Raw genomic sequence first — 56,856 nt, forward strand, 5'->3', positions numbered from 1 at the left:
GGGTGCATAAGGGTCATGGATGAGCGCAGCCCGGACGGGCTTGCCGTGGCGTTGTGGGAGGATGCCGAAACCTTGGCTTATACCGATTTCGCACCATTGGGCAGCAAACGAGAGCGTATTGGCTTGGCATTGGCGCATCTGCACTCTCACGCACCCCGGCCAGTGGATGACCTTGCCTTACCGGCCGGCGCTCCGTTTGGCGCTGTTCGCGTCGATGCCGAACGTTGCACGCTGTGCCAGTCCTGTGTCGGTGCCTGTCCGACCGGTGCCCTCTCGGACAATCCTGATCGGCCGCAGCTCGGCTTCACGGAGGCACTGTGCGTTCAATGTGGGCTGTGTCGAACAACCTGCCCGGAGGATGTTGTATCGCTAACACCGCGCCTGCTGTTTACGGCGGCGGCGCGCGAGCGGGTCATTTTGTACGAAGAGGAGCCATTCGCCTGCACTCGTTGCGGGAGGCCTTTCGGTGTGGTCTCGGTCGTCGAGCGCGTGTTGACGCAGCTCGCCAGGAATCCGTTGTTCGCGGGCGACGAGGCGGCACTCAATCGTGTCCGCATGTGTGAGGATTGCCGTGTCGCGGTGCAGTTCGAAGCCGAGGCGCCCATGGCCGGGCCGAACCGACCCTTGCCGCGGACGAGTGACGACTGACCGGGATGCTGTTCGCGACAAGGGACTTCCGCACGGGTTAGAAAGAGCGCGGCTATGGCCTCGTCGATCACGCTCTTTGCAAGCATTGTGACGATGCTGCCACAGCAATCATCGATGCATTGGCGATAGGCATCCGGCTCGGCCGCGTCTTTCGGTTGGAGGTGCGCGAGCGGCGCCGCCATTGCGGTGAAAACCCCCAGATGGCTAAGATATAGCAGATAGCTGGAAACTCTTGTTGCGCTTCGCTAATCTGTCGCCGTGATGATACGAATTTTCTTTGTTGCGCTGGTCCTGGCGCTTGCTGTTGCCCAATCCGGCCACGCCGCGGACGAGGCCTGGGCGGCTATCGAACGTGGCAATCTCGACACCGCCATCGCCGTTTGGCGACCGCGGGCGGCGCGAGGCGATGTCAACGCCATGCTCGGACTGGCACACGTTGCCGCGATGCAAAATGATGATGCGGCTGCCGCAGAATGGTACCGTCAGGCCGCCGTGCGCGGCAACGGGGAGGGCTGCGTGCTGCTCGCCAGCGCCTATTTGGAAGGACGCGGCGTGCCTCGTGATCCGGTGCGCGCTTACGCCTGGTACGACTTGGCGGCGCGCCGTGGCCATGCCAACGCGGCGCAGGCACGGGATTTTGCCGCCGAGTGGCTTAGCCCGGAGCAGGTTGGCTTGGCCCGCTCGATGATCGTCAGATGGCATGAGGACGATTTCGCCAGCGCCCGCTAGGTGCCCTTCATGAGCGGCCATTTGAGCCTCCTAGCCGCCGATATAACGATCCTTGCGGTCGACGCCATTGTCAATGCGGCAAACGAATCACTGTTGCCAGGTGGCGGTATGGACGGCGCCATCTGCCGTGTCGCAGGGCCGCGCCTGACCGGGGCTACCAGTTGCCAGCGGCACGGGTCATTCATACGCTGGCGCGACGGCAAGCAGGGCGAGCCGGAGGCGTTGGCTAACTGCTACCGCAACAGCCTCGTCCTGGCGGCTGAGAACGCCATCCGCAGCATCGCTTTTCCCGCTATATCAACAGGTATTCACGAATTTTCTGCCGAACAGGCAGCGGCGATCGTGGTCGACGAACTGCGCGTTGGCCTCGAACGACATTCGACGATCGAGCAGGTGTTGATGGTCTCGTTCGGCGAGCGTGATCACACTATTCTGAGCCAAGCCTTGGCGGTGGCGGAAAGGAACGGCCCATGACGGATGCCATGCTGGTCTATGTCACGGCGAAGTCCCGTGACGAAGCCTTCGCCCTGGGTCGAGCGTGCGTCGAAGCGCGTCTGGCGGCATGCGCCAATGTCATTGACGGCATACATTCGGTCTATCGTTGGCAGGGTGCAGTGGAGGAGGCGGACGAAGCGGTACTGTTGTTAAAAACGCAAGGGTCTTGCCTGGAAGGCCTGACAAGGCTGATTCAGGTGCAGCACGCATACGACTGCCCCTGCGTAGTGGCGGTTCCGGTGCTTGGCGGCAACCCGGATTATCTGGCCTGGATTGCAGAGTCCTGCGATTAGCTAGACGTAGTGGATCAGCGTTCCCATCAGGTCGTTGCGCCGCCAGCCTCGTCGCGAAGCTAGCCCCATCGTTCATCGCAATAACGTGTGTTCTCTCCATTCTGCATGATTCATGCGGAGGGTTCGCGAGCGAGGTCAAACTCGTCCCCAATCGGTGCGGTGGTCACACCTTTGCCAGGGCTTGATCGAGATCGGCGATAATGTCCTCGACGCTTTCGATACCGATCGACAAGCGCACCACATCGGGCCCAGCTCCGGCACCGATCTGCTGCTCCTCGGTAAGCTGGCGGTGCGTCGTTGAGGCAGGATGCAAAATCAGGCTGCGCGTGTCGCCAATATTGGCGAGGTGAGAGAACATGTTCACCTCGTCGACAACGGTCAGGCCGGCGTCGAAACCGCCTTTGAGGCCGAAGGTGAACACCGCCCCGGCTCCCTTGGGCATGTATTTTTTGCCGAGCTCGTAATAGGGACTCGATTCCAGGCCCGAGTAGGACACCCAACTCACCTTGGGGTGCTCCTCGAGCCACTTGGCCACCGTTAGGCTGTTCGAGCAATGACGCTCCATGCGCAGTGGCAGTGTCTCAACGCCCTGGAGCAGGTTCCACGCCGCCGTCGGATTGAGGGTTGGGCCGTAATCGCGCAGGGCCACCGCGCGCACTTTCATGGTGAACCCGAAATCGCCGAAAGTCTCGGCGAAGACCAGGCCGTGATAGGCGGGGTCCGGCACTGAGAGGGCAGGGAACTTGTCGTTTTGGCGCCAATCAAACTTTCCAGATTCGACGACAATGCCGCCCATGGTGTTGCCATGGCCGCCTATGAACTTGGTCGTCGAGTGCACCACCAGATCGGCCCCCCATGCGAAGGGCCGGCAGAGATAGGGCGAGGCCAGAGTGTTGTCGATCACCAGCGGAATGCCGTTCTCGTGCGCGATGGCTGCTACGGCCTCAAGATCGACAATGATGCCGCCGGGGTTGGCCAGGCCTTCGAGAAAGATGAACTTGACCTTGTCGGTCATCGCCTTCTGAAAATTTTCCGGGTCGGTCGGGTCGACGAAGTGACACTTCCAACCGAGCTTCGGAAAGCTGACACCAAACTGGGTGACCGAGCCGCCGTAGAGGTTACGCGAAGAGATGAACTCATCGCCCTGTTGCATGAGCGTTGCGGCGACTAGGAACTGGGCCGCATGTCCGCTCGCTGCTGCCACTGCGCCGCGTCCGCCTTCGAGCGCTGCCACGCGCTCCTCCAACACTGAAACGGTCGGATTGGTCATGCGCGAATAGACGTAGCCGAAGGTCTGTAGGTTGAACAGCGAGGCGGCATGGTCGGCGTCATCGAAGACGTACGATGTCGTCTGGTATATCGGTGTCGAGCGCGCGCCGGTGGTCGGATCCGGCCGCGCACCGGCGTGGACCGCCAAGGTCTCCATGCCGAAGGCTCGCGGCGTTTCCTTGCCGCCTGGAACGTTCGAGACGACTTCGTCGATGGGGGTGCTGCTCATGGATATCTACCTTGGGGGTCTGAGGGTCTTAGCGGATATGATAGCGGAATTGATGCCGCTCCAGCTCAACTCACCAGACAAGCGGGCATACTCGATTTTCGGGCAGCGGTTCATGACCACCTCGAGGCCCGCAGCCTCGGCCAGTTCGGCTGCCTTGTCGTTGCGCACCGTCAGCTGCATCCACAGTACCTTTATGCCCTTCTCATCCTTGTTGGCGATCACTTCCTTAGTGATTTCCAGAGCTTCCTCTGAGGTGCGGAAGATATCGACCATATCGAGCTTGTCGGGCACATCTAAAATGCTGGCATGGACCTTTTCACCGAGGATTTCCTCGCCGGCCCGGGCCGGGTTTACTGGAATCACGCGATAGCCCTTCTTGGTCAGGTACTTCATCGCGTAAAAGCTCGGCCGCTTCCAGTGGGTGCTGGCACCAACCATGGCAAAGGTGCGGATGCTGGTTAGGATGCGGCGCAGCTTTTCATCCGTATAGAAATCATGCTGCGGTAAATAGATGAGGTTGTTGTCGCTGGTCTCGCGCGCGAGGGGCAATACTATGTCGGCCACCTTGTGATGTTCTAGTTTGGAAGTGGGATGTCTCGCAAACGGCAGTAATATCTAAACTGTGGCGATACCTAGGCTGCGGCGCTACGGCTGTCAACTTTGCGTTGGTCGGGTCCGCCGAGCAGGCGGAAGTGCTCGGTCTTTATGCAGCGATCGACGATGATTTCTATGCCGGCATCCGTAGCCTTGGCGGCGGCTTTATCGTTGCGCACGCCCTGCTGCAGCCAGATTACTTTGGCGCCGACGGCGATCGTCTGATCGACGATGTTGGCGACCGCATCGGAACGGCGAAAGACATTGACCAGATCGATCGGTTTTTCGATATTGGCAAGGCTACCGTGAACTGGACGACCCAGTATTTCCCCATCCACCGCATTCGGGTTCACTGGGTAGATACGATATCCCATCGCTTGGAGGTATTGCATGATGCGGCAACTCGGCCGTTCCCAGTCGGTGCTGGCACCGACCACCGCGATGGCCCGCGTCCGGCTAAGAATACGGGTCAGACGGGTGTCGTCGTCGCTGCCGCTCATTCGCCGCGCCAGACCGGCTTGCGTTTCTCCAGAAAGGCGTCGATGCCTTCCTCGGCGTCGCGCTTGAGCATATTCTCGGTCATCACCTGGGCGGTATAGGCATAGGCGTCGTCGAGCGGCATCTCGAGCTGCCGATAGAACGCCTCCTTGCCGATGGCAAGGCTGACGGGCGATTTGTTGGCAATTTGGCCGGCCAGGCCTGCAACTGTTTCATCCAGGTCATCCGGTGTCACGACGCGATTGATCAGGCCGTTTTGGCGCGCGGTTTCGGCGTCAACCATGTCGCCGGTCAGTAGCATTTCCATCGCCGCCTTGCGGCCGGTGACGCGGCTCAGCGCAACCATCGGTGTCGAGCAGAACAAGCCGATCTTGACGCCCGGCGTGGCAAATTGCGCAGCGCTCGACGCTATTGCAAGGTCGCAGGTCGAGACCAGCTGGCAGCCGGCCGCCGTGGCGATGCCGTGCACCTTGGCGATGACCGGTTTGGGCAGGCGCGTGATGGTGATCATCAGGCGGCTGCATTGGGTGAACAGCGCCTCGTAGGTCTGGCGCGACGGATCAGAGCGGATCTCCTTGAGGTCGTGACCAGCGCAGAAACCTGGGCCGGCTCCGGCAATCACCACGACCTTGACCGAGTTGTCTTTGGCAATGGCATCGAGCGCCGCCTGCAGGCTGGTCATCAGGCCGACCGAGAGCGCATTGCGCGCTTGCGGGCGATTAAGCGTGATGATGGTGACGCCGTCGGCTCCATCTTCGCGCAAGACCAAATTTTCTGCGGCTTGCTCCGCGGTCGCGGTTGACATCTTCTGGGGGCTCCTCGATTTCAGCCAAGTGGGGCAGATTAGCGGTTTGTCTCAGCGGCTGCTACGATGGTATAAGGTATTATATTACCTATAAGTTAAAGTCCTGCAATCATGAATAAAATCTTCATTGACAGACAAATTTCTGCGGCCATACTGCGCGCCTTACGACCCGACTGACACTGTGAACCGGACAGCGCTGTTATGAAGACCTATTCAGTCAAGCTGAGCGACGTGGAGCAGGGCTGGTTTGTGATCGACGCCGAGGGCGTGGTGCTTGGTCGCCTCGCCACTGAGATCGCCCGCCGCCTGCGTGGCAAGCACAAGCCGACCTTCACTCCGAACATGGACTGCGGCGACAATATAGTCGTGGTTAATGCCGAGAAAGTGCGCCTGACCGGTGCCAAGCGGGACAAGAAGGTTCACCAGTGGCATACCGGCTATCCCGGCGGTATCAAGTCACGCACTTATGGTGTCATTCTCGAAGGCGCGCATCCGGAGCGGGTGATCGAGCTAGCGGTGAAGCGCATGATTCCGCGCGGGCCTTTGGGCCGAACCCAGATGGGCAAGCTGCACATCTATGCTGGCGACGAGCATCCGCACGAGGCGCAAAAGCCAGAGAGTCTGGATTTTGCTGCCCAGAACCCGAAGAATGCGAGGAGCGGGTAACCGATGGCCGACGAAAAACGCACCCTCGATGATTTGAAGGACATGGTGGAAGGCGCTGCCGCCCAGGCTGAGGGCGGCAACGATGGATCTGTCGTCGCGCCGCTAGCGCCTGAGGAAATCGCCGTAGAGCAGCCGGAAATCGATTCTCTCGGCCGCGCCTATGCCACGGGCAAGCGCAAGAACGCGGTTGCCCGCGTTTGGATTAAACCGGGTAGCGGCCGAGTGATGGTGAATGGCCGCGACCAGGAGGTCTACTTTGCCCGTCCCGTGCTACGCATGATCCTGCGCCAGCCTTTCGAGGCGGCGGATCGCAACAACCAATACGATGCGGTCTGCACGGTGTCCGGCGGCGGTTTGTCTGGCCAGGCCGGCGCGGTGCGCCACGGCATCAGCCGGGCGCTCATCCGGTACGAGCCGGCGCTGCGGCCGGTGCTCAAGCAGGGTGGCTTTCTAACGCGCGATTCTCGCGTCGTGGAGCGCAAGAAGTACGGCAAGCCGAAAGCGCGCAAGAGCTTCCAGTTCTCTAAGCGCTGATTGGGCTCTCCCGACAGGTTTTATCGCGGGCGCCCGGCAGCGGGCGCCCGTTTCTTTATGTATAATCATCAGGCAGGCGAAGAGGGCAGGCCATGAGCGAGACCAAGATCACCATCGCCGTGCTTGGCGCCAGCGGCTACACGGGCGCCGAGATGCTGCGCATCGCCGCAACGCATTCGGCTATGCATATCGTGGCGCTGACCGCTGAGCGCCGGGCTGGGCAGGATGTGGGTGCGGTCTATCCTCATCTCGCCGGCATGGGCCTACCGCCCATGTGCAAGATCGAGGAGATGGGCTGGCAGGGTGTGGATGCGGTGTTCTGTTGCCTGCCGCACGCCACCACGCAAGAAGTGGTCGCGAGTCTGCCAGAACACCTCAAGGTGATCGACCTCTCGGCCGATTTTCGGCTGCGTGACGAAGCGATCTACGCCGAATGGTACGGCCATGAGCACCTGGCGCCGGCACTGCAGCCCGAGGCAGTCTATGGCCTGACTGAGCATTATCGAAGTGAGATTGCCAAGGCGCGCATCGTCGCTTGTCCTGGCTGTTATCCGACCTCGGCGCTGTTGCCCTTGCTGCCCATCGTTGCGGCGGGCCAGATCAAGGTGGGCGATATCGTCATCGATTCCAAGTCGGGTGTCACTGGTGCTGGGCGGACACCGAAGGAGGGCACGCTCTATGCTGAGGTGGCCGAAGGTATCCATGCCTACGGTATTGCCCAACACCGACACGCGCCGGAGATAGAGCAGGAACTCACCGTGGCTGCGGGTCAGGCGATTACGGTGAATTTCACGCCGCATCTGGTGCCCATGAACCGGGGCATTCTCTCGACCATTTATGTACGTCTAGTGAACGGCGTCGATATTGCGGCCTTGCGGGCGAGCTTGCGGGCGGCCTATGACGACGAGGCCTTCGTGCGCCTGCTGCCTGAGGGCCAGACTCCGGCCACCCGGCACGTGCGCGGCTCCAACCATTGCCTCATCGGTGTATTCGAGGACCGCGTGCCCGGCCGCGCCATCTTGGTCTCAGTGCTCGACAATTTGGTTAAGGGGGCCGCCGGCCAGGCTGTGCAGAACTTCAACGTCGCGTTCGGCCTGCCCGAGACTATGGGTCTGGAGAGCCAGCCGCTATTTCCATGAGCGGGTTGCCGGCCGAGGACAGCCCACCACGACAACCACAAAGATGCTAAAACCGGACGAAAAATTCGAGCGTAACGGCGGTCCATATGCAGAGGAACAAAACGAAGCAAAGAATGATCAAACTGAGCATTATAGGCGTCGCCGTGCTGCAGCCCTCAGACATGCTGGCCGCCGTTGATATGGATTTCTGCACCGTTGATGTAGCTCGATTGCTCAGAACAGAGGAAATAGATGGTCTTCGCGACCTCTTCCGGGGCACCGAGCCGGCGCATGGGAATGTCCGGTAGCAGTGCTTTCTCGGTGCCCGGCGAGAGGATGGCGGTCTGAATCTCGCCCGGTGCAATGGCGTTGACGCGGATGCCATAATGCCCGAAGTCTGCCGCCATCTCGCGCGTCAGCGAAGCCAGTGCCGCCTTCGATGTCGCGTAGGCTGCGCCCGCGAAGGGGTGCACGCGACTGCCGGCGATGGATGTTACGTTGACGATGGCGCCCTGGGCCGCCTTCAGTTCCTCGATGAGACCGCGCGCGAGCGCGATAGGGGCAAAAAAATTTACACGAAAAACGCGTCGCCAGTCGTCCATGTCCGTCTCCAGTGTGTCGAGACGCTCGCCATCGGTCCCCTTGATGGAGATTCCGGCATTGTTGACCAATGCCTCCAGCGGCGCGCCGTTGAGCATCTCGCGCAAACGCGCGATGCGGTCGTGCAACGTCTCGGTGTCGCCGAGGTCGATCTGTAAGTGATCCTCAGGGCCGGCTTCCCATGGGCAGTCTTCGGGAAAGGCCTGGCGCGAACACGTGATCACCCGCCAGCCGGCACTGGAAAAGCGCTTGACCGTGGCGTGGCCGATGCCGCGGCTGGCGCCGGTCAACACGATGGTCTTGCGGGGGGTATTGGGCAACGCCATGACGTCTACCTTTCCTTCTGGATCACATAGGTGCCGGGCGCCGGACAAAGCGGTTGCAATGCTCTGTCACCCGGTGTTCTGGCAGCCACCATGGGGCCAGCGTGGCGACTCTGCCATTTGTGCCAATCCTGCCACCACGAGCCGTTTTGCTGCACGGCGCCTTCGAGCCAGGTCTCGGAATCCTTGGGCTTCTTGGTGTTCGTCCAGTGGGGGTATTTAGCTATCGCAGGGGCATTGGTGACGCCGGCTATATGGCCTGAGCCTGTCAACACAAAGCGCACCGGGCCACCATAACAGTGTACGCCGGAATAACAGCCTTGCCAGGGCGCAATATGATCCTCCTTGGCAGCCAGCAGATAGGCCGGCACGCTGATCGCGCCAAGGTCGATCTGCTGGCCAGAAAGGGTGATCCCGCCGGGCTGCACTAACAAGTTCTTCTGGTACATGTTGCGCAGATAGAAGGCGTGCATCGTCGCTGGCATGCGTGTCGAATCTGCGTTCCAGTAGAGCAGATCAAACGGTGCTGGATCCTTGCCGAGCAAATAGTTATTTACGACAAACGACCAGATTAAATCTTTGGCACGCAGCATGTTGAAGGCGGTTGACATGGCGCTGCCGTCGAGCATGCCGCCTTGCTCCTCCATGCGCTTCTCCAGCGCAGCGATCTGGGTATCGTCGATAAAGACACCAAGATCGCCGGGTTCCGAGAAATCGAACAAGCTTGCCATGAACATGGCCGAGCGAATGCGCTCGTCACCAATAGCCGCAAGATAGCCGAGGGTAGAAGCCAGCAGCGTGCCGCCAAGGCAAAGCGATGCTGCGACGACCTCGCGCTCTCCTGTAGCCTGCTCGATGGCATCGAGTGCTTCGAGCGGTCCCTCACGCATATAGTCCTCGAAGTTTTTGTCCGCGAACTCCGGCCCCGGGTTGACCCAGGAGATGGCGAAGACCGTATAGCCCTGATCGGTGGCCCATTTGAGGAGCGAGTTCTGGGGGCGCAGGTCAAGCACATAGAACTTGTTGATCCACGGTGGCACCACCAGCAACGGCCGTTGGCGCACCGTCTCAGTGGTTGGCTGATATTGGATCAGCTCCATCAGCTCGTTGCGGAAGACCACCTGACCGGGGGTCGCGGCTATATTGCGGCCGATCTCGAACGCGTCATCATCGGTCATGCTGATCTTTAGCTCGCCGCCACCGCGCTCGAGATCGGCTAGCATATTGTAGAGCCCGCGCACCAGGTTGTCGCCATTGCTGTCGACGATCGCCTCTATCACGGCCGGGTTGGTGGCGGCGAAGTTGGTCGGCGCCATAGCATCGACGAACTGGCGCGTATAGAAATCGACCTTGCGCGCGGTCTCGGGATCGAGATCGTCGATACCCTCTACTATGCCTTGCAGGTAGCGGGCGCTGAGCAGATAGGACTTCTTGATGGTCTCGAACACCAAATTTTTCTGCCAAGCGGGGTGGCGGAATCGGTGGTCGTCCGGGGCGGGCGCAATAGTCTCGGTGTTGTCATCTGGTGCCTGACCCAGCATCCGCTCCACGGTATTCTGCCATAGAGATATCTGCAACTGGCAGAATTTTATCTGAGCCTTGGCTAGCTGTGCCGGATCGGCCATCAAGCGCTGGGTCATGGCAGTAAAGGCTGCGACGATAGGTGCCAGGTTTTGGGCCGAGGTGGTGCCGGCTGGCGACACCGTCATCTGCTGCATGATGCGCTGGCTGCCCTCGGCAGTGTAGCTCCATGTCCCGGCCGGGATTTTTCCTGTCTCCGATTGCTGATGTTGACTCGACACGGCCCTTTTGCCTTTCGTTGTTCGCGCAAGTCGGCAATTGCCGCACCCCGCGTCCTCAGCGCTTGTGTCGCCTTGCCGATGTTATAGACTTGCCGTGTAGCACTTCGTTGACCCGTGCCCAGGTATGGTGCTGACGCGACGTCAGCTGCTGGCTCGACCAACAGAGGCCAATATCGACCATGACTTTACTTAGCTCCAGCGGCGCAGTTCTGCAAGTTGCCACAGTTGTCGCCTTGACGGCATCGCTAGCCGCTTGTTCGTTGGTTCCAGATGAACTCAATCCCGCTGAGTGGATCGGTGCGATCGATAGCCAGGAAGGCAACGATGACGCCTTGAGCTCTGAGGAGAAGGCCCGCATCGAAGCGGAGAGTCAACAGGGTATTCCGGGCGAGGAGGATCCGTTCCCTGAGCTTGGTGCTGTCCCGGGCGGAGCGCCGGTGGTGACCAGCTTCGACGAGCGCGAGGATATTGCCGAGAGTCTGATCGCCGACCGTGCCAACGTCGATTACGTAGACAATCCTGCGGCAAATGACGCCAAGCTGGCGCGCCGGGCCGCCGATTTGGTCGCGTCGCCGCCGCCGGGTGGCGAAATGGTGCCTGGGACCGCGCCGGTCGAGGAGCCGATGCCGGTATCGTCTCCACGTATCGAGGTCGTCGATGTCGAAACCGCGGAACATGCACCTGTACCGATGCCTGAACCTGAGATGGTGCCTGTTGCGACCCCGGTCGTCACGGCGCCGCCTCTGCCTCCGCCACCACCGATCACGCTGAATCCTGAGGTCGTCGGAGAAGCGGCAGAGAATCCCATGCCGTCGCCCGAGACCTTCCATGCGGGCGGGGTGCAGCGCTTGCTCCATGCTGGGGTGATCTATTTTGTGCACGGCTCGACCGGTCTGTCGACACGGGACAAGGAGGTGCTGGCCGGAGTGGTGGAGGCCCACAAGGTCCATGGTGGTAGCGTGCGTATCGTCGGCCATGCCAGCCGGCGCACCGATTCCACGGATTCCGTCAAAGCGAAGATTGCTAATTTCAGCATCGCCCATGACCGCGCCCGTGTCGTAGCCCTGGAGATGACCCGTCTCGGCATCCCGGCTGACCGCATCTATATCCACTCGATGTCGGACCAGGCCCCGGCCTATTCCGAAGCCACAACCCATGGCGAGGCGGCCAATCGGCGGGCCGATATCTATCTGGATTTCTACAGCGGTGCGCAGTAGACCCCTGGAGACCAGAGGTCGCCAGTGCCGCGTCAAGCGACAGGTTATATGAGCGAAGAATTCGAACGTATCGAGAGGCTGCCGCCTTACGTCTTTGCAGAAGTCAACGAGATGAAGCGTCGTGCCCGTGTGGCGGGGCGAGACATCATCGACTTTGGCATGGGCAATCCGGACACCGGGACGCCGACGCATATTGTCGACAAGCTCGTGGAAGTGGTGCGCGATCCACGCACCCATCGCTACTCAAACTCCCGCGGCATCCCCGGCCTGCGCAAGGCGATGGCGGCATATTACCAACGCCGCTTCGGGGTGGCGCTTGATCCGGAGAGCGAAATAATCACGACCCTGGGCTCCAAGGAAGGCCTGGCCAACCTCGCCCAGGCGATGGCGGCGCCTGGTGACATCATCCTGGCACCGAATCCGAGCTATCCGATCCACCCCTACGGCTTCGTGATTGCCGGAGCGACGGTGCACGATGTGCCTTGCGGGCCTGGCATCGACACCTTGGAGGAGCTGGAGCGCGCCGTTTCCGCTTGCCCGAAGAGACCGAAGGCATTGGTGCTGAACTTTCCCAATAATCCAACTGCCGAAGTAGTTGACTTGGACTTTTATGAGCGCGTGGTGGCGTTCGCGCGTGAGGCTGGCATCTACATCCTGTCCGACCTCGCATATGCGGAGATCTTCTTTGATGACGAGCCGCCGCCGTCGATCTTGCAGATCCCCGGCGCCCGCGACATAGCGGTAGAATTCACGTCGCTCAGCAAGACCTATTCTATGCCCGGCTGGCGAATCGGTTTCGCTGCAGGCAATGCGCGGCTGATACGCGCCCTGACCCGGATCAAGTCGTACCTCGACTATGGCGCTTTCACGCCGATCCAGGTGGCGGCGACGGCGGCGCTGAAAGGTCCGCAGGGCTGCATCGCCGATATCCGTGCTCGCTATCGCGAGCGCCGCGACGTGCTTGTGGAAAGCTTCGAGGCAGCCGGCTGGTCTATCCCGGCACCGCGCGCGACCATGTTCGCCTGGGCGCCGATTCCTGAAGCCTGGCGCGAGGTCGGCTCGCTCGAATTCTCTAAACGCCTGTTGGCCGATGCCGAAGTTGCGGTTTCGCCCGGCATCGGCTTTGGTACTTTGGGTGAGGGTTTTGTGCGTATCGCGCTGGTGGAAAATCGCCAACGCATTCGCCAGGCGGCGCGTAATGTTAAGGCGTTTCTGGCCCAGGCCCAGCCGGCCGCCGCGGCGTCGCGCCGGGTGGTGATATCATGAGCGCGCCATTGCGTATCGCCGTCGGGGGCCTCGGCACAGTGGGCGTGGGCACGGTCTCGCTGCTGCGCGAAAACGCCGCCCTGTTATCGGTGCGTTGCGGGTGTGCCATTGAGGTGGTGGCCGTCTCGGCCCGCGACCGCACCAAAGACCGCGGCATCGATCTCGCTGGGCTTGAATGGGTAGACGATCCCGTGGCCCTTGCCAATACCGGGTGCGACGTGGTGGTCGAGTTGATCGGCGGCGAGAATGGTCCGGCCCTGGCTTTGGTCGAGCAGGCGCTGGAGCGGGGCAAGGCGGTGGTCACGGCCAATAAGGCGCTGATTGCCCATCACGGCGAAGCGCTCGCCAGCATTGCTGAAGCTAATGACGCGCCATTGGCATTCGAAGCTGCGGTTGCCGGCGGCATCCCCATACTCAAAACGCTGCGTGAAGGCCTGGCCGCCAACCGTGTCAGCCGCGTTACCGGCATTCTCAATGGCACCTGCAACTACATGCTGAGCGATATGCGGGCGACGGGTGCGCCCTTCGACAAGGTGCTGGCTGAGGCGCAGCGACTGGGGTATGCCGAGGCCGATCCGACGTTCGACATCGATGGCGTTGATGCTGCCCACAAGCTCGCCATTCTTACCGGCCTGGCATTCGGCTGCCGCATTGACTTTGGCTCGGTCCACATCGAGGGGATCCGCCATATCAGCCCGCTCGATATTGCCTTTGCCGACGAGCTCGGTTACCGCATCAAGCTGCTCGGTATTGCCAGCCGCGACGAGGCCGGCTTGGTGCAGCGTGTCCATCCCTGTATGGTCGCGCAGGGCGCGGCCATCGCCGCAGTCGAAGGTGTGATGAATGCGGTCCTTGTTAAAGGTGATTTTGTCGATGCCACAGTATACGAAGGGCGCGGTGCCGGTGCTGGTCCGACGGCATCAGCAGTCGTAGCAGATATAGTGGACATCGCCCGGGGTAGCCGCACTCCCGCTTTTTCGGTGCCTGTGGAATCACTTGAGACCGTGGCGACTCTACCCATACAAGAACGCGTCGGACCTTATTACATCCGCCTCATGGTGGTTGATCAAAGCGGTGTCTTTGCCGATATAGCCGCCTGCTTGCGCGACCATGAGGTGTCCATGGAATCTCTGATTCAGCGCGTGCGCAGCCCGGACGATCCAGTGCCTGTTGTGATAACCACACACGATGTGCGCGAGGCCGCCATGACGGCCGCTCTCGAGCAGATAGCGGCACTTGATACGGTGCTCGAACCGCCGCGTATGATCCGTATCGAATCATTGTAGACTCGCGATGGCAGGCCACCTCTGCAGGAGGAGAATCTCATGACGAACACGGATACACTCGATCGTAATTTGGCACTCGAGGTGGTCAGAGTGACAGAGGCGGCGGCTCTGGCCTGTGCCAAGCTGACCGGCCGCGGCGACGAGCGTGCTGCGGATCAAGCCGCGGTCGATGCTATGCGAACGGCTCTTAATGCGGTCGCGATCGATGGCGAGGTCGTGATCGGGGAGGGTGAGCGGGACGAGGCGCCGATGTTGTTTATCGGCGAAAAGGTTGGCGCTGGTGGGCCGAAGGTGGATATCGCTCTCGATCCCCTCGAAGGCACGACGATCTGCGCCACTGGCGGCGCCAACGCGCTTTCGGTAATTGCCATGGCGACCGACGGCGGCTTCCTCAATGCTCCCGACGTCTACATGGACAAGATCGCGGTCGGCGGCAGCTTGCCACTGGAGGTGGTTGATCTCGATGAGACGCCGGAAACCAATCTTAGAAATTTGGCCAAGGCAAAAGGCATCGAGGTTAACGACTTGGTTGCGTGCATCCTCAACCGACCGCGCCACGAGGAGTTAATCACCAAGGTCCGTGAGACGGGTGCGCGCATCCAGCTTATCCAGGATGGTGATGTGGCCGGCGTCATGGCAACGTCGAGCAACGATACCGGCATTGATATCTATCTCGGTAGTGGCGGCGCGCCGGAAGGCGTACTGGCAGCAGCGGCGTTACGCTGTATCGGCGGACAGATGATGGGCCGCTTGATATTCCGCAACGACGACGAGCGTGGGCGTGCCCACAAGCTCGGTATTGAGGATCTAAACCGCAAATACACCATGCTCGATATGGCCCATGGCGAAGTGATGTTTGCCGCCACCGGCGTGACCGATGGCTCGATGCTGCAGGGTGTGCGGCGGACTCCGAACGGGGTCAGCACCCAATCGGTGGTCATGCGCTCGAAAACCGGTACCGTGCGGGTGATCAGTGCCGACCATGATCTCAAGCGCAATCCGGCGATCGAAGGCGCCGAGATCGTGTAGTGAGTAACGAGCGGGCCTTTCTCGGGGTTGAGCGCTCGCTGGGCGGACGGCGTTGGCGCAGCCGCCTCGATGACGATCGTCTGGCCCTGACTCTAGCCCAGGTCCGCGACCTACCCGAGCCCTTGGCGCGCGTGCTTGCCGCGCGTGGGGTCGCGGTTGACGAGATCGACTCCTATCTGGCACCGTCCTTGCGGCAAATGATGCCCGACCCGTCGTGCCTCAAGGATATGGACGCGGCCGCCGGCCGACTTGCCCAAGCGGTGCGGGACGGAGAACTGATAGCCCTGTTCGGCGATTACGACGTCGATGGTGCCACCGCCTCGGCCATGCTGCGGCTGTTTCTAGAATCCGTTGGAGGACGCGTGCGCCCCTATATCCCCGACCGCCTGCGTGAGGGCTATGGCCCCAACGCTCCCGCCCTATCACTGTTGGCAGGCGAGGGCGCGAGCGTCGTGGTTACCCTGGACTGCGGTATATCCGCGCACGAGCCGCTGGCCAAGGCGACAGCCGACGGCATGGCGGTGATCATTGCCGATCACCATCTAGCCGGGCCCTCTCTGCCGACTGCCCATGCCGTGGTCAATCCTAATCGGCTCGACGACCTAAGCGGCCTTGACATGCTGGCTGCTGTCGGTGTCGCGTTCATGTTGGCGATTGCGACTAACCGGGTACTGCGGGACAGCGGTTGGTACACGATGCGAAACGAGCCCGATTTGCGGCAGTGGCTCGATCTCGTGGCGCTGGGAACCATTTGCGATATGGTGCCGCTGGTGGGTCTTAATAGGGCCCTGGTCAGACGCGGCCTCGATGTCATGCGGCGTCGCGGCAATGTTGGCCTGGCGACTCTCGCCGACGTGGCCGGTGTTGATCGTTCGCCCGATACCTATCTCGCTGGGTTCGTTCTTGGTCCGCGGATCAACGCAGGTGGCCGCGTCGGCCAGGCCGATCTCGGTCATCGCCTGCTAACGAGTGGAAATGCCGCCGCGGTCCTGCCTCTGGCACGCGCACTTGAGCAACACAATAAAGAACGCAAGGCGATCGAGCACACCGTGACAGACGCCGCCTTGCGTGAGGCGCAGGCACTGGCTGACCGTGCTGCTCTGGTGGTGGCTGGCGAGGGTTGGCATGGCGGTGTTATCGGTCTCGCCGCTAGCCGGCTTGCCGACCGTTACGGCCGCCCCGCCCTGGTGATCGGTTTTGATGGCGATGAAGGGAAGGGCAGTGCGCGATCCTTGCCCGGAATCGATATCGGCACCATCGTTACGGCCGCCTGTCAGGCAGACCTTCTCCAGGCTGGCGGCGGCCATCCCATGGCAGCTGGGTTTACGGTGGCACGTGAGCGTCTGGGCGCCTTCCGCAGCTTTGTCGAGGCGCGCGTCGCGGCTCAAGCCAAGATGGTGGGTGGGCCCAGCCTCGGGCTCGATGGCGCCATGATGGTCGGAGCCGCAAGCCGCGACCTCATCGCCATGCTGGCCGAGGCTGGCCCCTATGGTGCTGGCAATCCAGAGCCGCGGTTTGTTTTTCCGGGATGTCAAATAGCCCATGCCGCGGTGGTTGGCAGTGAGCATGTCCGTTGCCGTCTTGTGGGCGAGTCTGGTGGCAGCCTGTCTGCCATCGCGTTTGGGACTGCGAGCCAACCGGTCGGCGAAGCACTGTTGGCAGCTCAGGGTCGGCCGCTGCACGTAGCGGGGCATTTGCGCGAAAATCGTTGGCGCGATCGGGTCGAGGTGCAAATGGTAATCGACGATGTGGCAAATGTTGCGGCGGCCATGACGGAGCAGGCAGCATGACGCGCGTGCGCAAGGCGGTTTTCCCCGTCGGTGGCCTGGGGACACGTTTTCTCCCTGCGACTAAGGCCATGCCAAAGGAAATGTTGTCCATCGTTGATACGCCGCTCATAGAATATGCAGTCGAAGAAGCACGTGCCGCGGGCATCGAGCAGTTTATTTTTGTCACCGGCCGCGGCAAGGCCGCCATCGAGAATCATTTTGATCATTCCTTCGAACTTCATCACGTGCTGGCAAACAAAGGTCAGGCGGCGCTGGAAGAGATAGTAAAGCGCTCGCGCTTACCTGCCGGTACCGTCTCCTATACCCGCCAACAGGAGCCGCTGGGTCTGGGCCATGCGGTCTGGTGCGCTCGTCACTTGGTAGGCAACGAGCCTTTTGCAGTCCTTCTTGCTGATGATTTGATCAAGGCAGAGACGCCCTGTCTGGCCCAAATGCTGGCAGTGCACGAGACGGTCGGTGGCAATCTGGTGGCGGTGATGGATGTACCTCGCGAGCACACCTCGCGCTACGGCATTCTCACCCCCGGTGAGGCAGACAGCCACCTCGTTTCCGTCGAAGGACTCGTGGAGAAGCCGTCGCCTGAGGCTGCACCGTCCACGCTTGCAGTGATCGGCCGTTATATCCTTGATGGTGCAATATTTGATCGTTTGGCGACCTTGGAAGGTGGGACAGGGGGTGAAGTCCAGCTCACGGATGCGATGGCCATGTTAATAGGGGAGCAGCCGTTCCATGGCTATCGGTTCGTGGGAGAACGTTACGATTGTGGCAGTAAGCTGGGTTTTCTGGAGGCGACTCTTGCCTTCGCTCTTGACCGTCAGGATCTTACCGCAGGGCTGAGATCGCTTCTGCGAAAGTACGCCGAACAACACCGAGAATAAAGGTACATTATGCGTATCGTCATTGTTGGCTCCGGCTACGTCGGTTTGGTTTCGGGCGCTTGTTTTTCCGAATTCGGCGTGGACGTGACCTGCATCGACAGCGATTCAAAAAAGATCAAAAAGTTGAAGGCCGGTGGTACTCCAATCTATGAGCCAGGGCTCGATAATCTTGTGGCGCGCAACGTTGCTGCGGGGCGTCTGGCGTTCTCGACCGAACTTGCGCCGGCGGTCGACGGCGCTGATGTCGTCTTTATCGCTGTCGGCACGCCGAGCCTGCGTGGCGACGGCCATGCCGATCTTTCCTATATCTATGCCGCGGCGGAAGAGATCGCTGCAGCGCTGACGGAGCGCACCGTAGTTGTCACAAAGTCCACTGTTCCGGTCCACACCAGCCTCGAGGTCGAGCGTGTGATTGCCAAGTGTCGGCCGGATTTACAGCCGGGCAAGGATTTTGACGTGGCCTCGAACCCAGAGTTTCTGCGCGAAGGCTCAGCGATCGAGGATTTTATGCACCCTGACCGTGTTGTGGTCGGCGCCGAAAGTGAACATGCGCGGACCGTTCTGGGTGCGCTTTATCGACCGCTCTATCTGCGCGAGACGCCCATTGTCCATACCGCGCGCGAGACTGCGGAACTGATCAAGTACGCGGCTAATGCCTTTCTCGCCACCAAGATCACTTTTATAAACGAGATCGCTGATCTTTGCGAAAAGGTGGGCGCGGATGTGCAGCAGGTTGCCAAGGGGATGGGGTTGGACAACCGCATCGGGCCTAAGTTTCTGCATCCAGGACCGGGCTACGGCGGTAGCTGCTTTCCTAAGGATACTCTGGCGCTGGTACGTACGGCGCGGGAATATGGCGCACCGACGCGCATTGTTGAGACGGTGGTTGAGGTCAATGAGGGGCGCAAGCAGGCGATGGCTAATAAGGTCGTGGCAGCTTGCGGTGGCTCGGTAGGCGGCGCCACTATCGCCGTGTTTGGGCTTTCCTTCAAGCCTAATACCGACGATATGCGCGATAGTCCAAGCCTGAACATCGTACCCATCCTGCAGGCGGCTGGTGCGAGTGTCCGGGCCTATGATCCCAAGGCAATGGATGTGGCTGCGCCCATGCTACCGGGCGTAGAATTCGGCGATTCCGCCTACGATATCGTGGATGGCGCTAACGCTCTCGTGATTGTTACGGAGTGGAACCAGTTTCGCAGCCTCGATCTACAACGTCTGAAGGCGGCCATGCGTACACCCGTGGTCGTCGATCTACGCAACATCTATCAGCCGGCGGAGATGGCCGCGGCTGGTTTCACTTATGTCAGCATAGGCCGGCCATGAGCGGTAAGACTGCGTAATGGGGCTTGATCCGGAAATTTTACGCGCCTACGACATTCGCGGTGTCGTCGGCGAGAGTCTGCGCGAGATTGATGCGTGCGTCCTCGCCCAAGCCTATGCGACAGTGGTCGGCCGCGAGTGCGGCTCGGCCCGCATATGTCTAGGCTACGATGGGCGCCTGTCCTCTCCTGCCCTGGCCGAGGCCGTCACGGCAGGTTTCTGCGCGGCCGGTGCCGAGGTGATTCGTATCGGCTGCGGGCCGACGCCGATGCTCTATTTCGCGGTAAAGACCTTGGCTGCGGATGCCGGTATGATGATCACCGGCTCCCACAATCCGCCTGACCACAACGGCCTCAAGATGGCCCTAGCCGGCCAGGCTTTTTATGGCGATGACATTCAACGGCTTGGCCGTCTTATTGCAGTTGGCGACCTTGCCACAGGAGAGGGCAGCGTACGAGATTGGGATGTCAGTGAGGCCTATGTCGAGGCCTTGCTCGGCGCCTACCGCCCAGAGACTGGGCTCAAAGTTGCCTGGGATGCTGGTAATGGCGCTGCTGGCGAGATCATGGCGCGATTGGCGGAGCGGCTGCCGGGGACGCACCATCTGTTGTACGAAACTATCGACGGCACTTTTCCCAATCACCACCCCGACCCGACTGTTGCTGTGAACTTAGAAGCGCTCATTGAGACAGTGCGCCGCGAGGGCTGCGATATTGGTGTCGCCTTCGATGGCGACGGCGACAGGCTGGGCGCCGTTGACGGCGCGGGGCGGATAATCTGGGGCGACCAGATTCTCTGCCTGGTCGCCGGCCCCGTGCTGGCCGAGCGCCCGGGTGCTACGGTGATTGCTGATGTGAAGGCTTCGAGCGTGCTCTTCGAGCGCATTGTCGCGCTTGGCGGTGAGCCCTTGATGTGGCGTACCGGACATTCGCCGATCAAGGCCAAGATGGCTGAGGTCAAGGCCCCGCTCGCGGGCGAAATGAGCGGGCATATTTTCTTTGCCGACCGCTACTACGGCTTCGACGATGGTCTCTACGCTGCGGTACGTCTGCTTGAGACTGTGGCCTTGAGTGGTGTGAGCGCGGCAACCTTGCGCGATTCTCTGCCCGCCATGCTCAATACGCCGGAGCTTCGCTTCGATTGCGATGACAAGCGTAAGTTCGCTGTGGTCGGAGAGGTGGCCGGGCGCTTGCAAAAATGCGGTGCTGATGTCATCGATATTGACGGTGTACGCGTCAATACCGCTGACGGCTGGTGGTTGCTGCGTGCCTCGAACACCCAGCCGGTATTGGTGGCGCGCTGCGAGGCCCGCGATAAGGCGGGGCTTGCCCGTCTCAAGGCAGCATTGGTCGAACAGCTGGGCGCAAGTGGTGTTGCTCCCCCAGACGGTCTCTAGCAAGGGAACTCGCTATGACAGGTCTTGTCGGCCAGCTGGCTGAACAAATGCCGGTGGCGCTGGAGGAGGTCACGGTGGCAGGGCGCGTTGGCCTGGTTATCGTCGATGAGGTCAACGGTTTTGCCACGGTTGGTGCTGGAAATCTGGCACCGGCGAAGCCGAATGAGCAGGTATCCCGTATGGTTGCCGAGACCAACTCTCTGGCGCATGAGTTTCTAGACCGGGGTGGTCCTGTGCTGGCCTTTCTCGACACCCATGAGCCCGGCAAGCTCGAGCCGCCCTACCCGCCTCATTGCGAGCGCGGCACAGGCGAGGAGGAGCTGGTGTGCGAGATCGCCTGGCTTGCCGATGCTGATGGTGTGACGCTGGTCCGCAAGGACTGCATCAACGGTTTCGTCGGTGCTATCGATGTCGACAGCGGCGCCAATCGTATAGTCGACTGGGTCAACGGGCATGTCCTGGAAACAGTGGTTGTGGTCGGGATCTGCACGGACATATGCGTCATGGACTTTGTGTTGACGTTCCTGTCCGCGCGCAATCACGGCCTGATGCCGTCGCTCACGGAGGTCATTGTGCACGAGCCGGCCTGCGCCACGTACGACCTGCCGCGTGCCGCCGTGGCCGAGCTCGGTCTACCGGTGAGTGCAAGTCATCCGCAGAGGCTGACCCATCACATGGGGCTCTATTTCATGCATTCGCGGGGCGCGCGTCTAGCAAGCAGTGTCAGCTGGTCGGGCGCGCAATAATACAGGGCAGATTGCGTGCCCAGAGGGACGAGCAGGCATCCTGTGCTTCTTGCTTAGTCAGCCCCTGGTGTCGCGCCCGGTAAAGGGTGCCCTGGTTGTCCTCCACCGGCATGATGTGACGCCCAGTGCCGAGACGTAGCGCGGGCACGACGCGGGCCGCCGTATCGAGCGCCTGCTCCGCTGCGTCGCGCCTTGAGAAAGCCCCGACCTGAATCGCCCAATCGTGCTCCGGTGAGAACAGTACTGGTGGGATGCTCTCGGGCCTTTTGGTAATTGCCACTGCGGCCGGCTTCGGTAGGGCCGATGCCGCGATCGCGAAGTCGATATCGGGCTTGGGTCTGGGGCGCGCTACAATTGTCATTGTACGGCTGATGCCCCCCACATCAGCAAAAGCGCGGTCTACTATGCGGCGCATCTTTGCGTCGCGCTTGCGCCCGGTCTTGCCGCCCAATATTACGGCGATGATGTGTTGGCCGTCGCGTTGTACAGAGGCTGCCAGGTTGAAGCCAGAGGCTCGAATATAGCCGGTCTTGATGCCGTTCATACCCGGATAATTACTAAGCAGCTTGTTGGTGCTGCGATAGACAGTGCCGTTATATTCGAACGATCTGTTGGCGAAGAAGTGTGTGAACTGGGGAAACTTACTATAGAGCGCACGGGCGAGGCGGGTGATGTCGCGTGCTGTCGTCTGCTGTCTCGGATCGTGTAGGCCAGAGGCATTGCGGAAGGTGGTGTGCTTCATGTTTAGCCTGCGCGCCTTGCGCGTCATCAACATTGCAAAGTTAGCTTCGCTGCCTGAGAAATGCTCAGCGATCACCGTGGCGACGTCGTTGGCCGACTTGGTTGCGAGCGCCAGAACCGCATCGTACAGGCGGATCGTCGTCCCCGCTTTCAGGCCGAGCTTGGATCGCGGTTGTCCCGCCGCATTCGCCGAGACGGCCAACTCGTCGCTCAGGGCCGTACCGTCTGCCTCGACCGCCTCGAAAACCAGGTACAGCGTCATCATCTTGGTCAGAGACGCGGGATAATTCAGTGTGTCAGGATTGGCCGCATGCAAGACTTGACCGCTGTCCGCATCAATCACTATCGCAGCATAGCCGGCTTCCGCGGCGCGATGCGGCGACAAAACGACGAGCACTATTGCCAAGCCAGCGATAAACACTGTAAGCCCCGTCAGGCGCAGACTTCGGTGCAAGTGCGTGATTGCCAACGGCAGCGGACCACCCATCCCCACATCAACGCTCAAGGTTAGACAACCTAGAGCGATTCTTTAACGTTTTCAAAGGAAAGCAGCGAAAATTTACGGTGGTATAATGGGAAATCCTTGAGGTAGTCTCATTGCACCGCCAATAATTTTTTATTGCAGCGCACAAATATCATTGACAATTAGTATAATTTTCCCCATTTACTCGCATAGTGCGATGCACAAATTCGTTTTGAGTAGCGACGTCAAGGGCGATTACTGTTTTGCGTTCAGCGTGAGGAAAGAAAAACATGACAGACACGACCCAGAAGGGCAGGAAGGGCGCCACCAAAGCCACCGCATCGGGCGAGGCCGCCGCTGCCAACGACTTTTTTGCCATGAGCCAAAAGGCTACCGAGGACTGGTTCCGCGCCGGCGCCGAGGCTTGGACCGGCAATTACGATGCCTGGAGGGCGCTCAATACCGATAAGACCGCATCCTTTGGCGATTGGGAAGGGGTTGCTGAGCAGGGCCGCGAGAACCTCGATGCCTGGGTGGCCAGCAGCAAGATTGCGGTCGAGGGCATGGGCGCCATCGCCGGCAAGCTTGCCGATCGCGTAACCGCTTCGATGGCTGCGGGCATTTCTGTCTCGCGCGTGATGCTAGGGTGCAAGGACGTGCAATCCCTGGTCGAGGTGCAGAGCGAGCAGGCACGAAACGCTTTTGACAACTGGATGTCCGACAGCAATAGCCTGAACAAAATAACCACAGAGACTGCGGTTAAGGCAGCCGTGCCCATCGGCCGCTGCGTCAATACCGTCATCGACAAGGCAACGAAAAGCGCCGCCTGAAGAGAAACGATATGGTTTTTTCGGCCTGGCCCGGTATCCCTGATGCCGGGTCGTCTTTTTTCAAGCCTTTAACTGCGCCTTGAGAGTTCGATATTATATTTATACGGGAACGGTCGGCGCGCGGCGCGGCGACCCAATGAGGTGTGTTGAGCGGATTCGATGATTGATCATCCTCCTATCGAGGCGGTGCACAGAGAGCGCATGAGCGATGACGGTGACAGTGGCGAGGGCGCTGGCCGTTCCGGTACCGGGCTCGCGACGCGCACTAAGCCCAAGACCAAAAAGCCGTCTATGTATAAGGTCTTGATGCTGAACGATGACTATACTCCGATGGAGTTTGTCGTATATGTGCTAGAGAGGTTCTTTCAGATGTCGCGCGAGCAGGCGACACGGATCATGCTCCACGTACACCAACGCGGCGTCGGTATTTGCGGAGTTTACTCCTACGAAGTGGCGGAAACCAAGGTGACCCAGGTGATGGATTTCGCACGCCAGAACGAACATCCTCTGCAATGCACCTTGGAAAAGGACTGAGCGGGCGCCGCTAAGCACCCGGGAAAGGGCACGGATGCTGTCGAAGATGCTTGAAGAGACCCTGCACCGAGCCTTGGCCGATGCCAATGGCCGACAACACGAGCTTGCCACGCTGGAGCATTTGCTGTTGTCCCTGACCGAGGACCAAGATGCCGTAGCTGTGCTGCGGGCCTGCAATGTCGACGTGGATAAGCTGCATCACGCCCTCGAGGCCTTTCTCGATGAGGAATTGGGCGGCCTGATGGTCGACCAGGCGGTGACCGATGCTAAACCGACGCCGAGCTTCCAGCGTGTCGTCCAGCGTTCGGTGCACCATGTGCAGATGTCGGGCCGCGAGGAAGTGACCGGCGCCAATGTGCTCGTCGCTATCTTCTCCGAGCGCGAATCTCATGCCGTCTATTTTCTGCATGAGCAGGACATGACGCGTCTCGATGCGGTGAGCTATATCAGCCACGGTATCGCCAAAGCCCCTGGTGCCTCCGAATCGCATCCGCCAAGCGGTACGGACGAGGCAGATGACGACGGCGAGCAGGTCGTTAAGCAGGGCACCGAGGCGCTCGATGCCTATTGCATCAATCTCAATGCGAAGGCGGCTGATGGCCGTGTCGACCCGCTGATCGGCCGCGATGACGAAGTGGAACGCGCAATTCAGGTGCTCTGCCGGCGGACTAAAAACAATCCCTTGTTCGTAGGAGATTCTGGTGTCGGCAAGACGGCCATCGCCGAAGGGCTGGCCAAGCGTATCGTGGATTCGGAAGTGCCGCAGGTGCTCGCCGGTGCCACCATGTTCGCCCTCGACATGGGCGCGCTGTTGGCCGGCACGCGCTATCGCGGCGACTTCGAGGAACGGGTGAAGGCGGTGCTCATCGAGCTTGAGAATTTCGATGGCGCCATTCTATTCGTAGATGAGATCCACACCGTGATCGGTGCCGGCGCCACCTCGGGTGGTGCCATGGATGCCTCGAACCTACTTAAGCCGGCGCTGCAAAGCGGCAGCCAGCGCTGCATGGGTTCGACAACCTACAAGGAGTACCGAAACTACTTTGAGAAGGACCGGGCCCTGGTGCGGCGCTTCCAGAAGATCGACGTCAATGAGCCGAGCGTTGAGGACGCCATCGAGATTCTCAGTGGTCTCAAGCCCTATTACGAGGAATATCACGATGTCGAGTACACGCCCGATGCGCTGAAGGCTGCTGTCGAACTGTCGTCGCGTTATATTGGCGACCGCAGGCTGCCGGACAAGGCGATCGACGTGATCGACGAAGTCGGCGCAGCACAAGCGTTGCTGGCCAAGGAGGAACGCAAGAAGGTCATCGATACCGATGAGATCGAGCGCATCGTCGCGAAGATCGCGCGCATTCCACCGAAGACCGTCAGCCGCGACGACAAGCAGATGATGGGGTCTCTGATCACCAATCTGAAGACCGTGGTGTTTGGCCAAGATCCAGCTATTGAGGCGCTGACTAGCGCCATCAAGTTGTCGCGCGCAGGCCTGCGCGCGCCCCCGAAGCCCAGCGGCCGCGATCTTTTCTGCCGTCCCACCCCTGTCGGCCAGAACGAGGTGGCGCGACAGCTCGCCATAATCATGGGCATCGAACTGATCCGCTTCGACATGTCGGAATATATGGAGCGCCACACAGTGTCGCGACTTATTGGCGCGCCACCCGGCTATGTCGGCTTTGACCAGGGTGGCTTGCTAACCGACGCCGTCGACCAGCATCCCCATGCGGTATTACTGCTCGACGAGATTGAGAAGGCGCATCCCGACCTATTCAACATACTTTTGCAAATCATGGACCACGGCAAGCTCACTGACCACAATGGCAAGCATGTAGACTTCCGCAACGTCATCCTGATCATGACCACCAATGCTGGTGCTATGGACCTCGCTAAGCCTGCCATCGGCTTCGGTCGGGAGGCCCGAGAGGGCGACGATGAGGAGGCTATCAATCGCATGTTCTCCCCGGAGTTCCGTAATCGTCTCGATGCGGTGATCAGCTTCGCCAATCTCAGCCCCGAGGTTGTGCATCGCGTAGTCGATAAGTTCATCGTCCAGCTTGAAGGCCAGCTTGCCGATCGCAACGTTACCATCGAGCTTTTCGACGAAGCGCGCGACTGGCTCGCTAAGAAGGGTTATGACCGGCTCTATGGCGCGCGACCTTTGGCACGCGTGATTCAGGAGTATGTCAAGAAGCCGCTCGCCGACAAATTGCTGTTCGGCGAGCTGATCGATGGCGGCCACGTCAAGGTTACGGTACATGACGGCAATCTAGCCTTTGATATTGACATCTCCGGTATCGTTCAGAAGACGGATTCTGACGGTGAGGATGACGAGAAAATCAGCGAACCAGTTGATAGTTGATAATATATTGTCTAACTATTCGTCGGTAATATATTCAAGATAGACTTCCACGATCGTTGATCGCGCTCTGGCTGAGATCGAGGCGTGGCATGTTATGGTTGTTGACAGAAATGATGGCGGTTTTATGAGTCCACGGCTGCGCGCCTGGCCGCGCGTTTGCGTTCGTGCGGATCGAGGTTGCGCTTGCGCAGGCGGATGGCCTGCGGCGTTACCTCGACCAACTCGTCGCCGCCGATATAAGCGATGGCCGCCTCGAGTCCCAGCAACCGCGGCGGTGTCAGTCGCACGGTGTCATCCTTTCCGGCGGCGCGGATATTGGTGAGCTGCTTGGCCTTGAGAGGATTGACTTCGAGGTCGTTTCCGCGGGTGTGCTCACCGATGATCATGCCCTGATATACGGGATCGCCAGGCTCGATGAACATCGGTCCGCGGTCTTCGAGTTGCCACAAGGCATAGGCTACGGCCTTACCGGCGGCGGTCGATATAAGCACGCCGTTGCGGCGCTCGGCCACTGGCCCGCGATAGGCCTCGTAGCCGTGGTAAACGCGGTTGAGCACGCCGGTACCGCGGGTTTCGGTAAGGAACTGGCCATGATAGCCGATCAGGCCGCGCGAGGGCGCATGGAAGACCAACCGTGTTTTATCCTTGCTGCCGGGGCTCATCTCGAGCAGGCTGCCCCGTCTCTCGGCAACGGATTCGACGACCACGCCTGCATAGGACTCGTCAACATCGATCACCACTTCCTCGATAGGCTCGAGGCGTTGGCCGGTCTTCGGGTCGTCACGGAACAGTACGTGCGGGCGGCCGATGGCAAGCTCGTAGCCCTCGCGGCGCATAGTCTCGATGAGCACGCCCAGCTGCAACTCGCCACGGCCTTCGACCGAGAAAACATCGGCACTGTCGGTATCGTTAACACGGATGGCAACGTTACCCTCGGCCTCGCGGCTAAGGCGCGTCTTGAGTATGCGGCTGGTTAGCTTGTCGCCGTCGCGCCCAGCTAGCGGCGAGGTATTGACCGCGACCGTCATGACAAGCGTCGGCGGGTCGATGGGCTGTCCGACAAGCGCGGTCCTGACTTCCGGTGCGCACAGCGTATCGGCAACCGTAGCATTCTCCAGGCCAGCGACGGCGACGATGTCGCCAGTTCTCACGCGTTCCACCGCCACGCGCTCGAGGCCGCGAAAGGTGAAAAGCTTGGTGGCGCGGCCCTGTTCAACGACGTTGCCTTCACCGCGTAAGGCTTTAATCTGTGTGTTGGCTGAGAGTGTTCCTGAGGCGACGCGTCCGGTCAGTACGCGCCCTACATAGGGATCGGCTTCGAGCAGGGAGGCAAGCATCGTAAACGGTGCCGCCTCATCGCCATCTGGCGGCAACACGTGTTTGATAACGGTCTCAAAAAGTGGCCTCAATCCGGCTTTCTCGGCGGCGAGGTCGCTCACCGCCCAGCCTTCCTTGGCGGAGGCGAAGAGGTAGGGGAAGTCGAGCTGCCTCTCGCTGGCGCCGAGTGCCGAGAACAGGTCGAAGATCTCGTCGAGCGCCTGCTCGGCCCGGTGTTCGGCTCGGTCAACCTTGTTGATTACCACGATGGGACGTAAGCCCAGCGCCAGCGCCTTGCCGGTGACGAACTTGGTCTGCGGCATCGGCCCCTCGCCGGCATCGACCAGCACCAGCACGCCGTCGACCATACTGAAAATACGCTCGACCTCGCCGCCAAAATCAGCGTGGCCCGGTGTGTCAACGATATTGATGCGAGTTTGGGCCCAGGTTACCGAGGTACATTTGGCGAGAATTGTGATGCCGCGCTCGCGCTCCAAGTCGAAGGAGTCCATGGCGCGTTCGGCCATGTTCTGGTTCGCACGTACGGCTCCTGATTCGCGCAGTAGCGCGTCCACCAGTGTGGTTTTGCCATGGTCCACGTGAGCGATGATGGCGATGTTACGGCGCATTGCGAAGGTCAGAAATGCTGTCGGCGCAGGCTGTTTCAAGGCTGTAAGTGGCAGTATAACCAACATGATCGGTGAACTTTTGTCCGGAAACTAGGGGGTAGGTCAGCGCCGGATCGATATCGGTCGTGGTCACTTCGAGGTTGGGTGAGAGGCCTTTCAGCACTGCGACGATCTCGTGCAGCGATGGCGCATAAGCCTGCAAGTTATAGATGGCATCAAGCGGGCCCTTATGGGTGATGACGCGCGCGAAGGCCTCTGCGACATCTTTCACGTACATCAGGTCGAGCGGTATGGTCGAGACCTCGAGGGCGGTGCTGCCGCCGTCCGCTGCAGCCTGAAACAGGTTAACGAGCTGCGTCGCGGCACCGCGATACCAGAGACCAGCGCCGAAGATCACCGGCAGGCGCAGGCCGGTGACGGGCACGCCTTTAACATCCCGATAGAATCCCGCGACGTCCTCTGCTAGCACCTTGGTCAGGCCATAGAAGGTCTCCGGCAAACGCGGCGCCTCTTCGTTGACCGGGTCAGGACCGTAATGGTGCGGGGCGCCGTAGACCGCGAGCGTGCTCGCCCAAAATAATCGCTCGACCCCGCGTTCCTCGCAGGCGGCGAGCAGATTGCGAAAGCCGCCGACATTGACGCTGAGCGCACTGGCCTCGTTCTCGCGCGCCGCGGCGAGCAGGCCGTTACCGCTGCCGCCATAGGCGGCGAGGCCGACCACGAACTCGGGCCGGGCGATGGCAAGCGTCGAGGTCAGTGCCTCGTCGTCCTCGACACTGCCTTCGATGAGCATGATGTCGGCCAAGTCGTGCTCGCTCAGGCAGGGCTCGGGGCCCGGCGCGAACACTGTGACCTCATGGTTGTCTTTGATTAAGCGGCGAACCACATGGGCACCAACGAAGCCGCTGCCACCGGTGACGAGGATACGGGCCATGGGCGCCTACGTGTCGAGCACTGCAGGGTCGCGCACAGCGCCGAAGGCGGCGCTGCGAGTGAGTGCTGCATAAGCCTGTAAGGCTCGTGATACCTTGCGGTTGCGTTTGGGCTGCCAGGCGTCTCTGCGCGCTTCCATGGCAGTCCGACGAGTTGCCAGGGTCTCGTCGTCGACCTCCAGGCGGATGACCCGGTTGGGAATGTCAAGGACAACGGTATCGCCCGGTTCGAGCAAGCCTATGGCGCCGCCCTCCGCGGCCTCCGGCGAGATATGCCCGATCGACAGGCCCGAGGTGGCGCCGGAGAAGCGCCCGTCGGTGATCAGCGCGCATTCGGCGCCAAGGCCGACCGACTTAAGCATGCTTGTCGGCATCAGCATCTCCTGCATACCAGGGCCGCCGCGCGGTCCTTCGTAGCGGATCACCACCACATCACCCGCTTTGACTTCGCCGCCGATAATGCCGGCGGCCGCTGCATCCTGACTCTCGAAGATCACGGCTGGGCCACTGAAGGTGAGAATGTTCTTGTCGACACCTGCGGTCTTCACGATGCAGCCGTTCTTTGCCAAGTTGCCGAACAGCACGGCAAGCCCGCCATCGGCGCTGTAGGCGTTGGGGATGTCGCGGATGCAGCCGGTAGCGCGATCGGTGTCGAGGGTGTCGTAGTAGCTGTCCTGGCCGAATGCCTCGATTGAGTGCTGACGGCCCGGCGCCGCGCGATAAAAGCGTGCCACCTCGGCGTCGTCGCTGCGCTGGACGTCGTGTGCGGCGAGCGTTTCGCCGAGGCTCTCGCCAAGAACATTGTCGGCGGCCGTATTGATCAGGTTGCCGCGGTCGAGTTCGCCGAGGATGCCGATAACACCTCCGGCGCGATGTACGTCTTCAACATGATAGTGCTGCACGCTCGGTGAGACCTTGCAGAGATTTGGCACCTTGCGCGATAGCCGGTCGATATCAGCCATGGTAAAATCGACCTCGCCCTCAAAGGCGGCGGCGAGCAGATGCAACACCGTGTTGGTTGAGCCGCCCATGGCGATATCCATTGTCATCGCGTTCTCGAAGGCGGTTTTATTGGCAATATTACGTGGCAGTACGGACTCGTCACCATTCTGATAATAGCGCTTCATGAGATCCACGACGACACGTGCGGCGTCGAGGAAAAGGTCCTTGCGGCGCGCGTGACTTGCCACCAGGGTGCCGTTGCCGGGCAGCGCTAGGCCCAGCGCTTCTGTCAGGCAGTTCATCGAGTTGGCCGTGAACATGCCCGAGCAGCTGCCGCAGGTGGGGCAGCCCGCGCGCTCGTAGTCCAGAAGTTTCTCCTCGGTAGTATCGGGGTTGTTGGACGCGACCAGCGTGTCCACGAGATCGATGATTTCGCCATTGGGCATCTTACCGGCTTCCATAGGCCCGCCGGAGACGAAGACGGTCGGGATATTGAGGCGTAGCGCTGCCATCAACATGCCGGGAGTGATCTTGTCGCAGTTGGAGATGCAGACCAGGGCATCGGCGCAATGGGCATTGACCATGTATTCTACCGCATCGGCGATGATCTCGCGTGAGGGCAGGCTGTAGAGCATGCCGTCATGACCCATGGCGATACCGTCGTCGACGGCGATGGTGTTGAACTCCTTGGCCACGGCGCCTGCCTTTTCAATCTCGCGCGCCACCATCTGGCCAAGGTCCTTTAGATGCACGTGTCCCGGCACGAACTGGGTAAAGGAGTTGGCGATGGCAACAATGGGCTTATCGAGGTCGGATTCGGCGGTGCCAGTCCCCCGCCAAAGGGCGCGTGCGGCGGCCTGTCCGGCGCCTTGGGTGGTGCGGTGCGAGCGATAGGCGGGCACGATATATCTCCTCTCGAGGTGTAACGACTTGATTGGCAAAAGTGTTCAAGTGTCTCATACTCTTGTTTGTGAATGACAAGCAATGGGAGGACCACACAATGCTTAGAAGACTTTTGCTCATAGTGCTGGCGCTCGCCTGGACAGAGACGGCTATAGCGGCCGGCGATTATCCGATCGAGCAGTATGAGCTCATGACCCAATGCATAAGTGATCCGTCATGCAACGTCGGGCTCCTGTTCTCAACCGAGCCGGAAAACCGCATCGACGGCGCCGTGGGGGACGCGGAGGAGGTAACTTGGAAATGGCCGATCTGCATGCGTGGGAATGTCGAGGGCAGTGGTGACTGGGCCTGCGTTCCGGTGTGCACCACTGAGGCCTGCTGGTGCGAAGAAGACGATAAGTGTTGACGACTTAGGTGATCAACTTTTGGGTGTGGACCGCGACGGTCCCAGTGGCTGCCGTGGTGTTTCTACTGTGAAGCGGTCGTGGCAAAACAACCACATGCCGACCTGGAGCAGTCAAGGTCGGTGGCCGTTAATTCGGGAAAATGAGCCTGACCTCGTAGAGTCTCAAGCCGGCTACGGGGCTGCTGCTACGCTGGGCCACGGTGTGTCACGCATAAGCTAGCGCGATGTCCTTTTGAGTACCATGCTACGTTCGTTTTGATCGAGCCGCCAATCTTGAATTGTGCTGCGGCGTGGCTCTTCTGCGTGGCAGGCAACAGCTTTCCCCGTTCAGTCTGCAGCCATGCCAATTCGTTTGACGCACCGTGAACAGACTTCAGTGCGATTGTAGAGAGCAGTGCGGCAAGCAGGATATCTCGCTTGGCATATGCTTGGGTTATCATCACGGCCGGCCGAAACGCGATCTGGAGTGTATGGTCATCATGGATCAGGTGCCGAGGGTTGATCACTGATTGCGCAACGCAGGGGAATGAGGCATCAAGGATAGCGGTAGGGCTTTCGAGCTTCCGTTCCACCTTGCCGATACCGGATACCAACCCAATCCCGTGGAGGGTCAGTAGTGCCAAAAACCAAAAAGGTCCTTTTCGATAATAACCCTGGCCGAAATGCGCAAACCGTCGGCATCGCTCGCGAGCTTGGCACAGACATCGAGCTCATTCACGAACCCTCCGTCGGCGTAGTCGGTAACAAGGGTGATTCCCAATGTTATCTCGGCGTGCAACAGAAGGTCGAGGCCATCCATGCCTGCCTGCGCCAGTCCATTGGCGAAGGCAGCGAGCAGATGCGCATGCGCCTGGTGCAGCCGGAATATACCGTTGCTACCTCGGACGGCATGCGCAACGGCACGCGCGAGATGCGCTATTCCCTGATCGGTCGCGAGGTCACGCACGATACGATGTGCGAGCATCTGAGCGCGAGCGGACTTGAGGGAACCATTGCCGTAGTCGCTTGTGACAAACCTCCTGTCGGGACCCTTGCTGCGATTCTCGAGCATGACCGGCCGGCTATCATCATGTCGGACGGGCCCATCCGTCCCGGTACGGATTCCGTCACCCACGAGCCGATCGATATCATTACCGGCTTTCAGGTCGCGGGCAGCAATGACGAGCCGATGAAGAAGCGAGTCGCCAGCGAGGCTTGTCCTGGCTACGGTAGTTGTGGCGGTATGTTCACCTATAACACCATGCAGACTTTTATCGGCGTGGTCGGTATGCAGCCGCTCCATATGGTATCGCCGGCGTCGGACGATGCGAGACGCTTGGAACAGTTCCCAGGAGAGCTCGTGACGCATCTGGGCGCGATGATCGCTGCTGATCTAACGCCACGAAAAATCGTTAGTCGAGATTCTATTCGTAACGCCATGATTGTCTCGATGGCTGTAGGAGGCTCAACGAATGTTCTGCTGCACGGCCCTGAGATCGCGAGAGCCGCCGGGTTCGGTAATTTTGCCAGAGATATCATGTCGCCGGAGGAATTCAATCATTTGTCACAGCATGTCGTGCCGGTTCTGGTCGATGCGCGGCCGTTCGGGCGCTATTCGATGGTCGATATAGACGAGAAAGGCGGCATACAGGTTATCGTCAAAGAGTTGTTGGATGCTGGTCTCCTAAACGGTGAAGCGATGACCTGTACCGGCGAGACCCTGGCGCAGCAAATCGCGCGTCTTGATCCGCCAGCACCAGACGGAGATGTCATATGCAGCGTGGAAAATCCGTACAAGCCAACAGGAGGATTGCGCGTCCTGGGCGGTAATTTGTCTCCGGAATTCAGCGCTGTTCTGAAGCTTGCTGGTGTCGAAGGCGGCCTCGAGAATAACGTCTTTCTGGGCAAAGCGCGCGTGTTCGACGCCGAAGCTAATCTTCTACATACTCTAGAAAATAGTCCTGAAGTTTTCGAACATCACGATATGGTTATCGTGCGCTACGAAGGGCCGAGTGGTGCGCCTGGTATGCCGGAAATGCTCGACTCCACCTCTCGCATCACAACGCTGTGCCGCGAGAAAGGTATTATCGTCGGCCTCATGACCGATGCCAGATTCTCCGGCGGTTCGGTGGGGCTTGTGATAGGCCATGTTGGCCCCGAGGCTGCGTTGGGCGGCCCGATCGCTTTCGTGGAAGACGGCGATGAGATTGTTGTCGACCTCAACGTCAACGAGCTGAACTGTACGGCGCTGTCAGATCCCGAAACGCTTGATACCAGAAAAGCGGCATGGGAAAAGATTGTTGCGGCTAATGGCGGCATGCACCCCGCAGTCGGCAATGTGGACACACGTTTACTGAACCGTATGCGGCGCACCGCCGTCTCTGCAATTTTTGGCGCCGGCATGCACCCCGATCGAGTGCTTTGGGTGCCGGAATCTCGGGAGCCAGTGAAGACGGCCTTCGTGCCCTCAAACAAGTATCGCGCCGGCTCGGAGAGGGCATTCTAGAGCACCTGCTGGTTGAGAAGACCTTTGCTTGCCACTTGGCCGGCCGAGCAAAAAAGAAAGGCGGCGCGAACGCCGCCTTTCCATGAATGGGCCACACATCAGGCCGAGTCATGAGAACATGGTATCAACGCAAACAGAAGAGGCTGCCCCGCTGCCCGCGTTGCATACCAGAGCCTATCGATGTGGCACCGAATTCATGTGACATTGGATCACCTCCTTTCCATTGTGGAACATAGAGCCTGATTATGTCGGCTCACCCACACCGTTAACAAGATGAATATTTTCTAGACCGTCTCCGATGTTCGTCTCTGGCAATGGCGCCTGGCATTATTGGGGATGAGAATCGCAAGCAGACTCCCGGTGTTGCCGCCACCTGGCAACAAATGAAGTTGACCACTATTTCTCGGCGGGCACGGGTCGCTCAGTAATCTCCTTTTTTTCCGGTACCGATGAAATTGAACTCGCCAGTATAGTCGATCGTATTCCACCATGGCGCGACACCTGTCTCGGCGTCGATATGACGCAGGAAGTGATCGGGGGCCGGCGGCTGGATTCGGAAGGTAACGCGATAGCGACCCGGGCCTTCGAGGGCGACATTGGCGCCGTAATGGGGGCCGTCCGAGGCGACCATCGCGTGCAACATGCCTGACCGACTCCAGTCGCTGCCTTCCTTGCCGAGCGTATAAGCGATCCTCAGATACGGAATCCAATCGCCTTCGCCAAGACCGTTGGGGTTGGCCGCTGTGGCGTGAATGTCGGCCTCTAGGTGGATGTCGGCGTGGCCGGCTTCTTGGCCAGCTATCGCCGGTTCCATTTCTACCGGCTGCAGGTAGACACCGGCGATCTTCATGCCATGTCGCTCGATCGGCTCGCCCGCGGGAAACTCTCCGGCGAGGCCCGGTAGGGCCAGACAGGCCAGGGATAATGCTGCGAGAGTCAGAACATTGGATCCCAGCAGTTTCCTCATTGTTTCATGCTCCAATTATTTGTGCCTACTGCTTATTCCGTAGGGCTAAACATAATGCGAGTGTGTCGCATTCGCAAACATGAGTCAAGCTACGAGCCGATTTAGTTAGTCAGGCGCCGAGCACGGCCGGGTACCAGGCCGCGCCCACCGCCAAGCTGCCGGCCGCGCCGGGTAATAGTGGCAACCAGCGCCGCGACGGGACGATGCCCTGACCAGCTAGCAAGCGATGGCCGAGTACGATGCTCCAGACGGCGCTCAATGCTAACAAGGCGGCCTTAAGGGCACGCACGCCACCATCGCCGAGGCCTAGCATTTGAAGGCCGCCGAACAGATCGCCGCCGAGTCCGAGCAGCAGAGAAACCATGGCGATCGGCAAAAATTGATAGCCGAGTTCGACGAAGCGGGTGCGAAACGAGCCGCTACCGCCGGCCATCCTGGCCAGCCGCGCCGCGGTGCCGGTGAGTGCGCCAAGTAGGATTACCGCAAGCGCGCTCCAGCCGAGCATGTAGCCACTGATGAGGAAGAAATCGAACCAGCGGAAGACCTCGCCCGCCTCCGGGTAGGCTGCCATTAGCCAGATCGGCCCCGGTTCGCCGAGCCAGTACCAGCCCTGCTCGATGATCCAGTTGCCGAGCGCTAGGCGCAGCGCACCGTAGGAGTCGAGCACTAGCCAGAGAAAGCCGCCCAGCGCGGTGCCGGTGCCAATGAATAGGAATAGCACTTCGGCCAAGTTAGCATTGTGCTCACGCACCGTCGCCACCTCCTCGGCGGGTGGGCGCAGTGTCAGGGACAGGCCGCCCTTGGCGCGTGGGTTGACGCAACGGAAGCAGCCGATGCAATGGCGCGATTCTGTCTTGCGGTTGAGCCAGATCATAGTTGGGCAGACGCCTCGCTCGGTCCAGTCATCGCCACCAGGTTGTGGGCGTTTCGGGCGGAAGTCGACAGCGCCAATGCGTGAATAGACGCCGAGCAGAAGGCCAATCGGACACATGTGTCGGCACCAGACGCGCTTGTTGCGCCCGTAGAGAAAGCCCACGACGATGGCGGCGGCGAGCACGCTGCCGAAGACGATAGCGGTAGCCGGTGCGTGGTCGCGAGCACCCGCGGTCTGGGCCCAGATGGTGACGATGACGAAGCTAACGATAGGTGTTCCCGGCCACCGCACCCAGCCGGGAATGGGTCGGCGCAGGCCGCGCGTATTGGCCCATTCCGACGCCGCCCCCATGGGGCAGAGAAGGCCACACCAGCTACGCCCACTGAAGATCACCGAGAGAAAGACGAGGGGAAACCAGACCGCCCAGAGTGCGACATTGGCGAAGACAGTGAAATGCGCGAAGACACCAGCGTCCGACGGCGGCCGGTCGAGTAATAGGGGCAGGAAAAGAATTGCCACGAAGATGACAAACATGCCGATGTGGACCAGCGCAAGGCGGTCGCGGTGGACAATGAAAAATGCCTCAATGCGCGCGGCAACGCCCGGCAACAACCCGTCCCGGGCAGAAGGGGGCGGCACATCGTGTGCGGCCAATGCCATAGTTCTACTTGGCTTATCCGAGCAAGTTCCGGCCACGGCGTCGCGGTCTCCACGGGTAGGTACTGCGACTGATTTTTACTCTCATTTGGATTGCGCGGCAAGCAAAGCGGAATCTATTGTCGCGCCTTTCGGTATGACGTCGAGAATTTTTACGGGTGGTCCATTTCTTCGGTAAAACAAATTGTTATTTCTCGAATCCAGAAGATTTTCTGGCTATCTTTGCGCCGACCTTGGAGGAGAAACTTTCATTGATGCGACCCACAATCATTTTCCTGGCCATGGTCGCCGGGTTGGGCGCCAACCCGGCAGCGGCGTTGGATTCTCAAGTCCCCCTGCTGGATCTGTCAGGGCAGGATACTTGGCAGTTCGGCGAGGTCAATTACGGCGCTGAGTATAATCTTTGGGCTTGGCAAAATTTCGGCCAACCCGTGGACCAGGGCAAGGTCGTGCCGGCGGCATTTTCGGCCGATGAGGCAACGGTTTTCTCGAATACCGATGAATCCTTTTCCGCGCCGATCTTCACCCTGGAAGGGAAGACGCTGCGAGCGTTCGCCTTTGGCCGTCACCTGTTCCGCAGGCATTGGACGAACGCGCCGGACGCAGCCGAAGGTTTTGACGGCCTCGGGCCGACATTCAATCGGATCTCCTGTTCCGGTTGTCACACGCGCGACGGTCGCGGTCGGCCGCCAGCTAGTATCGACGAGCCTATGAAGTCTATGCTGGTGCGTCTCAGCGTGCCGGGCGTGGCCGAGAATGGTGGGCCGGTGCCGCATCCGCTCTACGGCCTACAGCTTCAGGACAAAGGCATCCCGGGTGTCCCGGAGGAAGGACGCGCAACGATCCACTATCGGGATATTGAAGGCAGTTTCGCAGACGGCCAGCCCTATCGGTTGCGGGCGCCAGTCTATACTTTCACCGATATGAAGTACGGTCCGCTAGGCAACCAAGCGCTATTTTCGCCACGCGTTGCACCAGCGACATACGGCCTCGGCTTGCTTGAGGCCGTCAACGAGGCGGCGATAGCGGCGGCTGCCGACCCCGATGACATGAATGGCGACGGCATATCGGGTACGGTCAATCGAGTTTGGGATCCTGCTACCGGAAACGAGCAACTCGGCCGCTTCGGCTGGAAGGCGAATACGGCGAGCCTTTACACCCAGATTGCTGCGGCTGCACACGGTGATATGGGCATCACATCGAGCCTCTTCCCGGCCGACAACTGTACGGCTGTGCAAACCGCCTGCATGGCCGTGGCCAGCGACGCCGCGCCCGAGCTAGACGATCAAAGTCTGCATATGCTGGCCATCTATGCGCGCTCGCTGTCGGTGCCGGCGCGGCGCGATCCGAACAATCCCAAGGCACAGAGGGGCAAAGCGTTGTTCGAGTCCATCGGCTGCGCAGCGTGCCACACGCCGACCCTGACTACCGGTCAGGACACAATTCTACCCGAGCTCGCCGGTCAGACGATCCATCCTTACACCGACCTTCTGCTGCACGATATGGGCGAGGGCCTTGCCGACGGCCGTCCGGACTTTTTGGCCTCGGGTCAGGAATGGCGCACTTCGCCGCTGTGGGGCATCGGCTTGGTTCAGCGCGTCAATCTGCATCGTCGGTTCTTGCATGACGGCCGTGCAGAGGGTCTGATGGAAGCAGTGCTATGGCACGGTGGTGAGGCAGAGATCGCCCGCGATGCGGTGATCGCCATGCCTAAAGCCGATCGCGAGGCTTTGCTGGTTTTTTTGCGCTCTCTTTAGCGAGTTTTTCATTAAGGGCAGGGTCCTGGGTTATCGGACTTTCTCCCAGTTTTATAGTCATTATTGTGCTAACTATAAAGGTTCGATGATAGAATATCGAGTAGCATGGCATAAAAATATGCTAATGTAACGCTAGCCTGGTCCGATATTTATTCTAATAAACTCATAAGAATTAGTATGACGCGGCATGAGTTTTATTTTTTCCGATATGGGGAATATTCACGACCTACCTCGGCTATCTCCAAATCAACTTGTTCGCGTTCGCGTTCAAGATGGTCTGCAATGGCCTTGCGCAAAGCTGGGTCGACAATCCAATGGGCGCTATAGGTGTGCCGTGGCAAGTAGCCACGATGAATCTTGTGTGGTCCCTGTGCGCCTGCCTCTACCCAGTTCAACCCATGAGCGATCGCGAAATCGATAGCCTGGTAGTAGCAGGCCTCGAAGTGCAGGCAATCATGGTCTTCCAGACAACCCCAGTTGCGCCCGAACAGAGTATCATCACCGATGAAGTTCAACGCACCCGCGACCCATCGACCGGCGCGCTCGCACATAACCAAGGCCACGCGGTCGGCAAGGCGCTCGTGCAGTAGCTCAAAAAAAGCACGATTGAGGTAGGGCGAGCCCCATTTTCGGCTGCCGGTGTCTATGTAGAAGGCATAGAAGGCATCCCAATGGGCCGGCTTCAACTCGGAACCGCTTAAAATTTGGATGTCAATGCCGTTCGCGACGGCCCGCGCGCGTTCCTTGCGTATCATCTTGCGCTTGCGCGCCGTCAAAGTGGCAAGAAAGTCGTTGAAGTCCCCGAAACCCTGGTTCTGCCAATGGAATTGCTCGCTGGTGCGCAGCAACAGGCCAGCCTCACCCATCTGCCGCCATTCGGCCTCGGTGGAGTAGGTGATATGTAGCGAAGAGGCTTTGAGATGGGTCGTTAGTTGCACAGCCGCTGACAAGACCGCCTTGCGATGATGCTCGGCGTTGGGTCCGGGCTCTGTTAGCAACCGTGGCCCGGTCGCCGGGGTGAAGGGGACTGAAGCCTGCAGCTTTGGATAATAGCGCCCACCGGCGCGCTCATAGGCGTCCGCCCAACCGTGATCGAAGATGTATTCCCCGTGGGAGTGGTTTTTCAGATAGGCGGGTAGGGCGCTGACGGCCTTGCCAGCCTCGTCCTCGACCACTACGTGGCGCGGCAACCAGCCGGTCTCGGCGGCACAGCAGCCGCTGTCTTCGAGCGCGTTGAGGAAGGCGTAAGAAAGGAACGGGTTGGCCGTGCCAGCGAGGCGGTCCCAGTCCGCCGGCCCGATCTCGCCGATGCTCGAGACGGCGCGCGCGGTATAGCGTCCGCGCTCGCTCACCGGCAGCGGAGTGCGTTCACGGCGCCGACCATTCTCCGTTTGCGGTCAGCTCGGCTGCGACGGCGCCTAACGCCCGGTCGAACTTGGTCACCATCTCCTCAACGTCGGCCTCGTTGATGACCAACGGTGGCGAGAAGCAGACGCTGTTGACCACGCCCCGATTGATCATGCCTTCGTTCATCAGCTTGGCGGCGAGGCGTGGGCCGATCTTGGATGCAAGGTCGAACGGCTCCTTTGCACTCTTGTCCTTGATCAGTTCGACTGCCGCGAGCAGACCGGCGCCGCGCACCTCACCCACCAGCGGATGCTCGGCGAAGGCCTCACGCAGGCGGCTTTGGAAGAGGGGCGCTATCTTCGCTGCAGCACCGACCAGGTCCTCGCGCTGCATGATCTCGATGGTCTTGAGGCCTGCAGCAGCCGCAATTGGATGGCCGCCATAGGTATAGCCATGGGCGAAGGGTCCGATCTCGGGTGAGCCCTCCTTGAGCACGCTCCAAACCTTTTCCGAGATCACCGCCGCTGACATGGGCACATAGGCGCTGGTTAAGCCCTTGGCGATTGAGATCATGTCAGGCTCGAGGTTAAAGTAGTTGGTGCCGAACCACGTGCCCATGCGTCCGAAGCCGCAAATCACTTCATCGGCGATGAACAGCACGTCGTGCTTGCGCAGCACGGGCTGGATGCCCTCGAAATAGCCCTCAGGCGGCACGATTACACCGCCCGCGCCCATCACCGGTTCGGCGATGAAGGCGGCGACCGTGTCCGGCCCTTCGCGCTCGATAAGGTCGTCCAGATCCTGCGCCAGCTTGGCCGAGAACTCCCGCTCGCTCATGTCTTCAGGTTTGTTCCAGTAGGCGTGCGGCGAGGAGGTATGCAGGAAACCGGGTAGGGGCAGGTTGAACGACTTGTGGATCGGCGGCAGGCCCGTCAGGCTCGCTGCGGCCACCGTCACGCCGTGATAGGCTCCCTGGCGCGAAATGAATTTCTTTTTCTCAGGTTTTCCACGTAAATTATTGTAATACCATACGAGTTTAACTTGCGTATCATTCGCTTCCGAGCCTGAATTACAGAAGAATACCTTGCTCATATGCTCGGGCATCACGCTTAATACCTTGTCGGCAAGGCGGATGGCGGGCTCCTGTGCCATGGCGAAGAACAGGTGGTAATAAGCTAGCTTACCTGCCTGCTCGGCGATGGCGTCGGCCATCTCTTGGCGGCCGTAGCCGATATTGACGCACCACAGCCCGCCCATGGCATCGAGATACTCGCGGCCCTCCAGATCGCGCAGGCGCGCACCGCTGCCGCCCGCTACAACGACCGAGCCGCTCTCCTGGTGGTCGACGATCGAGGTGTAGGGATGCAGCAGTGACTGCTTGTCCATCTCATCGAGGGACAGATTGCGCGGGGCTTCATTGGGGCTCATGGCATGGTTCCTCAGCCAATTTCGAAAATGCCGTCAACCTCGACCGCGACATTGCGCGGCAGCGAGCCGGCACCGACAGCAAAGCGGGCATGGCGGCCGGCATCGCCGAATACCTCGACCATCAGGTCCGACGCACCGTTGGCGACCTCGGGCTGGCGGTCGAAGCCGGCCGGACAGTTGACGAAGACGCCGAGCTTGATGCAGCGCCGCATACGGTTGAGGTCACCATTGCAGGCCACTTTGAGCTGTGCCAGTAGGTTCAGCGCGCAAGTGCGCGCCGCTTGCTGACCTTCCTCGATGTCATAGTCCTCGCCGACAACGCCGCGGAACTTGACCTCGCCGTTCCAGAAGGGGATCTGCCCAGCGATGAAAACCTGGTTGTCAGTGACCACGAACGGCACGTAGTTCGCCGCCGGTATTGCTGCCTCTGGCAATTCGATGCCTAGGTCGGCAAGTCGAGCTTCAACGTCTCCCGCCATCTCAGTCTCCCATTTCGCATGTGGGCAGAGCATAGGCGGGCCGGCGCCTGCGTGCCAGCCTCTTCAGTGTGTTTGCTTCCGTCTCTGGGCTCTTTTTTTGTCCACGTCGCGCCTTTATAGTTGTGTGTGGGCCGACTTTTCGGTCCCTCCCGATTTATCCTAAGGCGATGGCACAATGAGCGTGGTGGGCAGAGGCTTAACGGGTGCGCTGGCATTGGCGCTTAGCTGGGTCGTGGGTGCGGCGGCGGCCGAATTGAGGCCCCACCGCGCCCTCTACGAAATAGAGCTGGCGACAGTGCGCGGCTCCAGCGATATCACCGCGCTCAGCGGGCGTATGGTGCTGGAGTGGGTCGACGCTTGCGATGGCTGGACCGTCAACCAGAAAGTACGAATGCAGTTTACCAGCCGTGAGGGATCGGAGCTTCACAACGAGTTCAGCTTCTCATCTTTCGAATCGAAGAACGGCGATAATTTCCGCTTCACTATGCGCTCGCTGGCCAACGGAAACCCCCTTGAGGAGTTCGTCGGGGTGGCAACGCGCGGGCGGGCCGGTGCTGTGGCGCGCTTTACCGAGCCGCCGGATGAGAAGCTGGTGCTGCCGCGCGATACATTATTTCCGACAGAGCACCTGTTCGTACTTGTCGAAGGTGCGCTGACTGGAGAGACCTGGGTCGGCAAGACCGTGTTCAGCGGCACCGGCCTGGACAGCCTGCACGAAGTTACCGCCTTCATCGGTAAGGAGATTCCTGCCGGCTCGAAACCTGTACCCATGGCAGGCGAAGGCGACGAGGAAATCGTGGCGCTGGCAGACCTGCGCTCTTGGCCTGTCTCGATGGCTTATTTCCCTTACGACCAGCAGGACGCAAAGCCTGGGTTCGAGATGGCCTACCGCCTAATGGAAAACGGTGTCGCTGGCGTCCTTACTCTCGACTACGGCGACTTTGCTATGCGTGCCACCCTGGCCAGACTGGAAATATTGCCCGTGCCGGACTGCTAGATGCGCGGACGCCTATTCGATAAGCAAAGCAGTTATTTCTTGAATGATGGAAACGTGACTTAGTGCACCAGGAAAATTGCACGTGGATACTTAGGCTCCTGCAAAACCTTGCTCGGCGGCCTTGCGATATCGCGTCACCGTTTCGGTGTTGTTGCTGAGAAATATGGCGCTAACTCTGCTGCCGACCTGCGTTACTCACCCGACTCGTGTCCCCTGTGGTGTCTCGATAAAAGTAACCCAGGACGTCGGACAGTAAACAAATCGAGGCTCACCCTGGAAACCGCTCCAGCATGTCCGGTGGGTCGGCATCCTCTGCATCGGCAAGGTTGGTAACGCCGATGCCGAGCAGGCGGAAGCGGGTGAAGTCTATTTCGCGCGTCAGAAGCGTCCGTCCGGCATTGCCGATGACATCGGCGCGCCGTGTCGGCGCGGCAAGGGTTACCGAACGTGTGCGCAGGCTAAAGTCCGACGTCTTAAGCTTGAGTACGATGGTTTTTCCCGACCGCTGTGCTTGCGCTAGCCTCTCGGCGACACGGGTGCTGAGGCGCTGTAGTATGGGGTCTAGCTCTTCCAACGTGGCGAGATCGCGCGCGAAGGTAGTTTCAGCCGATAGGCTCTTCGCCTCACCGCGTGGCTCAACTGGGCGGCTGTCCTCACCTACGGCGAAGCGTGCCAACCGGTGGCCGATACTGCCATAGCGGCGCATCAGCTCGGCCTCGTCGCGGTTCTGCAATTGGCTAATACGGTTGATGCCGTCACGTTGCAGGCGCTGTGCGAGGGCTGGGCCGACGCCCCAGATGCGGCGCACCGGCAGGTCAGCAAGAAAGGCGCGTGCGTCGTCGCGACCCAGCACAGAGAAGCCACGCGGTTTGTCGAGGTCCGAGGCGAGCTTGGCAAGGAACTTATTGTGGCTGAGGCCGATCGACACCGTGATCCCCACCTCGCGCTCGATGCGACCCGCAAGCTCAGCCAAGCGCGCCGCCGCTGGACGTTCCGCCCCGCTCAAGTCGAGGAAGGCTTCGTCGATTGACAAGGGTTGCAGCCGTGGCGTCGTGTCGGCCATGAGGGCGCGGATCTTGCGACTCGCCGCCTGGTACTTGGGCATATCGGGGCGCAGGACGATGGCGTCGGGGCAGCGTTGTAAAGCCTGGAACATGGGCATCGCCGAATGGATGCCGTAGAGTCGGGCGACGTAACAGGCTGTGCTGACGACGCCGCGTCTGCCGCCACCGATAATCACCGGCTTGTCGGTCAGCGAGGGATCATCGTGTTTTTCCACCGCAGCATAGAAGGCGTCGCAGTCGAGGTGGGCGATGCTGAGAGAGAAGAGTTCCGCGTGTCGCACGAGGCGAGGGCTGGCGCAGATACCGCAGCGGTCGTTGACGGAGTTTTGGCCGCGCTCGCCACAGTCCCGGCACAGCCAGGCGCTCACCCCACGACCCTCTCGGGCTCAGGCAGGAGCCAGGTTGTCCCACGCACGCTGACGGATTCGCCATGGGAGTTGTGCAGCAGGTGCGTCACCATAGCATCGAGAAATCCAGGGCGACCAGGGTTAGGGAAGCGTCCCATAAAGGTTGTCGGAAGCCGACAGCCCACCGCCGGGTCCCACTAGGCGGAGATGAAGAGTGTTGATTATGTATACCAAGTTCACACTAGATAATACGGATGGTGATCTATTGTTTATATAATGCTGCCTAGTTTTTCCCCTATGCACGCCTGCTCAAAACCCAGCGGCGTCTAGCTCGGCCTCGATCAGCCGGCGCGCCTCGGCCCAATCGTCCGCGCGATGGTGACTATGGGGCGAAGCGGCCAAAAGCCGGGCCAGACGTGGGTCGGAAATCATGTGCAGTCGCCGCACATGTTCGGCATGGCGCGCGACAGAGCCATGGTGGTTGGGCCCGTCATCGATGAAGAACACGGGCGCCGAAACAGCCTCGGCAATGACGGCGACCAAAGGCCCCTTTGGGCCCGCGCCCGCAATCAGAGGATAGCCCATGCCATGGCGCTTCAGAGCCTCCTGGCGCACCGTCCGTTGATCGAAAGGCAAATTGCTGAGTACGACGATCTGTAGCCGTTCGCTGAGGGCCGCGAGCGCTTCTGCGGCGCCATCTACCGGCGCCATGCTGGCTGTGCGTTCATAGAAGAAGGTGGCGAGTAAGTTGCGAACATCGGCGCCGTCCACAGGGCTCGAGTCCACACGTCGGCGAATATTTCCAGTCAACGCGAAAGACGACCAGTCGAAAAAATAACCAGTGTCTTCCAGATAGGTTTCGAACGCGGCCATAAAGGCGAAGAGAACCTCGTCCGCGTCGGAAATCAGCAGCGGCCGACTGGGCTTCAGGCTGAGGTCGTCGAGTTGCGCCAGCTGCTCGGGAGCGATGCCGTGTTTTGTCATCCGGTCACTACAGTAGTACGGCGCCGGGCAGTAGTGCCCTGGCGCGCGCGGGCTGCTCGGGGGCGATGGCAGCCGATTTGCAAAAGCCGGTCAGTAGCGATTCGTGTGCGAGGATGAAGTCGAGCACGCCGGCCAGCAGCTCAGGGTCCTGGGCTGCTTGGCGCAATCCATTACCGGAGAGGCCGGAAAGCTCAAAAAACCGCGGCCGCACGGCCTCATCGGAAACGATATGGGCCAGCGCCTGCAAGGCGATCGCTTGCGCGGAATCAGGTGTCATGGTGTGATCTTACGATAGACCCATGCTGGGTCCAGCCCGCGCGTCTACTCGGCGGTGAGAAGCAGGTGCCGGTGCAGACTTCGATCCTCGCTGGCTTTTCGACTAAGCTGCAACCCATGCCGTTCGACTCGGTGTGTACCGAGCGCACGGACATGGCGCCGAAGCGTCCGATGGTGAGCGGGCAATTGGTGTTATGCTCTGGAGCTGTCTCGCTGCGTACCAAGACCTCGTCACCAGAAATACTCTGAATCTCGCAGGTAATTTCGGTACCGTTGAAGTGGAACGAGGTGCCGGGCAGGGCGAGACGGCGAGGATGCGCTTGTTCGATTAGGAGGCTGCGCATGTGATGCTGGGCTCGGCACCTGATTAGGTCGGGCCGGATGGGGCGGTGGCGCGCGCTACTTAATCTTGCCTTCCTTGTACATGACATGCTTACGCGCCACGGGATCGTATTTCTTGATCTCCATTTTTCCCGTCATATTGCGCGGATTTTTCTTGGTCACATAGAAATGACCAGTTCCAGCGCTGCTATTGAGACGGATCTTGATAGTTGTGGATTTGGCCATGATTGCCTACGGCGCCAAAGTGCCGCCTCCATGTATAACTTGTGGCGAACATAATCGTGCGCGATGACCTGTCAAGTCCTGCTTCGTCCGGCGATACTGGTATGATGGTCCGAATGACCGAGGAGTGACGCGTTGACCAGATGTGATTATGTGGGCTATTTCAGCTTGACCGGAGCGCGGAAAATGTTGGAGCAGAATCCCGACATAGTCCTGGGCGATACGCGCACGCAGCCGGAACGGAACTACGCTGGGCGGCTGTATCTAACCAATCTCGGCGAGGCGGTGAAGCTAGTGCTTTGGTGGCTAAAGTCTATTTTTTACTAATAATTAGTGTAGACTAGTCGATGGAGCTAGTCACCGGTCTATGTCGGAGCATAAGACCATTAGTATCATCACGTTGGTATCATTGGCGACAGAAATGACGCGGTTCTTGCAGTTAGTAGCATGACTTCCGAGATAGGAAGTAGCCTAGCAACGAGGGCTCGGCGCATGGATATCTCACCTGGTGGGAACTAGAAAGGGCCGCTCCGGTGGGGAGCAGCCCTCTGGGAAATGAGGAGTGTGGTAGAGTCATGCGGCTTCTACCTCAATGCCGTGCTTGCCCATGAGGTCGCTCAGCTCGCCGTTCTCGTACATCTCACGCACGATGTCGGCACCGCCGACAAATTCGTTGCGGACATAAAGTTGTGGAATGGTCGGCCAGTTGCTGAACTGCTTGATGCCTTCGCGGATGTCGGGCTCGTTGAGCACGTCGATGCTCTTAAACTTGACGCCCATGTGACTCAGCACCTGGACCACCAGGGCAGAAAAGCCGCATTGTGGGAAGATCGGCGTGCCTTTCATGAAAAGCACGATGGGATGAGAGGCGATCTCGGATTCGATACGTTCGGATACGGGGGTGCCGTCGGTCATGGTCAAGTCTCCTTACTTGTGTGCCTGTCCGGCCGGTCAGGCATCGTCCGGTACAGAGGTTTGAATGGCGAGGGCATGCAGCGCGCTGGCCATGTTGCCCTGCAGTGCAGCATAGACCATCTGGTGCTGCTGCACCCGCGACTTACCCTGAAACGAGGGCGAGCTGACATAAGCTGCATAGTGGTCACCGTCGCCGCGCATATCTTCCAAGCGCACTTCAGCGTCGGGAATGCCCTCGCGGATCAAGCGCTCGATTTCGCTGGCGTCCATCGCCATGGTGGTATCCCTCTAGTCGTTGGCCATATAGGCCGGCAGCCAGCATTCGCGCGCTGCCTGCAAGTCATCCACCGATATGGCACTGGTGCCATTGCGTGTCAACGCACCGCCACCGCTGGTCCCTATTGCACTGGCTGCAACCCCGGCCGCCGTGGCGGCAGCGAGGACAGCATCAGCTTCGTCAGTCGCAATTACGTAGCGCGCCTGATCCTCACCGAACAGCCAGCCGGCGTCCTCAGGCCCCTTGATATCTGCACCGATGCCACTGGCGGCCACCATCTCGGCGATTGCCACGTAGAAGCCGCCGTCGGAGATATCATGGCAGCAAGAGATGTGGCCCTGCTCTATCAGGCCGCGTACGAAATCGCCGTTCTTGCGCTCCGTGGCGAGATCGACAGGCGGCGGCGTGCCGCGGTCGTCGCCGAGCAGAAGGCGGGCATAGAGCGATTGACCGAGATGGCCGTCGCCATCGCCGATAAGGATAAGCGCAAGATTGGGGCTAGGGATGGCAGGGGTGGCCAAGTGCGCGATGTTGCCGATCAGGCCGATGCCGCCAACCTGCGGGGTGGGTGGAATATTACGACCCTCGGTCTCGTTATAGAAGGAGACATTTCCTGAAACAATTGGAAAATCAAGAGCTTGACAGGCATCGCTCATGCCCCGCAAGGCAAAGACGAACTGCGCCATGATCTCGGGTCGTTCGGGATTACCGAAATTCAGGCAGTCGGTGATGGCAAGCGGCATCGCGCCGGTGGCGCTCAGGTTGCGCCAGGCCTCGGCCACGGCCTGCATGCCACCTCGTTCAGGATCGGCCTCGCAATAGCGCGGCGTGCAGTCGGTGCTTATGGCGAGGCCTTTGTCGCTGTCGTGGACGCGCACCACCGCCGCGTCGCTGCCTGGCCGCTGCACGGTATCGCCCATTACCATGTGATCATATTGGTCCCAAATCCAGAGCCGCGAGCCGAGGTCGGGACCGGATAGCAAGGCCAGCAGGCCGTTCTCAAAATTGGCGTCCGGCAGTGCAGGCAGGGGTTCAGGCTTAGGCGGCTCACTATAGGGCCGATCGTAGCACACGCCTTCAGCCAGCGGCCCGACGGGCATGTCAGCGACGACCTCGTCCTCCCAGGTCAGCAACAGGCGATTACCGTTTGTGACCTCGCCGATGACCGCGAAATCGAGCTCCCACTTTTTGAAGATCGCATGCGCCTTGGCCTCAGCGCCGGGGCGCAGCACCATCAGCATGCGCTCCTGGCTCTCGGAGAGCATCAACTCGTAAGGGGTCATGCCTTCTTCGCGTGCCGGCACTTTGTCGAGCGCGAGGTGGAAGCCGGCATTGCCCTTGGCCGCCATCTCGACCGCCGAGGAGGTCAACCCGGCTGCGCCCATGTCCTGGATACCGATGATGGCGTCGGTGGCCATTAATTCCAGACAGGCTTCGACCAGCAGCTTTTCCGTAAACGGATCGCCGACCTGCACCGTCGGGCGCTTCTCCTCGACGTCGCCGCCGAACGAGGCGGAGGCCATCGAGGCGCCATGAATGCCGTCGCGTCCGGTTTTCGAGCCGACATAAACTACCGGACTGCCGACGCCGCTGGCAGTGGCGTAGAAGATGCGGTCGGCATCGGCCAAGCCTACCGTCATGGCATTGACTAGAATGTTGCCGTCGTAGCGCGCGTCGAACGAGCATTCGCCACCCACCGTCGGTACACCGATGCAGTTGCCGTAGCCGCCGATGCCGCTCACCACACCGGCCACCAGGTGCCGTGTTTTGGGATGCTCTGGCGAGCCGAAGCGCAGACAGTTGAGGTTGGCTACGGGCCGTGCACCCATGGTGAAGATGTCACGCAAGATGCCACCGACACCCGTCGCCGCGCCCTGATAGGGCTCGATATAGGAGGGGTGGTTATGGCTCTCCATCTTGAAGATGGCGGCCTGGCCGTCGCCGATATCGACCACACCGGCATTCTCGCCTGGCCCCTGAATGACCCATGGCGCGTTTGTTGGCAGTTTTGCCAGGTGCATACGCGAGGACTTATAAGAGCAATGCTCGCTCCACATGGCCGAGAAGATTCCGAGCTCGGTGATATTCGGCTCGCGCCCGAGATGCTGCAAGATATCGTTATACTCGGCTTCGCTGAGGCCGTGCTCGAGCGCGATCTCACGCATTGATGCTCTCGGTCAGTCCCGCGAACAGCCGGGCACCGTCGCTGCCGCCGAGCTCGGGCTCGATGGCGCGCTCAGGGTGGGGCATGAGCCCGACGATGCGGCCCGTCCCATCCGCTATGCCGGCGATATCGTTTTGGGCGCCGTTGGGTGCGCCGTCGGCATAGCGGAAGGTGATGCGACCTTCACCTTCGAGTCTGGCTAGGGTCTCGGCATCAGCGAAGTAGTTGCCGTCATTGTGGGCTATGGGGAAGCTCACGCGCTCGCCAACTTCGTAAGGTGTGGTGAAGGGGGTATCGGTATTTTCAACGGTCAGTGCGACGTGGCGGCAGAGAAAGCGCAGGTCGCGATTGCGCATCAGCACGCCGGGCAGCAGGCCGGATTCAGTAAGTACGTGGAAGCCATTGCATATGCCGAGCACGGCGACGCCGGCTTTGGCGCGCGCCAGCACTTCGTGCATCACCGGCGATAGTGAGGCCATGGCGCCCGAGCGCAAATAGTCGCCAAAGGAGAAGCCACCGGGCAGCACGATCAGATCAAGGGGCGGCAATTCTGTCTCGCCATGCCAGATCATCGTCGGCGCCGTACCGGTGGCTCCTCCAATCGCCACCGCCACGTCGCGATCACAGTTGGAGCCGGGAAAGACGATGACGGCGGCGCGCAGTGCGCTCATTCGGCGATATCTATCGAGTAGTCTTCGATCACGGTGTTAGCAAGCAGCTTGGCGCACATGGCATCGACCGTCGCACGGACGGTCTCGGCATCCGTCCCGGCGAGATTGAGCTCGATATACTTGCCTTGGCGTACCTCGTCGACGCCCTCAAAGCCGAGGTGGCCGAGGGCGTTCTCGATGGCCTTGCCTTGCGGGTCGAGCACGCCCGGCTTGAGCACGATATGGACTTTGGCCTTCATTGCATGGTCTCCGGGCCCTGCAGGTCGCGCGGACCGCTCTCGGGTAATATGCCGAGGCGTCTGGCCACTTCCTGATAGCCTTCCTCGACATTGCCGAGGTCGCGGCGGAAGCGATCCTTATCGAGTTTCTCGTTGGTCTTGAGATCCCAGAGGCGGCAATTGTCGGGGCTGATCTCGTCAGCCAGTACTACGCGCATGTCGTCGCCCTCGTAAAGCCGACCGAACTCTACCTTGAAGTCGATCAACCGGATGCCGACGGCGAAGAACAGGCCGCCGAGGAAGTCATTGATGCGTAGTGCCATCGACAGCATCTCGTCTAGCTCCTGCGGCGCCGACCAACCGAAGGCGGTGATATGCTCTTCCGAGATCATCGGATCGTCGAGCTCGTCGGACTTGTAATAGTACTCGACGATGGAGCGCGGCAGGGGTGTGCCCTCGGCCACGCCGAAGCGCTGGGTGAACGAGCCCGCGGCGATAGTGCGTACCACCACTTCGATGGGGATGATCTCCACCTCCTTGATGAGTTGCTCACGCATGTTGAGGCGGCGCACGAAATGCGTCGGGATGCCGATGTCCGCCAGCCGCGTCATCAGGTACTCCGAGATGCGGTTATTAAGCACGCCCTTGCCGGTGATCGTGCCCTTCTTCTTATTGTTGTAGGCGGTGGCGTCGTCTTTGAAGTATTGCACCAGGGTGCCGGGCTCTGGCCCCTCAAACAGGACTTTTGCCTTGCCTTCAAAAATTTGTCTGCGGCGCGACATGGGGTTCCCTTTCCCGGGCGGCGAAGACCAAAAACGGCCTCCGATGAAGGCCGTTCGCGAGCCTCTACATACGCCAAACGGCGTTAGTGTACAATGCCTAGAAAGAAATTAGAGAACACATTAAACATATATTATAGTATATTGTTTTATATATTAATAATTACTTCATTATACTGGGTTTTGTTGGGTTTGCCGGGGGCAAATCGCCAGTGCCACGTCGCTTGAAGGTCATCGACCGGTGCTAGGGCGATGAGGGAACTCGACACCGTGGCGAAACCGTGCTCGGTAATCACGCACATTGCGGCCAGGGGGTCAGCCTGGGCAGTGGAGCCGGTATCCGCCATCAGCGTCTGCCAAGCGGCCCAACCGCCGGTATCGGGCTCCGGTATCTCAGCCTCGCGAAAGCGGTCGATATAGGCATCGACGCGTGGTGAGCGGCGGTCGTTGGGATCGTGTGAGGTAACCATGGATAGCCCTTCGGACAAGGCTGATACACCGACTTCCGCGTCGCCCTGATGGCGCACGAAGAAGGCATCGCGGGCGTCGGCGATCACCAAGTTGAATGGCTGCCAGGCACGGCCATCAAGATCGGTCAGGGCTTCCGCAGCGGCTCTGGCTTCGGCGTGATCGAGCGCTTCAAGCACCAGCTCGCCCCGCGAACGCATACCGGGTGCCGGCCCGAGTGTGCCCAGTCGGTTGAGAATTCCGGCTAATATCCCGTGATCATTCACCCCGAGCCAGCTGCCGCCGGCCTTCAGATCGTGGCCGGCCACCACATCCGGGCGGTCTGCCCAATGCCGGCCCGGTGGCACCCAGGGTCGTTCTTCCATCTCGTCGCGATTGGTAGCGACGATCAGTGGCCAGTCGTTCGCCGGCCGGTGCAGCAGGATGAGGGTGCACATTGGATTGCAGCCTAGTTTGATTTCGAGCGCGGACAAGGTAGTAAGGAGGAGACTTAGGCACAATATGCAAGCCTTGGAGCCGCACCACATAACAATCTGGGACAGCCATGACCACTTTCGACAATCGTGAGCGCGACGCTGAGAAAAAGTTTGAACATGACGAGGAGCTACGCTTCAAGGTCACCGCGCGGCGGAACAAGCTTTTGGGCCTATGGGCGGCAGAGCTTCTGGGCCTGACTGGCGAAGCGGCGGAGGCCTATGCCAAGGAGGTTGTGCTATCTGACTTTGAGCGTCCCGGCGACGAGGATGTGCTGGAGAAGGTGTTGCGCGACTTCGAGGGGAAGGGCGTCAATACGGATGCCACCAAGATCCGTGTGCAGATGGACGACCTGATGGGTGAGGCGCGCGTGCAAATCATGAGCGAGTAGCTTCGCGATAGGTGGCGTCGACGAGGGCCACTATGCCTGTCCACCGGCGTATGTCCCTGGATCCACGGTTTTCGGCCGGTACTCTAGCGTCACAAGACGCGCCTCACCGCATGACCACATAGCTGGGCGACCCGGTATGGCGACAATGAGAACGAGGGCGAGAAATCTCATGCAGCCAGCCGATATTGCTTAAAGTTCGATTATACCTTTTCTTTCTGCGCTGCCATAGATGGCGGTGGCACGAAATAGGGCGGGAAGGTACCGATCGCAGCCATGTTTACCTCGACAAGCACTGGGCCGTCGATGGCGATGCTCTCGGCGACCGTGGGGCCGAGGGCCGCGGCGCTAGTCACGCGCCGGAAAGGTACGCGGGCGAGCGCGGCAAGCGCTTCGAAGTCTGGGCCCGAAGGCTTGTCGTAGACATGGCGACCGCCGTATAGCCTGTCCTGAATGTGGCGGATGACGCCGTAGCCGCCATCGTTCATGACCAGGAACACGACATCGGCGCCGGCGTCCGCGGCGGTCCAGATTTCTGCCAAGCTAAGATAGAAGGCGCCATCGCCGCACATGCTGACAACTTTGCGCCCGCCAGCTCCGAGTGCCGCGCCGATACCGAAAGGCAGGCCCGGACCGATCGCGGCGCTGACCGGATAGACGTTGTCGCGTGGGTCATGGACCGGAAAGATGCGGTTGCCCCAGGTGCTGTTGTTGAGCGTTACGTCACGCACCCAAACCGCGTCGCGCGGCATGGCCTGGCGCAAATCGCCCGGAAAACTGCGATAGGGACCCAGATAGTCCCGATAGGCCTCAGTGGCTCGTGCCTTGAGCGCCGCGACCTCCTCGCCGTAGCCGGCCTCGATAGCAAGCCGACCGGCAACGCGCCTGGCCAGTGCGGTGAGGGTCAGGGAGCTGTCGGCGCAGACGAAATGCTCGCTCGTATAGGTGCGGCCATTGGCGCTGGTATCGACATCGATCTGCGCCCGTCGCGCCGGTAAGGCAAGGCTCATGTCACGCGTCTCGTGACCACGCAGACGCGAGCCTGCGACGATGAGCAGATCGACGCTAGCGTAGAACTCCTCGATCTCAGGGGTGCCGTTGAGGCCGCCGAGGGTGAGCGGATGATCCTCGTCGACCACGCCGCGCCCGTTCCAGCTCGTCACCAGCGGGACGCCGAGATCGACGAGGCTCGCTGCCGCCTCGGTTGCATGGCGTGCGCCGCTGCCCAGCCAGAGCATAGGCCGGTGGGCGCCTACTAACAGGTCACACAGGGTGGAAAGTGCGGCTTCATCGGGCGCCAGTGCCGGCGGCACCGGTAAGGAAAAGTCCTCAAGCTGGCGCGGACGTTGCAGGGTCGTGCGCAACACGTCGATCGGGATCTCGACACTGACCGGTCCGCGCGGTGGTGTCAGGGCCTCCGCGGCAGCACGGGTCAGTACGCCAAGTGCAGTATTGGCAGAGCGTACGCGATAGGCCGCCTTGCCCACGGACGCCATCATGCGTAGTTGCTCGGGCGCATCATGGACCATGCCCTGTTGGCGGTCGACATTGGTGGTAGCGGTCTGGCCGGTGATGTGGAGCACTGGGGAGCCTGCAAAATGTGCTTCGAGCAGTCCGCCCGCAGCATTGGCAGCGCCCGGTCCAGTGCTGGTGATGACGACGCCGAGTGCGTCGGAGACCCGCGCATGTGCATCCGCCATATGCGCTGCCCCCGCTTCTCCTCGCGCCGGCACGAAGCGGATGGCGTTGCGTCGGCCGATGGCATCCAGGAGCGGGATGTTATGTACCGAGATCACGCCATAGGCGGTTTTCACGCCGCAGGCCTGTAAAAACTCTGCGGCTATATCGCCGACAGTTATCTCGTCCGTCATTCGCACCTCTCCGGAAATGGGTCCGACTGGAATAGCGATCTCGGCCTAAAGCGTAAAGCTTTGCTCCTAGGCTGGTGGTTCGCAGCGGATATAGGAACCGAGCTTGGCTGGGGGTGGCAGGGGCGTTGGCTAGTTTTGCCTTGATGGCGTTATCGTCCCGATCGGGTCCTTGACGGACCAGTGCTTCGGCCCGGCTTCCTTGAACCAGAATTCGAGAACGGCTTGCCGCCTCATGGTCGTGGGCTGAACACGCGTGCGAAAATGGTGTCCACATGGCGCATATTGTGCGTTTCGTCGAAGAGATCGGCGATCGCCCCGGCATCGAGATGCTTGGCAATCTCATCATCCGCGCCCAGCAGAGAGCGGAAATCGCCCTCGCCCCGCCACGCGGGCATGGCGCAGCGTTGCACGGCGCGGTAAGCAGCCTCGCGGCTCATGCCCGCCTGGGTGAGCGCCAGCAGCACGTTCTGCGAATGCACTAAGCCGCCCAACATGTCGAGATTGCGGCGCATGTTTTCGGGATAGACTGTAAGCTTGTCTATAATGCCGGTCAGGCGGGTGAGGGCGAAGTCAAGCGTTACCGTTGCGTCTGGGCCGATATTGCGCTCCACCGAGGAATGGGAGATGTCGCGCTCGTGCCACAGCGCCACGTTTTCCAGGGCCGGGGTGACGGCGGCGCGCACCAGCCGCGCCAGTCCGGTCAGGTTTTCGGTTAGCACCGGATTGCGCTTGTGAGGCATAGCGGACGAGCCCTTCTGCCTGACCGAGAAGAACTCCTCCGCCTCGCGCACCTCGGTCCGCTGTAAATGGCGGATCTCGGTAGCTAATCGCTCGACCGAGCTGGCTATGACGCCGAGGGTGGCAAAGAACATGGCGTGACGGTCGCGCGGGATGACCTGGGTGGACACCGTCTCCGGTGCTAGACCCAGGCGCTGGGCCACATGCGCTTCAACCCGTGGATCGATGCCGGCGAAGGTGCCGACGGCGCCCGATATGGCACAGGTCGCGATTTCGGCCCGCGCCGCCAGCAGACGCGCGCGGTTGCGGTCGAACTCGGCATAGGCCTGGGCGAGTTTGAGTCCGAAGGTGGTGGGCTCGGCGTGAATGCCGTGGCTGCGGCCAACGCAGATTGTCGTCCTGTGCTCGCGCGCCCGGTTTTCCAACACCATCAGCAGTGCGTCGAGGTCGGCAACCAGGATGTCGCTGGCACGCGTGAGTTGCACCGCGAAACAGGTGTCGAGCACATCCGACGAGGTCAGGCCCTGATGCACAAAGCGCGCCTCCTCGCCGACATGCTCGGCGAGGTTGGTCAGGAAGGCGATGACGTCGTGCTTGACCCCAGTCTCGATTTCGTCGATGCGCGCCACCTCGAAATCGGCGCGTTCTGCCAATGCCGCGGCGACACCTTTCGGAATCACACCGAGTTCTTCCTGCGCCTCGCAGGCATAGCGCTCTATATCGATCCAGATCTGGAAGCGCGTCTCCCGCTTCCAGATAGTGGCCATCTCCGGCCGGGTGTAGCGGGGAATCATACTATCGTCCTCAGCGTAGGGCGGCGGCGATGTTGCCGCCGTCAACGGTCATTACGGCGCCGGTGGTTTTTCCGGCCAGCGCAAGATTTAAAAATGCCTCAGCCACATCATCAGCCGTTACCTCGCAACCTAATAGATTATTAGACATATAAGTTTCTTCCGCGAGACCGCGGGCGCTGGCACGCGCCGCGATCATGTCATTACTCATCAGGCCGGAGCGGATGCGGTCGGCGTTGACGGCATTGGCGCGTATACCATCGCTGCCGTAATCGAGCGCATATTGCCGGCTGAGGAATAGCGTTGCCGCCTTGGGCAGGCCGTAGGGGCCAAAATCGCGACCGGGATTGACCGCCTGCTTGGAGACGTTGAACAGCAGCACGCCGCCGGTTCCCTGCGCTAGCATGATCTTCACGGCGGCTTGAGAAACGCGTTGGTGGCCGAAGAAGTTAAGCTCGAAGCTATGGCGCAGAGCCGTTTCATCCACCTCGCCGATGCGCCCCTGCCAGGCTGCACCGGCATTGGAGACGAGAATGTCGAGACCGCCATGACGGCAGCAAATCTCGGTGAAAGCTGCATCCACGGAGGCCTGGTCGGTTACATCGCAGGCGAGGTCCGCGGCGTTGCCGTCAAGATCGAGTGTCATGACCGTGGCGCCGGCGCCTGCGAGCGAGCGTGCTATGGCCGCCCCGATGGTGCCGGCACCCCCCGTGACGGCGGCGATTTGGCCCGCCAGCGGCTTTTCGGTGCCGTCGCCGAGTTTGGCCTGCTCCAGCGACCAGTATTCGACATCAAACAAGTTGGACTCGTCGATGCTTGTGAAGCGGCCGAGGCCCTCGGCATCGCCGACCACGGCAACGCTGGCTTCGGCGAGGTCGGCAGCGATGCGGGCTGCGTCGGCGCTGGCACCGATACCAAACAAACCTAGCCCGCGCACCATGACCACACGGGGGACGCTGTCGAGCTGTGTCTTAGGCACACCGTCAAGGCCATTGTTCCGGGCGAAGTAGGCATCGTAATCGGCCTTGAAATCATTCAACGCCGCCTCTGCCATCTGGCGCCATTCGTTCAGCTTTTTCGCTTCCGTTGCGGGTAGGAGTAAAGGCTTGCCCTTCGTGCGGATGACATGGTCGGGCGTGACCACGCCGGCCTGGCCGTAGCGCGCCAGCTCTTCGCCATTAACATAGTCGAGCACGGCTTCGCCGCCGCGGTAATCGAGCAGCCAGCACTTGCCGCCCAGCAGCCCGCGTAGCACCGGCGCCACCACTTCCAGCGGCGCCAGC

The 56,856-nt window shown here is 60.4% G+C and carries 55 protein-coding genes (2 of these 55 cut by a window edge); 25 read left to right on the forward strand and 30 right to left on the reverse strand.

Translation table 11 applies throughout. The features are described from left to right. The 4 genes from QF629_02925 to cutA form a co-directional block, all read left to right on the forward strand. Positions 1 to 648 carry the final stretch of a 4Fe-4S binding protein gene (locus QF629_02925; GenBank protein ID MDP6012488.1) on the forward strand. Its footprint begins 1,323 nt before the window's first position, so the window shows 648 of its 1,971 coding nt (coding positions 1,324-1,971); the start codon falls outside the window, past its left edge; it ends in the stop codon at positions 646 to 648. 261 nt (positions 649 to 909) lie between these two features. Continuing rightward, positions 910 to 1,377, forward strand: a complete 468-nt coding sequence (locus QF629_02930; GenBank protein ID MDP6012489.1) for a tetratricopeptide repeat protein — start codon at positions 910 to 912, stop codon at positions 1,375 to 1,377. Positions 1,378 to 1,386: 9 nt separating this feature from the next. Continuing rightward, the gene (locus tag QF629_02935; GenBank protein MDP6012490.1) at positions 1,387 to 1,851 is read left to right on the forward strand and encodes a macro domain-containing protein; all 465 of its coding nucleotides are present in this window, start codon (positions 1,387 to 1,389) and stop codon (positions 1,849 to 1,851) included. Then, positions 1,848 to 2,165 (forward strand): divalent-cation tolerance protein CutA, encoded by a 318-nt coding sequence (cutA, locus tag QF629_02940; protein ID MDP6012491.1) that lies wholly within the window; start codon positions 1,848 to 1,850, stop codon positions 2,163 to 2,165. Before QF629_02935 ends, cutA begins: the two co-directional genes overlap by 4 nt. A 163-nt stretch (positions 2,166 to 2,328) precedes the next feature. Here cutA and QF629_02945 read toward each other — a convergent pair whose 3' ends face one another. The 4 genes from QF629_02945 to QF629_02960 all read right to left on the reverse strand — a co-directional run bounded on the left by QF629_02945 (position 2,329) and on the right by QF629_02960 (position 5,560). Beyond that, positions 2,329 to 3,591 carry an O-acetylhomoserine aminocarboxypropyltransferase gene (locus QF629_02945; GenBank protein ID MDP6012492.1) on the reverse strand — a complete coding sequence of 421 codons (1,263 nt, stop codon included), beginning with the start codon at positions 3,589 to 3,591 and terminating at the stop codon, positions 2,329 to 2,331. A 78-nt stretch (positions 3,592 to 3,669) separates the two neighbouring features. Then, positions 3,670 to 4,218: a CoA-binding protein gene (locus QF629_02950; protein MDP6012493.1), complete on the reverse strand. Its 549-nt coding sequence runs from the start codon at positions 4,216 to 4,218 to the stop codon at positions 3,670 to 3,672. Between the two features lie 77 nt (positions 4,219 to 4,295). Continuing rightward, on the reverse strand, positions 4,296 to 4,757 hold the full coding sequence (locus tag QF629_02955) for a CoA-binding protein (protein MDP6012494.1): 462 nt from the start codon (positions 4,755 to 4,757) through the stop codon (positions 4,296 to 4,298). Further along, positions 4,754 to 5,560, reverse strand: a complete 807-nt coding sequence (locus QF629_02960; GenBank protein MDP6012495.1) for an enoyl-CoA hydratase — start codon at positions 5,558 to 5,560, stop codon at positions 4,754 to 4,756. Before QF629_02960 ends, QF629_02955 begins: the two co-directional genes overlap by 4 nt. Before the next feature lie 201 nt (positions 5,561 to 5,761). On the opposite strand from QF629_02960, the gene rplM reads away from it, so the two are divergent. The 3 genes from rplM to argC all read left to right on the forward strand — a co-directional run bounded on the left by rplM (position 5,762) and on the right by argC (position 7,899). Then, a complete protein-coding gene (gene rplM / locus QF629_02965) occupies positions 5,762 to 6,226 on the forward strand; it encodes a 50S ribosomal protein L13 (protein ID MDP6012496.1) in 465 nt (154 codons plus the stop codon). 3 nt (positions 6,227 to 6,229) lie between these two features. Then, the gene (gene rpsI / locus QF629_02970) at positions 6,230 to 6,760 is read left to right on the forward strand and encodes a 30S ribosomal protein S9 (protein MDP6012497.1); all 531 of its coding nucleotides are present in this window, start codon (positions 6,230 to 6,232) and stop codon (positions 6,758 to 6,760) included. Between the two features lie 92 nt (positions 6,761 to 6,852). Beyond that, positions 6,853 to 7,899 (forward strand): N-acetyl-gamma-glutamyl-phosphate reductase, encoded by a 1,047-nt coding sequence (gene argC / locus QF629_02975; protein MDP6012498.1) that lies wholly within the window; start codon positions 6,853 to 6,855, stop codon positions 7,897 to 7,899. Positions 7,900 to 8,054: 155 nt separating this feature from the next. On the opposite strand, the gene QF629_02980 is transcribed toward argC, so the two are convergent. Then, positions 8,055 to 8,804, reverse strand: a complete 750-nt coding sequence (locus QF629_02980; protein MDP6012499.1) for an SDR family oxidoreductase — start codon at positions 8,802 to 8,804, stop codon at positions 8,055 to 8,057. A gap of 5 nt (positions 8,805 to 8,809) precedes the next feature. Then, positions 8,810 to 10,603: a class I poly(R)-hydroxyalkanoic acid synthase gene (phaC, locus tag QF629_02985; GenBank protein ID MDP6012500.1), complete on the reverse strand. Its 1,794-nt coding sequence runs from the start codon at positions 10,601 to 10,603 to the stop codon at positions 8,810 to 8,812. A gap of 179 nt (positions 10,604 to 10,782) precedes the next feature. On the opposite strand from phaC, the gene QF629_02990 reads away from it, so the two are divergent. The 9 genes from QF629_02990 to QF629_03030 are packed head-to-tail and all read left to right on the forward strand — an operon-like array spanning position 10,783 to position 21,534. Then, positions 10,783 to 11,820, forward strand: coding sequence for an OmpA family protein (locus tag QF629_02990; GenBank protein MDP6012501.1), 1,038 nt, complete (start codon positions 10,783 to 10,785; stop codon positions 11,818 to 11,820). A 48-nt stretch (positions 11,821 to 11,868) separates the two neighbouring features. After that, on the forward strand, positions 11,869 to 13,086 hold the full coding sequence (locus tag QF629_02995) for an LL-diaminopimelate aminotransferase (protein ID MDP6012502.1): 1,218 nt from the start codon (positions 11,869 to 11,871) through the stop codon (positions 13,084 to 13,086). Then, positions 13,083 to 14,372, forward strand: coding sequence for a homoserine dehydrogenase (locus QF629_03000; protein ID MDP6012503.1), 1,290 nt, complete (start codon positions 13,083 to 13,085; stop codon positions 14,370 to 14,372). Before QF629_02995 ends, QF629_03000 begins: the two co-directional genes overlap by 4 nt. Positions 14,373 to 14,411: 39 nt before the next feature. Next, entirely contained in the window at positions 14,412 to 15,401 is a 990-nt protein-coding gene (gene glpX / locus QF629_03005) for a class II fructose-bisphosphatase (GenBank protein ID MDP6012504.1), read from the forward strand. Continuing rightward, positions 15,401 to 17,191: a single-stranded-DNA-specific exonuclease RecJ gene (gene recJ / locus QF629_03010; GenBank protein MDP6012505.1), complete on the forward strand. Its 1,791-nt coding sequence runs from the start codon at positions 15,401 to 15,403 to the stop codon at positions 17,189 to 17,191. Before glpX ends, recJ begins: the two co-directional genes overlap by 1 nt. After that, positions 17,188 to 18,069, forward strand: coding sequence for a UTP--glucose-1-phosphate uridylyltransferase GalU (gene galU, locus QF629_03015; GenBank protein MDP6012506.1), 882 nt, complete (start codon positions 17,188 to 17,190; stop codon positions 18,067 to 18,069). The genes recJ and galU overlap by 4 nt, the downstream gene beginning before the upstream one ends. Before the next feature lie 9 nt (positions 18,070 to 18,078). Next, the gene (locus tag QF629_03020; protein MDP6012507.1) at positions 18,079 to 19,395 is read left to right on the forward strand and encodes a UDP-glucose/GDP-mannose dehydrogenase family protein; all 1,317 of its coding nucleotides are present in this window, start codon (positions 18,079 to 18,081) and stop codon (positions 19,393 to 19,395) included. A 16-nt stretch (positions 19,396 to 19,411) separates the two neighbouring features. Beyond that, positions 19,412 to 20,788: a phosphomannomutase/phosphoglucomutase gene (locus QF629_03025; GenBank protein ID MDP6012508.1), complete on the forward strand. Its 1,377-nt coding sequence runs from the start codon at positions 19,412 to 19,414 to the stop codon at positions 20,786 to 20,788. 14 nt (positions 20,789 to 20,802) lie between these two features. Next, the gene (locus tag QF629_03030; GenBank protein ID MDP6012509.1) at positions 20,803 to 21,534 is read left to right on the forward strand and encodes an isochorismatase family protein; all 732 of its coding nucleotides are present in this window, start codon (positions 20,803 to 20,805) and stop codon (positions 21,532 to 21,534) included. Here the strand turns inward: QF629_03030 and QF629_03035 are convergent. After that, positions 21,512 to 22,780 carry a serine hydrolase gene (locus tag QF629_03035; protein MDP6012510.1) on the reverse strand — a complete coding sequence of 423 codons (1,269 nt, stop codon included), beginning with the start codon at positions 22,778 to 22,780 and terminating at the stop codon, positions 21,512 to 21,514. The two genes, QF629_03030 and QF629_03035, sit on opposite strands and share 23 nt — an antisense overlap. A gap of 248 nt (positions 22,781 to 23,028) precedes the next feature. Between QF629_03035 and QF629_03040 the strand changes: the two genes are divergently transcribed. The 3 genes from QF629_03040 to clpA all read left to right on the forward strand — a co-directional run bounded on the left by QF629_03040 (position 23,029) and on the right by clpA (position 26,464). Beyond that, positions 23,029 to 23,568, forward strand: a complete 540-nt coding sequence (locus QF629_03040; protein ID MDP6012511.1) for a phasin family protein — start codon at positions 23,029 to 23,031, stop codon at positions 23,566 to 23,568. Positions 23,569 to 23,769: 201 nt separating this feature from the next. Continuing rightward, the gene (gene clpS / locus QF629_03045) at positions 23,770 to 24,102 is read left to right on the forward strand and encodes an ATP-dependent Clp protease adapter ClpS (GenBank protein ID MDP6012512.1); all 333 of its coding nucleotides are present in this window, start codon (positions 23,770 to 23,772) and stop codon (positions 24,100 to 24,102) included. A gap of 34 nt (positions 24,103 to 24,136) precedes the next feature. Further along, positions 24,137 to 26,464, forward strand: coding sequence for an ATP-dependent Clp protease ATP-binding subunit ClpA (clpA, locus tag QF629_03050; GenBank protein MDP6012513.1), 2,328 nt, complete (start codon positions 24,137 to 24,139; stop codon positions 26,462 to 26,464). A 122-nt stretch (positions 26,465 to 26,586) separates the two neighbouring features. Here the strand turns inward: clpA and typA are convergent, their stop codons facing one another. From typA to ilvD, 3 genes are read right to left on the reverse strand one after another with little or no spacing between them, the layout of a single operon-like run. Continuing rightward, entirely contained in the window at positions 26,587 to 28,410 is a 1,824-nt protein-coding gene (gene typA / locus QF629_03055; protein MDP6012514.1) for a translational GTPase TypA, read from the reverse strand. Then, on the reverse strand, positions 28,400 to 29,344 hold the full coding sequence (locus QF629_03060) for an NAD(P)-dependent oxidoreductase (GenBank protein ID MDP6012515.1): 945 nt from the start codon (positions 29,342 to 29,344) through the stop codon (positions 28,400 to 28,402). The genes typA and QF629_03060 overlap by 11 nt, the downstream gene beginning before the upstream one ends. Positions 29,345 to 29,350: 6 nt before the next feature. Continuing rightward, a complete protein-coding gene (gene ilvD, locus QF629_03065) occupies positions 29,351 to 31,186 on the reverse strand; it encodes a dihydroxy-acid dehydratase (protein MDP6012516.1) in 1,836 nt (611 codons plus the stop codon). Between the two features lie 98 nt (positions 31,187 to 31,284). Here ilvD and QF629_03070 point away from each other — a divergent pair, with 98 nt between their 5' ends. Then, complete coding sequence (locus QF629_03070) at positions 31,285 to 31,593, forward strand: hypothetical protein (GenBank protein MDP6012517.1); 309 nt, start codon at positions 31,285 to 31,287, stop codon at positions 31,591 to 31,593. A gap of 616 nt (positions 31,594 to 32,209) precedes the next feature. Next, positions 32,210 to 34,078, forward strand: coding sequence for a dihydroxy-acid dehydratase (locus tag QF629_03075; GenBank protein ID MDP6012518.1), 1,869 nt, complete (start codon positions 32,210 to 32,212; stop codon positions 34,076 to 34,078). Between the two features lie 421 nt (positions 34,079 to 34,499). Here QF629_03075 and QF629_03080 read toward each other — a convergent pair whose 3' ends face one another. Together QF629_03080 and QF629_03085 are read right to left on the reverse strand one after the other, a co-directional pair. Further along, complete coding sequence (locus QF629_03080; GenBank protein ID MDP6012519.1) at positions 34,500 to 35,045, reverse strand: iron transporter; 546 nt, start codon at positions 35,043 to 35,045, stop codon at positions 34,500 to 34,502. A gap of 109 nt (positions 35,046 to 35,154) precedes the next feature. Then, on the reverse strand, positions 35,155 to 36,528 hold the full coding sequence (locus tag QF629_03085; GenBank protein ID MDP6012520.1) for a 4Fe-4S binding protein: 1,374 nt from the start codon (positions 36,526 to 36,528) through the stop codon (positions 35,155 to 35,157). Positions 36,529 to 36,830: 302 nt separating this feature from the next. On the opposite strand from QF629_03085, the gene QF629_03090 reads away from it, so the two are divergent. Next, positions 36,831 to 38,333 carry a di-heme oxidoredictase family protein gene (locus QF629_03090; GenBank protein ID MDP6012521.1) on the forward strand — a complete coding sequence of 501 codons (1,503 nt, stop codon included), beginning with the start codon at positions 36,831 to 36,833 and terminating at the stop codon, positions 38,331 to 38,333. A 194-nt stretch (positions 38,334 to 38,527) separates the two neighbouring features. Here QF629_03090 and QF629_03095 read toward each other — a convergent pair whose 3' ends face one another. From QF629_03095 to QF629_03105, 3 genes are read right to left on the reverse strand one after another with little or no spacing between them, the layout of a single operon-like run. Further along, entirely contained in the window at positions 38,528 to 39,685 is a 1,158-nt protein-coding gene (locus tag QF629_03095; GenBank protein MDP6012522.1) for a GNAT family N-acetyltransferase, read from the reverse strand. A gap of 16 nt (positions 39,686 to 39,701) precedes the next feature. Then, positions 39,702 to 41,108: an aminotransferase gene (locus QF629_03100; protein ID MDP6012523.1), complete on the reverse strand. Its 1,407-nt coding sequence runs from the start codon at positions 41,106 to 41,108 to the stop codon at positions 39,702 to 39,704. An 11-nt stretch (positions 41,109 to 41,119) separates the two neighbouring features. Further along, the gene (locus tag QF629_03105) at positions 41,120 to 41,587 is read right to left on the reverse strand and encodes a RidA family protein (protein ID MDP6012524.1); all 468 of its coding nucleotides are present in this window, start codon (positions 41,585 to 41,587) and stop codon (positions 41,120 to 41,122) included. A gap of 175 nt (positions 41,588 to 41,762) precedes the next feature. On the opposite strand from QF629_03105, the gene QF629_03110 reads away from it, so the two are divergent. Beyond that, positions 41,763 to 42,584, forward strand: coding sequence for a cell envelope integrity EipB family protein (locus tag QF629_03110; GenBank protein MDP6012525.1), 822 nt, complete (start codon positions 41,763 to 41,765; stop codon positions 42,582 to 42,584). 268 nt (positions 42,585 to 42,852) lie between these two features. Here QF629_03110 and QF629_03115 read toward each other — a convergent pair whose 3' ends face one another. From QF629_03115 to rpmG, 5 genes are all read right to left on the reverse strand, one after another. Next, on the reverse strand, positions 42,853 to 44,016 hold the full coding sequence (locus QF629_03115; GenBank protein MDP6012526.1) for a DNA polymerase IV: 1,164 nt from the start codon (positions 44,014 to 44,016) through the stop codon (positions 42,853 to 42,855). 288 nt (positions 44,017 to 44,304) lie between these two features. After that, positions 44,305 to 44,979: an HAD family hydrolase gene (locus QF629_03120; protein MDP6012527.1), complete on the reverse strand. Its 675-nt coding sequence runs from the start codon at positions 44,977 to 44,979 to the stop codon at positions 44,305 to 44,307. A 7-nt stretch (positions 44,980 to 44,986) separates the two neighbouring features. Beyond that, positions 44,987 to 45,256: a DUF3572 domain-containing protein gene (locus QF629_03125; protein MDP6012528.1), complete on the reverse strand. Its 270-nt coding sequence runs from the start codon at positions 45,254 to 45,256 to the stop codon at positions 44,987 to 44,989. Continuing rightward, a complete protein-coding gene (locus QF629_03130) occupies positions 45,246 to 45,599 on the reverse strand; it encodes a hypothetical protein (GenBank protein MDP6012529.1) in 354 nt (117 codons plus the stop codon). The genes QF629_03125 and QF629_03130 overlap by 11 nt, the downstream gene beginning before the upstream one ends. Positions 45,600 to 45,654: 55 nt before the next feature. Continuing rightward, positions 45,655 to 45,822 carry a 50S ribosomal protein L33 gene (rpmG, locus tag QF629_03135; protein ID MDP6012530.1) on the reverse strand — a complete coding sequence of 56 codons (168 nt, stop codon included), beginning with the start codon at positions 45,820 to 45,822 and terminating at the stop codon, positions 45,655 to 45,657. Between the two features lie 183 nt (positions 45,823 to 46,005). On the opposite strand from rpmG, the gene QF629_03140 reads away from it, so the two are divergent. Further along, the gene (locus tag QF629_03140) at positions 46,006 to 46,146 is read left to right on the forward strand and encodes a hypothetical protein (GenBank protein MDP6012531.1); all 141 of its coding nucleotides are present in this window, start codon (positions 46,006 to 46,008) and stop codon (positions 46,144 to 46,146) included. A 246-nt stretch (positions 46,147 to 46,392) separates the two neighbouring features. On the opposite strand, the gene grxD is transcribed toward QF629_03140, so the two are convergent. The 7 genes from grxD to QF629_03175 form a co-directional block, all read right to left on the reverse strand. After that, complete coding sequence (gene grxD / locus QF629_03145) at positions 46,393 to 46,734, reverse strand: Grx4 family monothiol glutaredoxin (GenBank protein ID MDP6012532.1); 342 nt, start codon at positions 46,732 to 46,734, stop codon at positions 46,393 to 46,395. A 36-nt stretch (positions 46,735 to 46,770) separates the two neighbouring features. Beyond that, the gene (locus QF629_03150) at positions 46,771 to 47,010 is read right to left on the reverse strand and encodes a BolA family transcriptional regulator (protein MDP6012533.1); all 240 of its coding nucleotides are present in this window, start codon (positions 47,008 to 47,010) and stop codon (positions 46,771 to 46,773) included. Positions 47,011 to 47,022: 12 nt separating this feature from the next. Further along, the gene (purL, locus tag QF629_03155) at positions 47,023 to 49,176 is read right to left on the reverse strand and encodes a phosphoribosylformylglycinamidine synthase subunit PurL (protein MDP6012534.1); all 2,154 of its coding nucleotides are present in this window, start codon (positions 49,174 to 49,176) and stop codon (positions 47,023 to 47,025) included. Then, positions 49,169 to 49,837, reverse strand: coding sequence for a phosphoribosylformylglycinamidine synthase subunit PurQ (gene purQ, locus QF629_03160; GenBank protein ID MDP6012535.1), 669 nt, complete (start codon positions 49,835 to 49,837; stop codon positions 49,169 to 49,171). The genes purL and purQ overlap by 8 nt, the downstream gene beginning before the upstream one ends. A gap of 5 nt (positions 49,838 to 49,842) precedes the next feature. Next, positions 49,843 to 50,085 carry a phosphoribosylformylglycinamidine synthase subunit PurS gene (gene purS / locus QF629_03165; protein ID MDP6012536.1) on the reverse strand — a complete coding sequence of 81 codons (243 nt, stop codon included), beginning with the start codon at positions 50,083 to 50,085 and terminating at the stop codon, positions 49,843 to 49,845. Beyond that, on the reverse strand, positions 50,082 to 50,846 hold the full coding sequence (locus QF629_03170) for a phosphoribosylaminoimidazolesuccinocarboxamide synthase (protein MDP6012537.1): 765 nt from the start codon (positions 50,844 to 50,846) through the stop codon (positions 50,082 to 50,084). The genes purS and QF629_03170 overlap by 4 nt, the downstream gene beginning before the upstream one ends. 146 nt (positions 50,847 to 50,992) lie before the next feature. Then, a complete protein-coding gene (locus tag QF629_03175; GenBank protein ID MDP6012538.1) occupies positions 50,993 to 51,748 on the reverse strand; it encodes an NRDE family protein in 756 nt (251 codons plus the stop codon). Positions 51,749 to 51,855: 107 nt separating this feature from the next. Between QF629_03175 and QF629_03180 the strand changes: the two genes are divergently transcribed. Beyond that, on the forward strand, positions 51,856 to 52,176 hold the full coding sequence (locus QF629_03180) for a DUF1476 domain-containing protein (protein MDP6012539.1): 321 nt from the start codon (positions 51,856 to 51,858) through the stop codon (positions 52,174 to 52,176). A gap of 200 nt (positions 52,177 to 52,376) precedes the next feature. Here the strand turns inward: QF629_03180 and QF629_03185 are convergent, their stop codons facing one another. The 3 genes from QF629_03185 to QF629_03195 form a co-directional block, all read right to left on the reverse strand. Continuing rightward, entirely contained in the window at positions 52,377 to 54,044 is a 1,668-nt protein-coding gene (locus QF629_03185) for a thiamine pyrophosphate-binding protein (GenBank protein MDP6012540.1), read from the reverse strand. A gap of 230 nt (positions 54,045 to 54,274) precedes the next feature. After that, entirely contained in the window at positions 54,275 to 55,576 is a 1,302-nt protein-coding gene (gene purB, locus QF629_03190) for an adenylosuccinate lyase (protein ID MDP6012541.1), read from the reverse strand. Positions 55,577 to 55,586: 10 nt separating this feature from the next. Beyond that, positions 55,587 to 56,856: the 3' portion of a bifunctional aldolase/short-chain dehydrogenase gene (locus QF629_03195; protein ID MDP6012542.1), read on the reverse strand. 728 nt of this gene lie beyond the right edge of the window; 1,270 of the gene's 1,998 nt are visible here — the last part of the coding sequence; the start codon falls outside the window, past its right edge; its stop codon occupies positions 55,587 to 55,589.

It is taken from the genome of Alphaproteobacteria bacterium, from assembly GCA_030739735.1.
Classification (GTDB): domain Bacteria; phylum Pseudomonadota; class Alphaproteobacteria; order UBA7887; family UBA7887; genus UBA7887.

Excerpts from the sequence above, each read along its gene's own strand:
- QF629_02945 (MDP6012492.1), bottom strand. The coding sequence starts at position 3,591 with ATGGAGACCTTGGCGGTCCACGCCGGTGCGCGGCCGGATCCGACCACC.
- typA (MDP6012514.1), bottom strand. The coding sequence starts at position 28,410 with ATGCGCCGTAACATCGCCATCATCGCTCACGTGGACCATGGCAAAACC.
- QF629_03110 (MDP6012525.1), top strand. The coding sequence starts at position 41,763 with ATGAGCGTGGTGGGCAGAGGCTTAACGGGTGCGCTGGCATTGGCGCTT.
- rplM (MDP6012496.1), top strand. The coding sequence starts at position 5,762 with ATGAAGACCTATTCAGTCAAGCTGAGCGACGTGGAGCAGGGCTGGTTT.
- argC (MDP6012498.1), top strand. The coding sequence starts at position 6,853 with ATGAGCGAGACCAAGATCACCATCGCCGTGCTTGGCGCCAGCGGCTAC.
- purL (MDP6012534.1), bottom strand. The coding sequence starts at position 49,176 with ATGCGTGAGATCGCGCTCGAGCACGGCCTCAGCGAAGCCGAGTATAAC.
- QF629_03080 (MDP6012519.1), bottom strand. The coding sequence starts at position 35,045 with ATGAGGAAACTGCTGGGATCCAATGTTCTGACTCTCGCAGCATTATCC.
- QF629_03170 (MDP6012537.1), bottom strand. The coding sequence starts at position 50,846 with ATGTCGCGCCGCAGACAAATTTTTGAAGGCAAGGCAAAAGTCCTGTTT.
- QF629_03120 (MDP6012527.1), bottom strand. The coding sequence starts at position 44,979 with ATGACAAAACACGGCATCGCTCCCGAGCAGCTGGCGCAACTCGACGAC.
- QF629_03025 (MDP6012508.1), top strand. The coding sequence starts at position 19,412 with ATGGGGCTTGATCCGGAAATTTTACGCGCCTACGACATTCGCGGTGTC.
- QF629_02955 (MDP6012494.1), bottom strand. The coding sequence starts at position 4,757 with ATGAGCGGCAGCGACGACGACACCCGTCTGACCCGTATTCTTAGCCGG.
- QF629_03100 (MDP6012523.1), bottom strand. The coding sequence starts at position 41,108 with ATGAGCCCCAATGAAGCCCCGCGCAATCTGTCCCTCGATGAGATGGAC.
- cutA (MDP6012491.1), top strand. The coding sequence starts at position 1,848 with ATGACGGATGCCATGCTGGTCTATGTCACGGCGAAGTCCCGTGACGAA.
- QF629_03000 (MDP6012503.1), top strand. The coding sequence starts at position 13,083 with ATGAGCGCGCCATTGCGTATCGCCGTCGGGGGCCTCGGCACAGTGGGC.
- QF629_03020 (MDP6012507.1), top strand. The coding sequence starts at position 18,079 with ATGCGTATCGTCATTGTTGGCTCCGGCTACGTCGGTTTGGTTTCGGGC.
- rpmG (MDP6012530.1), bottom strand. The coding sequence starts at position 45,822 with ATGGCCAAATCCACAACTATCAAGATCCGTCTCAATAGCAGCGCTGGA.
- rpsI (MDP6012497.1), top strand. The coding sequence starts at position 6,230 with ATGGCCGACGAAAAACGCACCCTCGATGATTTGAAGGACATGGTGGAA.
- QF629_03090 (MDP6012521.1), top strand. The coding sequence starts at position 36,831 with ATGCGACCCACAATCATTTTCCTGGCCATGGTCGCCGGGTTGGGCGCC.
- QF629_03060 (MDP6012515.1), bottom strand. The coding sequence starts at position 29,344 with ATGGCCCGTATCCTCGTCACCGGTGGCAGCGGCTTCGTTGGTGCCCAT.
- grxD (MDP6012532.1), bottom strand. The coding sequence starts at position 46,734 with ATGACCGACGGCACCCCCGTATCCGAACGTATCGAATCCGAGATCGCC.
- clpS (MDP6012512.1), top strand. The coding sequence starts at position 23,770 with ATGAGCGATGACGGTGACAGTGGCGAGGGCGCTGGCCGTTCCGGTACC.
- QF629_03175 (MDP6012538.1), bottom strand. The coding sequence starts at position 51,748 with ATGTGCACCCTCATCCTGCTGCACCGGCCGGCGAACGACTGGCCACTG.
- purS (MDP6012536.1), bottom strand. The coding sequence starts at position 50,085 with ATGAAGGCCAAAGTCCATATCGTGCTCAAGCCGGGCGTGCTCGACCCG.
- QF629_02980 (MDP6012499.1), bottom strand. The coding sequence starts at position 8,804 with ATGGCGTTGCCCAATACCCCCCGCAAGACCATCGTGTTGACCGGCGCC.
- QF629_02995 (MDP6012502.1), top strand. The coding sequence starts at position 11,869 with ATGAGCGAAGAATTCGAACGTATCGAGAGGCTGCCGCCTTACGTCTTT.
- QF629_02960 (MDP6012495.1), bottom strand. The coding sequence starts at position 5,560 with ATGTCAACCGCGACCGCGGAGCAAGCCGCAGAAAATTTGGTCTTGCGC.
- QF629_03125 (MDP6012528.1), bottom strand. The coding sequence starts at position 45,256 with ATGACACCTGATTCCGCGCAAGCGATCGCCTTGCAGGCGCTGGCCCAT.
- QF629_03070 (MDP6012517.1), top strand. The coding sequence starts at position 31,285 with ATGCTTAGAAGACTTTTGCTCATAGTGCTGGCGCTCGCCTGGACAGAG.
- QF629_03185 (MDP6012540.1), bottom strand. The coding sequence starts at position 54,044 with ATGACGGACGAGATAACTGTCGGCGATATAGCCGCAGAGTTTTTACAG.
- QF629_02930 (MDP6012489.1), top strand. The coding sequence starts at position 910 with ATGATACGAATTTTCTTTGTTGCGCTGGTCCTGGCGCTTGCTGTTGCC.
- galU (MDP6012506.1), top strand. The coding sequence starts at position 17,188 with ATGACGCGCGTGCGCAAGGCGGTTTTCCCCGTCGGTGGCCTGGGGACA.
- QF629_03030 (MDP6012509.1), top strand. The coding sequence starts at position 20,803 with ATGACAGGTCTTGTCGGCCAGCTGGCTGAACAAATGCCGGTGGCGCTG.
- QF629_03180 (MDP6012539.1), top strand. The coding sequence starts at position 51,856 with ATGACCACTTTCGACAATCGTGAGCGCGACGCTGAGAAAAAGTTTGAA.
- QF629_03130 (MDP6012529.1), bottom strand. The coding sequence starts at position 45,599 with ATGCGCAGCCTCCTAATCGAACAAGCGCATCCTCGCCGTCTCGCCCTG.
- QF629_03140 (MDP6012531.1), top strand. The coding sequence starts at position 46,006 with ATGTTGGAGCAGAATCCCGACATAGTCCTGGGCGATACGCGCACGCAG.
- purB (MDP6012541.1), bottom strand. The coding sequence starts at position 55,576 with ATGATTCCCCGCTACACCCGGCCGGAGATGGCCACTATCTGGAAGCGG.
- QF629_02935 (MDP6012490.1), top strand. The coding sequence starts at position 1,387 with ATGAGCGGCCATTTGAGCCTCCTAGCCGCCGATATAACGATCCTTGCG.
- QF629_02990 (MDP6012501.1), top strand. The coding sequence starts at position 10,783 with ATGACTTTACTTAGCTCCAGCGGCGCAGTTCTGCAAGTTGCCACAGTT.
- QF629_03150 (MDP6012533.1), bottom strand. The coding sequence starts at position 47,010 with ATGGCGATGGACGCCAGCGAAATCGAGCGCTTGATCCGCGAGGGCATT.
- clpA (MDP6012513.1), top strand. The coding sequence starts at position 24,137 with ATGCTGTCGAAGATGCTTGAAGAGACCCTGCACCGAGCCTTGGCCGAT.
- QF629_03105 (MDP6012524.1), bottom strand. The coding sequence starts at position 41,587 with ATGGCGGGAGACGTTGAAGCTCGACTTGCCGACCTAGGCATCGAATTG.
- QF629_03040 (MDP6012511.1), top strand. The coding sequence starts at position 23,029 with ATGACAGACACGACCCAGAAGGGCAGGAAGGGCGCCACCAAAGCCACC.
- glpX (MDP6012504.1), top strand. The coding sequence starts at position 14,412 with ATGACGAACACGGATACACTCGATCGTAATTTGGCACTCGAGGTGGTC.